58 protein-coding genes, 4 tRNA genes and 1 pseudogene (2 of these 63 cut by a window edge) are annotated in these 57,671 nt (G+C 30.4%); 15 read left to right on the top strand and 48 right to left on the bottom strand.

What is annotated here, in order from left to right; all coding sequences use genetic code 4:
* On the bottom strand, positions 1–958 hold the 5' portion of the coding sequence (locus MAGA_RS00545) for an IS30 family transposase (RefSeq protein ID WP_013021693.1). The gene continues 71 nt to the left of window position 1, outside the view; the window shows 958 of its 1,029 coding nt (coding positions 1–958); its start codon is at positions 956–958; its stop codon lies off the left edge, out of view.
* A 433-nt stretch (positions 959–1,391) separates the two neighbouring features.
* Here MAGA_RS00545 and MAGA_RS00535 point away from each other — a divergent pair, with 433 nt between their 5' ends.
* Positions 1,392–2,291: an MSC_0882 family membrane protein gene (locus MAGA_RS00535; protein ID WP_013021767.1), complete on the top strand. Its 900-nt coding sequence runs from the start codon at positions 1,392–1,394 to the stop codon at positions 2,289–2,291.
* Positions 2,292–2,305: 14 nt separating this feature from the next.
* Positions 2,306–2,851, top strand: coding sequence for a DJ-1/PfpI family protein (locus tag MAGA_RS00530; protein ID WP_013021766.1), 546 nt, complete (start codon positions 2,306–2,308; stop codon positions 2,849–2,851).
* A 56-nt stretch (positions 2,852–2,907) separates the two neighbouring features.
* On the opposite strand, the gene rpmB is transcribed toward MAGA_RS00530, so the two are convergent.
* The 6 genes from rpmB to MAGA_RS00500 form a co-directional block, all read right to left on the bottom strand.
* Positions 2,908–3,114 (bottom strand): 50S ribosomal protein L28, encoded by a 207-nt coding sequence (gene rpmB / locus MAGA_RS00525; RefSeq protein WP_013021765.1) that lies wholly within the window; start codon positions 3,112–3,114, stop codon positions 2,908–2,910.
* 192 nt (positions 3,115–3,306) lie between these two features.
* Positions 3,307–4,932, bottom strand: coding sequence for a dihydrolipoyl dehydrogenase (gene lpdA, locus MAGA_RS00520; protein ID WP_013021764.1), 1,626 nt, complete (start codon positions 4,930–4,932; stop codon positions 3,307–3,309).
* 1 nt (position 4,933) lies between these two features.
* On the bottom strand, positions 4,934–5,668 hold the full coding sequence (locus MAGA_RS00515; RefSeq protein WP_013021763.1) for a 2-oxo acid dehydrogenase subunit E2: 735 nt from the start codon (positions 5,666–5,668) through the stop codon (positions 4,934–4,936).
* Positions 5,668–5,892: a hypothetical protein gene (locus tag MAGA_RS00510; protein ID WP_013021762.1), complete on the bottom strand. Its 225-nt coding sequence runs from the start codon at positions 5,890–5,892 to the stop codon at positions 5,668–5,670. Before MAGA_RS00510 ends, MAGA_RS00515 begins: the two co-directional genes overlap by 1 nt.
* A gap of 139 nt (positions 5,893–6,031) precedes the next feature.
* Positions 6,032–7,018, bottom strand: a complete 987-nt coding sequence (locus MAGA_RS00505; RefSeq protein ID WP_013021761.1) for an alpha-ketoacid dehydrogenase subunit beta — start codon at positions 7,016–7,018, stop codon at positions 6,032–6,034.
* Between the two features lie 35 nt (positions 7,019–7,053).
* Positions 7,054–8,145 carry a thiamine pyrophosphate-dependent enzyme gene (locus tag MAGA_RS00500; RefSeq protein WP_013021760.1) on the bottom strand — a complete coding sequence of 364 codons (1,092 nt, stop codon included), beginning with the start codon at positions 8,143–8,145 and terminating at the stop codon, positions 7,054–7,056.
* 219 nt (positions 8,146–8,364) lie between these two features.
* On the opposite strand from MAGA_RS00500, the gene MAGA_RS00495 reads away from it, so the two are divergent.
* Positions 8,365–9,045, top strand: a complete 681-nt coding sequence (locus MAGA_RS00495) for an MAG0920 family protein (RefSeq protein WP_235619429.1) — start codon at positions 8,365–8,367, stop codon at positions 9,043–9,045.
* A gap of 105 nt (positions 9,046–9,150) precedes the next feature.
* Here the strand turns inward: MAGA_RS00495 and MAGA_RS00490 are convergent, their stop codons facing one another.
* The 8 genes from MAGA_RS00490 to MAGA_RS00455 all read right to left on the bottom strand — a co-directional run bounded on the left by MAGA_RS00490 (position 9,151) and on the right by MAGA_RS00455 (position 14,915).
* On the bottom strand, positions 9,151–10,074 hold the full coding sequence (locus MAGA_RS00490) for an NAD(P)/FAD-dependent oxidoreductase (RefSeq protein WP_013021758.1): 924 nt from the start codon (positions 10,072–10,074) through the stop codon (positions 9,151–9,153).
* Between the two features lies 1 nt (position 10,075).
* Positions 10,076–11,059 carry a prolipoprotein diacylglyceryl transferase gene (gene lgt / locus MAGA_RS00485; RefSeq protein WP_013021757.1) on the bottom strand — a complete coding sequence of 328 codons (984 nt, stop codon included), beginning with the start codon at positions 11,057–11,059 and terminating at the stop codon, positions 10,076–10,078.
* Positions 11,052–12,014 (bottom strand): HPr(Ser) kinase/phosphatase, encoded by a 963-nt coding sequence (gene hprK, locus MAGA_RS00480; protein WP_013021756.1) that lies wholly within the window; start codon positions 12,012–12,014, stop codon positions 11,052–11,054. Before hprK ends, lgt begins: the two co-directional genes overlap by 8 nt.
* Positions 12,015–12,146: 132 nt before the next feature.
* Entirely contained in the window at positions 12,147–12,536 is a 390-nt protein-coding gene (locus MAGA_RS00475) for a hypothetical protein (protein WP_013021755.1), read from the bottom strand.
* A gap of 29 nt (positions 12,537–12,565) precedes the next feature.
* Positions 12,566–13,426: a ribosome biogenesis GTPase YlqF gene (gene ylqF, locus MAGA_RS00470; protein WP_013021754.1), complete on the bottom strand. Its 861-nt coding sequence runs from the start codon at positions 13,424–13,426 to the stop codon at positions 12,566–12,568.
* The gene (locus MAGA_RS00465) at positions 13,426–13,659 is read right to left on the bottom strand and encodes an MAG0865 family DivIVA-related protein (protein WP_013021753.1); all 234 of its coding nucleotides are present in this window, start codon (positions 13,657–13,659) and stop codon (positions 13,426–13,428) included. Before MAGA_RS00465 ends, ylqF begins: the two co-directional genes overlap by 1 nt.
* A gap of 6 nt (positions 13,660–13,665) precedes the next feature.
* A complete protein-coding gene (locus tag MAGA_RS00460) occupies positions 13,666–14,397 on the bottom strand; it encodes a TrmH family RNA methyltransferase (protein WP_013021752.1) in 732 nt (243 codons plus the stop codon).
* Complete coding sequence (locus MAGA_RS00455) at positions 14,382–14,915, bottom strand: tRNA (cytidine(34)-2'-O)-methyltransferase (protein ID WP_013021751.1); 534 nt, start codon at positions 14,913–14,915, stop codon at positions 14,382–14,384. The genes MAGA_RS00460 and MAGA_RS00455 overlap by 16 nt, the downstream gene beginning before the upstream one ends.
* A gap of 220 nt (positions 14,916–15,135) precedes the next feature.
* Here MAGA_RS00455 and MAGA_RS00450 point away from each other — a divergent pair, with 220 nt between their 5' ends.
* From MAGA_RS00450 to MAGA_RS00440, 3 genes are read left to right on the top strand one after another with little or no spacing between them, the layout of a single operon-like run.
* Positions 15,136–15,894, top strand: a complete 759-nt coding sequence (locus MAGA_RS00450; protein WP_013021750.1) for a hypothetical protein — start codon at positions 15,136–15,138, stop codon at positions 15,892–15,894.
* The gene (locus MAGA_RS00445) at positions 15,885–17,252 is read left to right on the top strand and encodes an MAG4530 family protein (protein WP_042509392.1); all 1,368 of its coding nucleotides are present in this window, start codon (positions 15,885–15,887) and stop codon (positions 17,250–17,252) included. The genes MAGA_RS00450 and MAGA_RS00445 overlap by 10 nt, the downstream gene beginning before the upstream one ends.
* A complete protein-coding gene (locus tag MAGA_RS00440) occupies positions 17,239–17,697 on the top strand; it encodes a hypothetical protein (protein ID WP_013021748.1) in 459 nt (152 codons plus the stop codon). The genes MAGA_RS00445 and MAGA_RS00440 overlap by 14 nt, the downstream gene beginning before the upstream one ends.
* A gap of 45 nt (positions 17,698–17,742) precedes the next feature.
* Here MAGA_RS00440 and rplA read toward each other — a convergent pair whose 3' ends face one another.
* The 27 genes and pseudogenes from rplA to rpmH all read right to left on the bottom strand — a co-directional run bounded on the left by rplA (position 17,743) and on the right by rpmH (position 45,303).
* On the bottom strand, positions 17,743–18,438 hold the full coding sequence (rplA, locus tag MAGA_RS00435; protein WP_004024262.1) for a 50S ribosomal protein L1: 696 nt from the start codon (positions 18,436–18,438) through the stop codon (positions 17,743–17,745).
* Positions 18,439–18,440: 2 nt separating this feature from the next.
* Positions 18,441–18,908, bottom strand: a pseudogene (gene rplK / locus MAGA_RS00430) (50S ribosomal protein L11); the annotation flags it as partial.
* Between the two features lie 117 nt (positions 18,909–19,025).
* Positions 19,026–19,598 (bottom strand): thermonuclease family protein, encoded by a 573-nt coding sequence (locus MAGA_RS00425; protein WP_013021746.1) that lies wholly within the window; start codon positions 19,596–19,598, stop codon positions 19,026–19,028.
* An 85-nt stretch (positions 19,599–19,683) separates the two neighbouring features.
* Complete coding sequence (gene fba / locus MAGA_RS00420) at positions 19,684–20,559, bottom strand: class II fructose-1,6-bisphosphate aldolase (protein ID WP_013021745.1); 876 nt, start codon at positions 20,557–20,559, stop codon at positions 19,684–19,686.
* Positions 20,560–20,563: 4 nt separating this feature from the next.
* The gene (gene rpoE / locus MAGA_RS00415) at positions 20,564–20,824 is read right to left on the bottom strand and encodes a DNA-directed RNA polymerase subunit delta (protein WP_013021744.1); all 261 of its coding nucleotides are present in this window, start codon (positions 20,822–20,824) and stop codon (positions 20,564–20,566) included.
* A 37-nt stretch (positions 20,825–20,861) separates the two neighbouring features.
* Entirely contained in the window at positions 20,862–22,055 is a 1,194-nt protein-coding gene (locus MAGA_RS00410; protein ID WP_013021743.1) for an MAG0770 family lipoprotein, read from the bottom strand.
* Positions 22,037–22,777, bottom strand: a complete 741-nt coding sequence (locus MAGA_RS00405; RefSeq protein ID WP_013021742.1) for a pseudouridine synthase — start codon at positions 22,775–22,777, stop codon at positions 22,037–22,039. Before MAGA_RS00405 ends, MAGA_RS00410 begins: the two co-directional genes overlap by 19 nt.
* Positions 22,778–22,791: 14 nt before the next feature.
* Positions 22,792–23,886 carry a nicotinate-nucleotide adenylyltransferase gene (locus MAGA_RS00400; protein WP_013021741.1) on the bottom strand — a complete coding sequence of 365 codons (1,095 nt, stop codon included), beginning with the start codon at positions 23,884–23,886 and terminating at the stop codon, positions 22,792–22,794.
* Positions 23,887–23,892: 6 nt separating this feature from the next.
* Positions 23,893–25,140 carry a Y-family DNA polymerase gene (locus MAGA_RS00395; RefSeq protein ID WP_013021740.1) on the bottom strand — a complete coding sequence of 416 codons (1,248 nt, stop codon included), beginning with the start codon at positions 25,138–25,140 and terminating at the stop codon, positions 23,893–23,895.
* Positions 25,130–25,522: an iron-sulfur cluster assembly scaffold protein gene (locus MAGA_RS00390; RefSeq protein WP_013021739.1), complete on the bottom strand. Its 393-nt coding sequence runs from the start codon at positions 25,520–25,522 to the stop codon at positions 25,130–25,132. Before MAGA_RS00390 ends, MAGA_RS00395 begins: the two co-directional genes overlap by 11 nt.
* A 25-nt stretch (positions 25,523–25,547) precedes the next feature.
* Entirely contained in the window at positions 25,548–26,708 is a 1,161-nt protein-coding gene (locus MAGA_RS00385) for an aminotransferase class V-fold PLP-dependent enzyme (protein WP_013021738.1), read from the bottom strand.
* Positions 26,708–27,670: a prolyl aminopeptidase gene (pip, locus tag MAGA_RS00380; protein ID WP_013021737.1), complete on the bottom strand. Its 963-nt coding sequence runs from the start codon at positions 27,668–27,670 to the stop codon at positions 26,708–26,710. The genes MAGA_RS00385 and pip overlap by 1 nt, the downstream gene beginning before the upstream one ends.
* A gap of 9 nt (positions 27,671–27,679) precedes the next feature.
* The gene (glyA, locus tag MAGA_RS00375) at positions 27,680–28,945 is read right to left on the bottom strand and encodes a serine hydroxymethyltransferase (protein ID WP_013021736.1); all 1,266 of its coding nucleotides are present in this window, start codon (positions 28,943–28,945) and stop codon (positions 27,680–27,682) included.
* A gap of 8 nt (positions 28,946–28,953) precedes the next feature.
* Entirely contained in the window at positions 28,954–31,134 is a 2,181-nt protein-coding gene (locus tag MAGA_RS00370; RefSeq protein WP_013021735.1) for a phenylalanine--tRNA ligase subunit beta, read from the bottom strand.
* Between the two features lies 1 nt (position 31,135).
* The gene (locus MAGA_RS00365; RefSeq protein ID WP_013021734.1) at positions 31,136–31,795 is read right to left on the bottom strand and encodes a uracil-DNA glycosylase; all 660 of its coding nucleotides are present in this window, start codon (positions 31,793–31,795) and stop codon (positions 31,136–31,138) included.
* Positions 31,785–32,750 carry a phenylalanine--tRNA ligase subunit alpha gene (pheS, locus tag MAGA_RS00360; RefSeq protein WP_013021733.1) on the bottom strand — a complete coding sequence of 322 codons (966 nt, stop codon included), beginning with the start codon at positions 32,748–32,750 and terminating at the stop codon, positions 31,785–31,787. Before pheS ends, MAGA_RS00365 begins: the two co-directional genes overlap by 11 nt.
* The gene (locus tag MAGA_RS00355) at positions 32,750–33,964 is read right to left on the bottom strand and encodes a replication-associated recombination protein A (protein WP_013021732.1); all 1,215 of its coding nucleotides are present in this window, start codon (positions 33,962–33,964) and stop codon (positions 32,750–32,752) included. The genes pheS and MAGA_RS00355 overlap by 1 nt, the downstream gene beginning before the upstream one ends.
* Before the next feature lie 93 nt (positions 33,965–34,057).
* A tRNA-Arg gene (locus MAGA_RS00350) sits at positions 34,058–34,133 on the bottom strand.
* Positions 34,134–34,201: 68 nt separating this feature from the next.
* Positions 34,202–34,278, bottom strand: a tRNA-Arg gene (locus tag MAGA_RS00345).
* Positions 34,279–34,374: 96 nt separating this feature from the next.
* The gene (locus MAGA_RS00340; protein ID WP_013021731.1) at positions 34,375–38,754 is read right to left on the bottom strand and encodes a PolC-type DNA polymerase III; all 4,380 of its coding nucleotides are present in this window, start codon (positions 38,752–38,754) and stop codon (positions 34,375–34,377) included.
* A gap of 126 nt (positions 38,755–38,880) precedes the next feature.
* Positions 38,881–39,861 carry an aspartate--ammonia ligase gene (asnA, locus tag MAGA_RS00335; protein ID WP_013021730.1) on the bottom strand — a complete coding sequence of 327 codons (981 nt, stop codon included), beginning with the start codon at positions 39,859–39,861 and terminating at the stop codon, positions 38,881–38,883.
* Complete coding sequence (locus MAGA_RS00330) at positions 39,854–40,612, bottom strand: PQ-loop domain-containing transporter (RefSeq protein WP_013021729.1); 759 nt, start codon at positions 40,610–40,612, stop codon at positions 39,854–39,856. The genes asnA and MAGA_RS00330 overlap by 8 nt, the downstream gene beginning before the upstream one ends.
* Positions 40,613–40,694: 82 nt before the next feature.
* Complete coding sequence (locus MAGA_RS00325; RefSeq protein ID WP_013021728.1) at positions 40,695–41,516, bottom strand: alpha/beta fold hydrolase; 822 nt, start codon at positions 41,514–41,516, stop codon at positions 40,695–40,697.
* Positions 41,517–41,518: 2 nt separating this feature from the next.
* On the bottom strand, positions 41,519–42,499 hold the full coding sequence (locus tag MAGA_RS00320; protein WP_013021727.1) for a lipoate--protein ligase: 981 nt from the start codon (positions 42,497–42,499) through the stop codon (positions 41,519–41,521).
* A 156-nt stretch (positions 42,500–42,655) separates the two neighbouring features.
* Positions 42,656–44,803, bottom strand: a complete 2,148-nt coding sequence (gene yidC / locus MAGA_RS00315; protein ID WP_013021726.1) for a membrane protein insertase YidC — start codon at positions 44,801–44,803, stop codon at positions 42,656–42,658.
* 13 nt (positions 44,804–44,816) lie between these two features.
* Complete coding sequence (gene rnpA, locus MAGA_RS00310; RefSeq protein ID WP_013021725.1) at positions 44,817–45,140, bottom strand: ribonuclease P protein component; 324 nt, start codon at positions 45,138–45,140, stop codon at positions 44,817–44,819.
* Between the two features lie 13 nt (positions 45,141–45,153).
* The gene (rpmH, locus tag MAGA_RS00305; RefSeq protein ID WP_004024238.1) at positions 45,154–45,303 is read right to left on the bottom strand and encodes a 50S ribosomal protein L34; all 150 of its coding nucleotides are present in this window, start codon (positions 45,301–45,303) and stop codon (positions 45,154–45,156) included.
* Between the two features lie 339 nt (positions 45,304–45,642).
* Here rpmH and MAGA_RS00300 point away from each other — a divergent pair, with 339 nt between their 5' ends.
* The 3 genes from MAGA_RS00300 (at position 45,643) to gap (ending at position 49,138) form a co-directional block, all read left to right on the top strand.
* Positions 45,643–46,674 (top strand): glycosyltransferase family 2 protein, encoded by a 1,032-nt coding sequence (locus MAGA_RS00300; RefSeq protein ID WP_013021724.1) that lies wholly within the window; start codon positions 45,643–45,645, stop codon positions 46,672–46,674.
* 27 nt (positions 46,675–46,701) lie between these two features.
* Positions 46,702–47,970, top strand: a complete 1,269-nt coding sequence (gene serS / locus MAGA_RS00295; RefSeq protein ID WP_013021723.1) for a serine--tRNA ligase — start codon at positions 46,702–46,704, stop codon at positions 47,968–47,970.
* 157 nt (positions 47,971–48,127) lie between these two features.
* Positions 48,128–49,138 carry a type I glyceraldehyde-3-phosphate dehydrogenase gene (gene gap, locus MAGA_RS00290; protein ID WP_013021722.1) on the top strand — a complete coding sequence of 337 codons (1,011 nt, stop codon included), beginning with the start codon at positions 48,128–48,130 and terminating at the stop codon, positions 49,136–49,138.
* 31 nt (positions 49,139–49,169) lie between these two features.
* Here the strand turns inward: gap and MAGA_RS00285 are convergent, their stop codons facing one another.
* Positions 49,170–49,844 carry a hypothetical protein gene (locus MAGA_RS00285; protein ID WP_013021721.1) on the bottom strand — a complete coding sequence of 225 codons (675 nt, stop codon included), beginning with the start codon at positions 49,842–49,844 and terminating at the stop codon, positions 49,170–49,172.
* 128 nt (positions 49,845–49,972) lie between these two features.
* Here MAGA_RS00285 and mnmE point away from each other — a divergent pair, with 128 nt between their 5' ends.
* From mnmE to MAGA_RS04925, 6 genes are all read left to right on the top strand, one after another.
* Entirely contained in the window at positions 49,973–51,310 is a 1,338-nt protein-coding gene (mnmE, locus tag MAGA_RS00280; protein ID WP_013021720.1) for a tRNA uridine-5-carboxymethylaminomethyl(34) synthesis GTPase MnmE, read from the top strand.
* A gap of 8 nt (positions 51,311–51,318) precedes the next feature.
* Complete coding sequence (locus tag MAGA_RS00275; RefSeq protein ID WP_013021719.1) at positions 51,319–52,080, top strand: TatD family hydrolase; 762 nt, start codon at positions 51,319–51,321, stop codon at positions 52,078–52,080.
* Positions 52,073–52,861, top strand: coding sequence for a 16S rRNA (adenine(1518)-N(6)/adenine(1519)-N(6))-dimethyltransferase RsmA (gene rsmA / locus MAGA_RS00270; protein WP_042509416.1), 789 nt, complete (start codon positions 52,073–52,075; stop codon positions 52,859–52,861). The genes MAGA_RS00275 and rsmA overlap by 8 nt, the downstream gene beginning before the upstream one ends.
* A 15-nt stretch (positions 52,862–52,876) precedes the next feature.
* Positions 52,877–53,875, top strand: a complete 999-nt coding sequence (locus MAGA_RS00265) for an NAD(P)H-dependent glycerol-3-phosphate dehydrogenase (protein WP_013021717.1) — start codon at positions 52,877–52,879, stop codon at positions 53,873–53,875.
* A gap of 89 nt (positions 53,876–53,964) precedes the next feature.
* Positions 53,965–54,477: an MAG0490 family ComEA-like DNA-binding protein gene (locus MAGA_RS00260; RefSeq protein WP_013021716.1), complete on the top strand. Its 513-nt coding sequence runs from the start codon at positions 53,965–53,967 to the stop codon at positions 54,475–54,477.
* A complete protein-coding gene (locus MAGA_RS04925; RefSeq protein ID WP_013021715.1) occupies positions 54,402–55,790 on the top strand; it encodes an MAG0480 family ComEC-like protein in 1,389 nt (462 codons plus the stop codon). Before MAGA_RS00260 ends, MAGA_RS04925 begins: the two co-directional genes overlap by 76 nt.
* Positions 55,791–55,808: 18 nt before the next feature.
* Here MAGA_RS04925 and MAGA_RS00250 read toward each other — a convergent pair.
* From MAGA_RS00250 to MAGA_RS00230, 5 genes are all read right to left on the bottom strand, one after another.
* A tRNA-Arg gene (locus tag MAGA_RS00250) sits at positions 55,809–55,885 on the bottom strand.
* A gap of 6 nt (positions 55,886–55,891) precedes the next feature.
* Positions 55,892–55,967, bottom strand: a tRNA-Cys gene (locus MAGA_RS00245).
* An 89-nt stretch (positions 55,968–56,056) separates the two neighbouring features.
* Entirely contained in the window at positions 56,057–56,605 is a 549-nt protein-coding gene (frr, locus tag MAGA_RS00240; RefSeq protein ID WP_011949229.1) for a ribosome recycling factor, read from the bottom strand.
* The gene (pyrH, locus tag MAGA_RS00235; protein WP_011949228.1) at positions 56,605–57,327 is read right to left on the bottom strand and encodes a UMP kinase; all 723 of its coding nucleotides are present in this window, start codon (positions 57,325–57,327) and stop codon (positions 56,605–56,607) included. Before pyrH ends, frr begins: the two co-directional genes overlap by 1 nt.
* Positions 57,328–57,516: 189 nt before the next feature.
* On the bottom strand, positions 57,517–57,671 hold the end of the coding sequence (locus MAGA_RS00230) for a YihY/virulence factor BrkB family protein (RefSeq protein ID WP_013021714.1). Its footprint extends 880 nt past the window's final position; the window shows 155 of its 1,035 coding nt (coding positions 881–1,035); its start codon lies beyond the right edge, outside the window; the stop codon is at positions 57,517–57,519.

The following is a 57,671-nucleotide window of genomic DNA, read 5'->3' as shown; positions in this document are numbered from 1 at the left end:
CTGCTATTGGTTTTAGATCTTGACCAACATATCTATCTATAGATTTTCCTTTTGGAACGTATCTTCTTAATAGTCTATGAGCATTTTCGATACTACCTTTTTCTGATGATGAATAAGGGTGGCAATGAAAAATTTCTCTGATATATTCTATCTCTGGAAGTTTGTAATTTTCACTTCCGTTATCAATAGTTAATGTGTCAATAATAAGATTATTGTTCTTAATCAATTTCTCTAAATTTTCTTTTATTGCTTTTGCATTTCTTCTAGATAGAGTGCAATAAAACATTCTAGATTTTCTGTTGATTAATGTAAGAATGCAATAATTATCAGATCTTAAACCAATTACAGTGTCCATTTCATAATCGTTGTCATTTAATCTTAAATTAACTGATTCTGGACGTTCAGTAATAAGTTTGCCTATTGTCTTTTTCTTGGTTTCGTGCTTTACAGTTGTGCGGCTTCCATATTTGCCATTTGATTTATATGGAAGAATATCTAATTTTAGACCAAAAGTACTATGTTTAGCCAATATACGGTAAAAGTTTTGAACTGATGGAATATATGAATTCTGAAGTTTTCCTTGTGCTTCTAGTTTTCTTATGTATTTAAAAATAATGCTAGCAACAGACTGTTTAACGGCTTTATTTTCCAAGTTAAAACTATTTCTATTCTTTAAATAAAAGTATAGTAACTGCTCGTAAAACTTAAAAAAGTCAATGTGCTTCATCAGCAATTTAGGATTGTTTTCTAATCTTTTTGAATCGTTCCTTGTTTCAATTAAGTTTAAAAATTTGAGAGCACTAATTACATATATCGTTTTGCCTTTTAAATCCATACCACACAATTTACATTTCTTTTGGTATTTAGCATAACCACGCTTTGTCTCAATTTTAATTCTGTCAAATAAGTTATAAATTGATCTTGATTTAAACCCTACGATGTTAGAAACAGTTTTCATATCATAGCCTGCAATTAGTCTTTCAAGAATTTCTTTAAGTCTTAATGGGCTAATGTTATTTTTATTGGTTTTGAGATTTGACTTAGTTAGTATTTCATCTCAATGTGTTTCATCAATCACATAATGTACATAATTAAACTTGTACTTGCTGTGCAAATTTAGTTTTTTTTAAACAAGCATATGTCAGTTGAATAACTAGTATTTTTGTCATTGCTAATCATATATAATTTAAAAGCCTTTCTTTTTAAGTTAGTTACTCAAATTTTAACAAAAGGCAATAGAAAGCACCGCAAGTTAACTTGTGGTGCTTTTTACTTCGTTAATGAATACATTTTTTTTGCATTGATTGTTGCTGTCTATCTAAAAATTAAGCTTTCTATTAATAATTAATAATAACTGTTTTATATATAATTTAATTAATAATGAGGTAGTTATGAAATATAGACCAATTCATAATAGAGAAACAATGGAAATTGTGCAAAGTAACAGAGATGTTTCTTTTGCAACTGAAGCAAAAAAATCTTATAGAGATCCGCTTAATCAATTTTCACCTAGGATGTATAAAGTAATAAAATCTGAAAAGAAAATAAAGTCATTCATGATCTTTATGTCTTTATTTATCTTTTTTGCTGCTGTTGCTTTCTTTATTTTGACTTGATTTAAGGTTAAGCCTTTTGGTGCAGGTAAGGACGGCAAGCCACTAGTTGGCTACTTGGTCATATTTGCAATCGTAATGTTTGTTTCATTTGCAAATGCAATTAAAAATGCAATTGAAAAAAGACAGTGATCGAACACAGTGCAAAGGCACAGAGATGCTATCTCAGCAGGGGACTATACTTCTAGCTCAACTTTTCACTTAGTTTATAAGAGAATTGTTTTAAAAGATATTAATTTATTATGACTACTAATTTTTGTGCTTACTTACTTAGGTTTAATAACTTTAATTATTTTTGGTTTATACAAATCAGGAAACTGAGAAGCAGGAAGTAGAGATGGCTCATTTTATATTAATTTAGAATGGCCAAAATGATTAGATAAAAGTTTTAAAAACACACAGTTGTTTTGTTTAATTTGCACAATAATAATGGCATTATTGATTGTGGCTTATGTAGTTATTAGATTAATCGATAAAAGACGTTTAGATGATATTGGTGACTTTTTTGGTGAAAAGTCAGTTGAAATTCATGAACAAATTGAAACGGCTAAACATAATCGCAACAAAATGTGAGTAAGAGTATACTTAGTTGTAGTTGCGCTAACAATATTCTTACCACTAGCTTTAATTTTAGTTGCTATTTGAAGAGGAATTATTAGACGTAAAAAAAGAGTGTAGCTAAAGGAGCTTAAATGAAATTATTAGTAGTAGTTCATAATAAATTCAATGACATGGAGCTTGTTTCTGTTTTGAGTGTATTAAAAAGATCAAAGCAAATTGAAAAAATTACATATTTTAATCCTAGCTACAAATGTGCAACCGGACAACATGGCATTGTGACACTTAATTTAGTTAGCGAAGTTGATGAATCTGATTATGATGCAATATTTATTCCAGGTGGCGCAGGTGCTAAGGAATTAAGAGAAGATAAAGAGTCGCTTGAAATAATTAGAAATTTCAAAAAGCTAGATAAATATGTTTTTGCAATTTGTGACGCTCCTAATGCACTATATGAAAACGGCATAATTACTGACAGTGAAGTTTATAGTTCATTTCCAATTGAAAATATTAATAATACTTGCTCAAAAAACAGAAGTGATAATCTTGTGTCACAAAGCAACAAGCTTTTTACAGGTAAGGCAGCTGCAGCAGGTACTGAACTAGGACTACTAATAATAAAATCACTTTATGGCACTAAGATCTATACTGAAGTTAAAAATGGTCTTGAAGGTAATTAAAAACAAAACCAAGCTTATAATCGCAGCTTGGTTTTTAATTATTATTAAAATGGTAATTATGCTTGTGCTGAAAGGATACCCTTACGCTTCAATGTCTTAATTGTTTTTGCACTAACTCTTAGTGTTGTTGGGGTGCCGTTACTACTTGTAATAGTAATTTTTTGCAAGTTTACATTGAATTTTCTTTTTGTAGCGATCATTGAGTGAGAACGTAAGTTTCCAACAAGAGGGCCTTTACCATTGAGTTGATCTCTTCTTGCCATATGCGCTCCTTTCATAATTATTTTTTAATTCTAGAACTGTATATTAAGTATTGTACAATAAAATATTAAAAATGCAATTATAAATTTTAACACATTGCAAGCAGTTTTCTTGTTCTATTTTACTAGCTTTATTTTAGATAGATTATAGACAAGATAAAAAAGCGCTAAGCATAGCTTAGCACTTAAAACAGATTAGCTGTTTTTTCTTTCATTTAATTTTTCAGCAGTTAATTTTGATAAAGCACTTCTAGCAGCTTCTCAAATAATTTCATTAAATGTTGGGTGTGGGTGAATAATGTGTGTTAAAGCTGTTACACATATTCTTTTTTCGATAGCTACTGCTAATTCAGCAACATAGTCTGTTACATTAGGGCCCATTAATGAGGCACCAACAATGTGGCCATCTTTAAGAACTATTAGTTTTATTAAACCTTTAGTTTCTTCAGCGGCAATTGCTTTACCTAAAGTAGCAAATTTGTATTTAGAAACAATAAAGTCTAAACCAGCTTCTTTGGCTTGATCTTCAGTTAAACCAACTGTAGCAATTTCTGGGCTTGTGTAAATACATGCAGGCACAGGTTTTGTGGCTGGGTCATATGGAATGCCATATAGATCTAGAATGTGGTGCACTGCTGTAACAGCGTGAATGTAAGCAACGTGAGCTAACATGTTTTGGTTAGTTACATCACCAATAGCATAAACACCTTTAACATTAGTACGTAAGAATTTGTCAACTTTAACTTCTTTTCTTGCGCCTAATTCAATGCCAACTTCAGCTAAACCTTCAGATGCTGGAACTCTACCTGTAGCAATAAGAATAACTTCAGCAGTGATTTTTTCTTCTTTGCCATCTTTTGTGTAAACTAAGTTTTCATCATCTTCTAGTTTTGTACTTGTTGCACCATAGATAACGTCGATTTTTGAATCAGTTTTAAGAATTCTTGCAAATTCGTCAACAATTTCTTTGTCAATGCCAGGAAGTAAGCGGTCTTCTCTTTGAATAATGGTTACTTTTGTGCCCATAGATGCATACATTTGTGCAAATTCAACACCAATAACACCACCACCAACAATAACCATTGATGCAGGCAATGATTTGTCATTGTTAATAGCTTCACGAGAAGTCATTAATTTGCCACTTTCGTAGCCTTTTTCAAATCCTTCAAGGAATTTCATTCTGTTTGAGTGGCTACCTGTAGCTAAAATAACGTTTTTACCACGGTAAACTTTGCCATTAACTTCGATTTCTCTTGCACCAACAAATTTAGCAACGCCTTCTTCAGTTTGTACTTTTGAAGCTTTCATTAAGAACTTGACACCACCTGAAAGCTTAGCAACAACTTTAGCTTTACGTTCATGCATTTTAACTCATGATTGTTGGTAGTCAATGTTTAAGTCTTCTAAGTTTGCAACTACACCAAATTTAGCCGCATGAATAACTTCTTCTAATGCATGTGTTGATCTAAGCATAGCTTTTGTAGGAATACATCCTATATTTAAACAAACACCACCTCAGAATTCTTTTTCAACAATTAATGTTTTTAGGCCTGCTTTACCTGCCATTTCAGCAGCTAAATATCCACCAGGACCTGAACCAACTACTATTAAGTCAAATTCATCAGCAACTTCGCCTTCGTATTTAAGGCCTTCATCTTTTCAAGCTGAGCACTCTTTAGCTTCTGAGCAAGTGCTCTTTGGGCATGATGAATTGCATGATGATTGGCTTGCGCAACTTGAAGCGCAAGATGATTTTGATGCTTCACAACTAGATGCACAGCCTGTAGCACATGACTTTGTGCATTTTGATTCTGCTGTCATATTAAAATTCTCCTAATTGTTCTGGGTTTTCGATTAATTCTTTAATTCTGCCTTGGAAACGAGCCATGTCAGCACCGTCAACTCATTGGTGGTCAGCAGCTATTGAAAGATACATAACTTTTCTGTTTTCAACAGCGCCTTCTTTGTTTAATTTTAATTCATCAATTATTGCACCAGTAGCTGAAATAGCTGTGTTGCCTTTGTTCATAATTGGTGAGCCAAATAGAACACCAGCACTACCAACGTTAGTAATTGCAAAACAACCACCGCTCATGTCTGACATTTTTAATTTTTTGTCTCTAGCAAGAGTTGATAATCTTACAATTTCTTTTTGAATGTCAATAATACTTAAGTTTTCAACACCTCTAATTACAGGCACAAATAGACCAAAAGGTGTGTCAACAGCAATACCAATGTTTAATGTACCTGGGTAGTAAACTTTACCTTCAGCACCATCTCATCTAGCAGCAAAAGATGGGTATTCACTTAGTGCGATAGCAGAAGCTTTAACTATTCATGATAAAAATGTTAATTTAACATTGTGTTCTGCAAAAACTTTGTCTTTAACTTTTGCACGTAAATTTCAAAGGTTTGTAACATCAGCTTTTAAAACTAATGAACAGTACGCTGATGATTCTAAAACTTCTTTTAAGTTTTTAGCAATAGCCTTACGAATTCCTGAAATAGGAGCTTCTTTTTCTTCTAGTGGTTTAACTTGTGCAAGCTCAACAGCCATTATTTACCTTCTTTTCTTGCTCTAATAGCTCTTTCACGAGGTGTAAGGTTTTCATCATCTTTTGAGCAAGCTCCACTTTCTTTGCATGATGATTCTTTTTTCTTTGGCTTAGCGAATGCAGAAAAATCAAGTAATTCATCTGAAACTTGGATTTGTCCTACAACAGCAGGCGCATCTGCTTTTTTGCAGCTTGACTTTTCTTCGCCAGTGTCTTTAAATAACATATTTACCTCCGTACGGTTATATTTATTATTAAGTTTTTAAATTTAAAAACGTAGATTTAATAAATAAATCTACGTAAATTATAATATAAAACAAAAAGCGCAATCACTTTTTGTCTTATAGTTTAGCTAATGAATTAAATTAGCCTAACATTTCTTCAATAACTTTAGCGATTTGTTCTTTGCCAAAGAAGAATTGTTTTTCTAATACAGGAAGAGGAATTGTAACGTCAGCTGTATTTAATCTTCTTGGTTTAGCAATAAGATCGTCGAAACATTCTTCGTTAACAATTGTGATAATTTCTGAGTTAATTGAAAGTGTTTCAACTGCTTCAGAAATTGCTAGTAAACGACCTGTTTTCTTAACTGAAGAAACTATAGTTTCTTTGTCAAGAGGTTTTAGAGTTCTTAAGTCGATAACTTCGATTGAGTAATCTTTACCTTTTTCTTGTAATAACTTAAGTGCACCTAATGTTTCATGTAGAACGTGACCATATGCTGTAATTGTCAAGTCTTCACCTGGAACAACAACATTAGCTTTACCAATTTCAATGGTGTAGTATTCAGCAGGGATTTCTTGTTTGAAAGCACGATAGTCGTGTTTGTGTTCTAAGAAAATAACTGGGTCATTATCTTCAATAGCTGCTAACATTAAACCTTTTGTGTCATAAGGTGTTGAAGGCATTATAACCTTTAGTCCTGGAACGTGTGAGTAAATTGCTTCAAGAGCTTCTGAGTGGTGTTCAAGAGCTTTAACTCCACCACCACAAGGCATTCTAACAACCATTGGACATGAGTAAACACCGTGTGATCTTGTTCTATAACGAGCAGCGTTTGTGAAAATTTGGTTCATAGCTGGGAATGAGAAACCTGAGAATTGAATTTCAACAACTGGTCTAAGACCTGCAGCTGAAGCACCAACAGCTGATCCTGCTATACCACCTTCAGAAATTGGTGAGTCTCATACTCTTTGGTCACCATATTTCTTTTGAAGACCTTCAGTAGCACGGAATACACCACCTTCAAAACCTGCATCTTCACCATAAATAACTACATTAGGGAATTTTTCCATTGCTAAGTCTAATGCGTGATTTAAGGCACCAATGTTATTTAATGAAATTTTTTCCATTATATATCTCCTTTAAAAATCAAAAATGGGAACAATTATTTTTCAAATAATTTTCTGTTTGTTTCTTTTTGTCTTACTAAGTCTGCAGGTAATTTTTCGTATGTGTAGTCGTAAATGTGATCAAATGTTGTACCTTCACATAACTCTTTTGAAAGAGCATATGCAGCTTTAGCTTCTTCAGCAGCAGCTTCTGATCAAACTTTGATGTCTTCTTCAGTAATAAGTTTTTCTGAAAGAAGGTAAGCTTCTATACGGTGGAATGGTTCTCATTTTTCTTTTTCCATTTCTAGTTCTCTAGAACGGTAAACTCTAGGGTTGTCACTAGTTGTATGTTGACCTTGACGTCAGGTAACCATTTCAACTAAAACAGGACCATTTCCTTCTCTTACGTAGTCATAAACTTCTTCCATAACTTCGTTAACAGCAATTAAGTCATTACCGTCTACACGAACACCTGGCATGTCGTATGACTTAGCTCTTTGTGAAAGTGTTTTAACAATGTAACTGTTGTGTTCAGGAACAGAAATTGCTCATTGGTTGTTCATAACAACTGTAACAAGTGGTCATTTACGAACTGAGGCCATGTTTAATCCTTCATGGAATTCACCTTCGTTTGTTCCACCGTTACCGATTGTAACCATAGCTAAAGCTTTTTTGCCTTGGTATTTTAAAGCTTGTGCAACACCAGCTGCAATAGGAACTTGTGAACCAATAACAACGTGAATAGGTAATGTGTTTGTACCAGCAAATGCTGAACCAATTTCAGAACCTTGTCAGTATGAATAAATTTTATCCATTGAAATACCACGTGCTAATTGAGTTGGTAATACACGGTAGTGTGGAATAAATCAGTCTTCCTTGTTAAGATTAAAACCAATACCTGTTAAAGCAGCTTCTTCACCTAAAGCAGGCGCAAAAGTACCTAAACGACCAGTTTTTTGTAATGTTAATGAGTATAGGTCTCATTGACGAGATCTAATCATGTTTTTGTACATTTCAACTAGTTTTTTCTTGGTTTCTGCTGATGGTTTGTATTCTTGAATTAGTTTTCCATCAACGTCAAGAAAACGAACTGTTTCATTTGGGTCGCTAACAGCATGACCTGGTTTAACATATTTATAATTCATTCGCTTCTCCTATAATTGAATAAATAATCTCAAATTTAATCGCAATTTTGCATGCTAATTTAATAGAGATATAAATATTATACTTATATTGACTAAAAATATTTAAAAATGTAATTTTTGCCATTTTTTTGCTACCATAAATAGATTTATGCAAAATAAAAGTATAATTTGACTTTAATTAATTGTTGTTAAAAAGCGAATGAATTTACTATGCAAAATATGTCTTTAATTTTATTTATTGTCTCTGTCTCATTAACGTTTTTAAGCGGGCTAGCTGTTTATATTTTGGTGTCTTTAAATTGATATAAATTTAATAGTTATCGCTATGCTTTTGTTAAGTCATCAGTTATTTACAATAAGCAAAAAGTGAGAGAAAGTTATATTGATGATTTGCTAAAATCATTTAAAAATATTATGATTTATTTTGCCTGCTGTTCGCTTTTAAATCTCTTCGGAATTATCTCTTTTATTTACTCATTTATAGCAAAAATAAATACAGCTATAACTTGATATCAGCTTATGTGTTTTTTAGCCTTTGCAATCTTTGTTTATATAGCTATTTCTACAGCTATGCAAGTAGGCGACATTAAAAAATGGAAAGTGTCGAATGAGTCTATTTCACAGGATTATTTGATTGAAAATACAATCAAAAAGAATACTGAAATTATGCAGATGAAGCTACCTAAAAATGAATTAAAATTAATTGCTTTTTCAGGCAGAAGAAGAATTAGTTTTTACATAAAATTATCTAAAAATTTTGAAACAAAATCTTTTGAAGATCAGCAGGAGGAAATTTACAACAAGCTAATTTTAGACTTTGAAAACACTAAGTTTGAAAATGGAACTATTATAAACATTAATATGTTTAAAGCAATATTTAGCAAATATGAAATTATTTAGTAATTCTTCTGCTGCTATAAAACAGTTGTTTTGGTAAATTGAGAGCCATAAAAATGTGCATAAAAAAATTAGGTGCAGGCCTAATTTTTGTTGTTGGTTTCTTGCTTATTTTAATGAATTTCAAATTTCTTTAGCAGCTATAGCTCCGTCAGAAGCAGCTGTTACTATTTGACGAATTTCTTTGTCTCTAATATCGCCAACTGCATAAATACCTTCGACTGCAGTCTGCATTTTTTCATTAGTTTTTATATAACCTTTTTCGTTAGTTATATTTAAATCTTTAGCAAACTCAGATGTAGGAATAAAACCAATCATTGGGAATAAGCCATCACAATCTAGTGTTGTGATTTTGCCATCTTTGCCTATTAAATTGATCTTTTCGACAAATTCATTACCTTCTAAACTCTTGATATAGGTGTTTGGAATAAGTATAATTCTTGGTTCAGCTTTTACTTTTTCAACAGTTATATCTTCAGCGTAAAATTTATCGCTTCTTGTGATTAAGGTAATTTTGTCAGTAAATGAAGTTAAGTATAAGGCTTCTTCAAAAGCAGAATTACCGTCACCTAAAACAAAAACATTTTTGCCTCTAAATAATGGGCCATCGCATACAGCGCAATAGCTAATGCCTTTTTTATCAAATTTAGCAAAATTTTCAATATCAGTAGGCTTACGATTTACTAAACCAGTAGCTATAATAACTGTCTTAGTTGAGATAATATCTCCATTTTTTAATACTACTTCTTGTAATAAAGGATTAACATGCTTAATTGAAACTGCTTCAGCGCTTTTGAACTTGGCACCAAAAGCCATAGCGTGAGAATATAAGGTATCTGAAAGCTCAAATCCACTTATTTTCTTAAATCCTAGTCAGTTCTCTACTTCAGCTGTTGAGTTAATTTTGCCCCCTGGCACTTCTTTTTCGACAATTAATGTTTTTAAACCGCTTCTTGATGCATATAATGCTGCATTAAGTCCGCCAGGGCCAGCGCCAATAATAACTACATCATACATTGCTTCATTACTCATTTTAAGATACCACCTTTGTTATTGGTTTTGAGTTTTTTGTCTTAATTCTAGTTTTTTCAATTCAGGCAATATATTCTTCAGGGTGGGCATATTGATAAATAAATCTGCCTCTCTTTCACTCTCTTACATAATGTGTTGGATTAAAGAACTGGAAGAATATAAATGCAATTCCGCCTAAAACAGCAAATGCATAAGCAGCGCCTACATAAATCGCTTGTCTATAATCTCTTAATGGTTCCATAGCAATACGCACTAGACCATATCATACAAAGTATAAAGGAGCTGTTGCACCTGGTTTTAGTAATGACATTTGATTAATAACTCATACTAAAATTATATATGCAAATAAGTTAACTATTGATTCATACAAGAACAATGGATATCTATAACCAGTTCCACTTTCGTCTTTTAAGAACATATTTTCAGCAAAAGCTCTACCAAAAATTAATGAACTAGCACCGCTGTAATCTATTCTTCCATAAACTTCATGGTTAGCATAGTTACCTCAACGACCAATAACTTGTCCAATTAATATTGTAGGGATAATAATGTCGCAAGCTTTTCTAATGTCAATTTTGTCTCTTTTGAAATATACATAAGTAAGGTCAACCACGACAGCAAGTACAACCCCACCTTGAATACTAAGTCCACCTTCCCAGACTTTATACCAATTACGCCAGTTGTAATTTGGATTATTTATTGCCTGGTCAACTTCGTTTCAAATACGAGCACCTAAAATAGCCATCGGAATTGTTAAAAAGATTAAAGTAAGTAAAATTTCTCATTCATATTTTGCTCGTCTTCAAAAAATAACAATTGTTAAAATTGCTGCAATCATACCAAGCATCATTGTTAGTGAATAAGTATGAATTGGCAATGAACCAATACGGAATAATACACTGGCTTCATTAGCAATCTTGCCCGCTTCAGGTGTTCAAACACCAGGGTAAACATGTCAGTCGCCTATTTTTTCAGCATTATTCATATTCTCCTCCTTTATCTGTTTCGTTTTCAAGTTCGATTGACCTTGATGCAAGTAAGGATAATGCATCAAAACCTTCTTTTTTTGCCTTAAAAGCAATCACAGCAGCTTCAATTAATGAAGAAACTGAAGCACCTTCTTTTATAGGAACTTGAACCTTAGGAATTCTGCCACCTAACACATTGTAAAACATTTCTCTATCGCCCAATCTGTCTAATTTATCATAGTTTACGTCAGCTTTATCAACTAATTCTACACATAAACTTATGACTGTCCCCCGCGTTACCGACTTAACTCCATATAATTGCATTATACTAATTAATCCAGTTCCTCTTACTTCTAATAAATCTTTAGTTAGATATGGACTGGAACCATAATAATTAGCTCCTATATGCTTAACTAAAACTGCATCATCAGCAATGAATAAGTGGCCTCTTTGAATAAGCTCGTGAGTAGCTTCAGATTTGCCAATGCCAGATTGACCAACAATCAGTACTCCTATGCCATGAATTGAAACTAAGCATGCATGAACTTGTGTTTCCTCAGAATAAAAATCACTTAAATATGTGCCAATTGTAGAAGTTATTTTAGAAGTGCTTTTATCAGAAATATATAAAGGAACTTTGTATTCATTACATACATTTTCAATAACTTCATATTGGTTAGCCAAAACCCCTTTAGATAAGATTAATAATGGGGGCTCAACTGACAATATTCTTTTAAGTAGTGAAATAAAATCTTGTTTTGATAACGTATCAAAATATAAAGATTCTTTTGTTCCTCAACAAATAACATTTTCGCTGTATCTTTTGTTGTCTATAATTCCAGCTATTTCTAGTCCAAGTCTATGAATTGATGGCAAATTTATGTCTCTGTATTTTAAATCATGGTCAGCATTAACTAATTTAATTTCAAATTTATTAATGATTTTGGAAACATTTATTACTTTGTTAGACATCTTTTCCCCTGTTGCATTATTATTTTAATTATATATAAATAATTAAATGCTTAAAATGTCAATTTGTAATAGACTCATTTTCTAAAATGCCTGTAAATTAAGCATTTTGGAAAATTATGTTATGAAGTAATCTTAACTTGAATAATCTATATAGCTGTGTGGATATTTTTTACAGCCAGCTTTAACATATTTCTTTACTCAGTATTTTGCTTTTATTTCATCATCTTTATCTATAGCAATTATTGTTTTGTGCAAATAAACTTTTATTACTATAAATCAGAGCGATAAGCTTATAATAAGCGGGAATAAAACATTGACAACAACTAATGAAATAATATTAGAAACATTCATTTCAAGTCTTGCAATAATAACATCCGACCAAATCATTAAACCTAAAAGCACTAAAATGATTGGGAAAATGCTCCGATATGACATATGAACATCTCTTTTCATTGTAAGCTTATTAACTTTAATAACATCATACCAGACATTTATTTTCTCTTCAAGTGTGTATTTTTTCATAATTTATCTTTCGATTAACAAAATAAAAGTTAATCAAATGTTACTCCTTTTAGATTTCTAACTCAGTTTATAAAATGAGAATAAACTTTATTAAAATCATGTTTATTGTTTTTTGTATAACCCTTTAAAACAGCAATTTTGGTCAAAATATTGTATGTTTTAATTTCATCTAAATTATTTAATTCTTCGTCACTTAAATTAAATTCATTTCTAAGCAACTGCGGATAATAATCAGCCATTACTTTCAAAAAATTAGTAAAAATAAACTTTTGAGGAAAAATACTTGTTTCTATCGAACCAATCATGGCTAATTTAGTTGCTGCATATTGATCAGTTAATTTTGGAAGCAAAATACCAGGAGTGTCCATAAAAAAGAAATTGTCTACAACAACTCATTTTTTTGCTCTAGTTACTCCAGGATAGTTAGCAACTTGAAGGCTTTTTTTGCTAGATAACAAGTTAATTAAGGTACTCTTTCCAGCATTTGGTATGCCCATAACAAAAGCTTTGATCCTTGAATTTATAAGTCCTTTGGCTTTATCTTTTGCAACTTTATCTGCAGTTATTTTTTTAAGCTTGTTTATTATGATATTTTTGCTCTTTGGATTTCTTAAATCTAATCATAATATTATTGAAGATCCAAATCTTTTTTCTATTGCGCTTTTTTTAGAAACATCCATTAAGTCACTTTTAGTAACTATAAATAATCTTGGTTTATTGGGCGAAATGGAATCAAAATCTTCATTGTAACTACTAATTGGACACCTAGCATCTAAAACAATAATAAAAACATCAGCTAGTGACGCGTTTTCTTTAATTTCACGCATTCCTTTAGCCATATGTCCAGGATATCAGTTTATTAATTGTTGGTTATCAGTATCAATATTCATTATTTGCTTTCGTTTTTTAATAAAGATATTTCAGATTCTAATTCTGTTATTTCATTTTGGTGTTTAGAAGCTATTTCTTGTTGCTTGGCTTTGTATAGCTCAATTTCTGATTCTAAATTATTTATTTTGTCTCAAAGTGTGTTTATATATGTGTTCACTTCAGTAACTGAATAGCCATTTAGCTCTCTAGAAAATTTTTTAGTTTGGTAACTTTCATTCAATTTTTTTTGCATTTTATCCTACTTTTTTGCTTTATTAGCTTCATAAAGAACTATTCCGGCGCAAACTGCTACATTTAGACTCTCGAAATTAATTGGTACATAAATTAGCATGTCAGCTATGTCAGCTAAAGCACTGCTTATTCCCGAACCTTCATTGCCAAAAACAATTACCGCTTTGTCACTTTCAAATTTTACTTTTTCAATTTCAACACTGCTTTTATCTAGACTAGTAGCGTAAATTTTAAAGCCATTTTGCTTATATTTTAGGAGTATATTAGTTAAATTATCATAATTGTAATTTACCAAATTAACTGTAAATAAGGCTCCCTGGCTAGAACGAATGACTTTATCATTATAAAAATTTACATTAGATACAACTGTATCAAAACCAAATGATTTAGCTATTCTTATTATTGTGCCAACATTGCCTGGGTCTTGAACATTGTCTAAGAAAACAACTTTATTTCCTAATTGCTCAAAGTTTGGCTTTTTGCGACATAAAGCAACAATTCCTTCAGGATTTTTTGTTTTAGTTAAAGCTTCTAAAACATTTTGACTAACTAATATAGAATTATCGTATATGGCTGTTTTATAGTCTGATTCATACAATTCTAATACAAGATTTTCTTTCAAAGCTTCTTCAACCAAGTGATAGCCTTCTACTATAAAAAATTCAGAATTTTTGTCATTAAAAATTTTTCTAAGTTGCTTAATCTTAGGATTTTGTACGCTGGTTATTCTTTGACTCATTCTTTAATAAAATCTTTTCCTTTTTGAGTTTCGTAAAGTGATAAATCCTTAAAATCAATTTGTCTCATAACCTCAAAACCAACAATTGCGACACAGTTTGCTAAATTAATACTTCTCATTTTGCTTATCATTGGAATTCTTAAACAATTATCAATATTATTGTGTAACACTTGCTTATCTATTCCTGTAGATTCCTTACCAAACATTAGCCATATTTCTTCATTATCTTCATATTCTTTTTTAAAATTGACATCAGTATATGTTTTAAGCCCATATCTAGTTATGTAATAAATATTTTTGTCTTTATATTTATTATAAAAATCAGAATATGAATCATGAACTTCGTGCTCAATATCACTTAAAAGTCTGCCAGCTGCTGGGCGAGATAAATATTTAGGATTTAAACTAAAAGAAATAGGTTTAATTATGTGTAATTTCGCACCAATTGCAAAACAAGTTCTTATGATGTTGGCCGTATTTGGCGGTATTTCAGGCTCGAATAAAACAATATGTACCATAAATTCTCCGTGAAATATTATTATATATTATTTTTAAACTCTACCTTTGCCCTTTGTCCCAAAAATGCAAATTTGGCTGTTTTTAAGGGGTAAAAGTCTATGTTTTTGCCTAATAAAACCACAATCATTCCATATAAATAATTTGTAAAAACAACTTTTTTTATAATTTTTTTGTGCAGTGATAATAAACAAAATTTAATAATGCGCAAAAGGAGAAATTGTGATAGGCATTATACATAATGTTGAAGCAGCAAAAAATGATTGGATGTCAGAAAAGGACGCTGAAATAAAATTATTTTTCAAAGAACAATTAAAAGAGTTTAATGAAAAAATGTCTTCATTGTCAACTAAAAAAACTCATAGTAGTGGTAGTAAAATAAGATCTATTTCATTTGATGACATTAAATATGAGAATTCAGAGCTAGATAAATATATATCAGACAACGACTGAATTATTATAGAAAATACAATATGATGAGAAATTGAAACATTTTATAACTTTCATGCTAATGTTGCAATCGCTGTTTACAAAGTCAAAGGAATGTTAAAAGATATAGATCCTGCTCTGGAGCTTGCTCAACTAGGTGGTGATACATTGTCAACAATTTCCGAATCGTTTGATGGCATCCCTTCCGTCTCTACTATAGTAAAGGGATTCTCGTTAGCGGGTACACTACTTGGTTTTCTTAGACAAACTGAATCAGAGTTTACATATTCAAAAGACTTTATCTTTACAATTTTTGGCGAGATAATTAAGGTTTACAAAACAAAGAATATTAAAAAAATACAAGAAGTGTTAGAAATAGCAAAAGAATCTTTGAATAAGGTTGAATATAAATGAAACAATTGAATGTCGCTAAATTTTGCAAAGCGAAAAGTTGAAAACTCGCTTGATTGTATAAATACCTATGTTAAACTCGCTGAGCAACAAAACGCAGATAAAAATAGGATTCATGAATGGGAGAGCTCATGGTATTAGAAGAAAAAATAAATATTGCAAAAAAATATAGAAAAAATAACATTGCTATATATTTTGCTTCGCTGTTTTTTGCACCTGTTATTTTCGGTATTGTGTTTTATATCTTTTTGTTCTTCTTCGACAAAATTCCTCTTACTTTTAATAGCCTTACCAAAATTGGTTCAGAAAAATTAATGGGAAAACATATTGCTAAAACTGTATATGTTCTTGTAATCGCAACAATCTTTAGGATTCTAATTCTTTGTCTCCTTTTAATGTGAACAATAAATTCATTGGCTAACATTCTTTTTAATAAGTTTTATGACTACAACATATTTAAGTCGTTAAACTGACTAAAAGTTAAACTTTTTACTGCATTTAGATTTAAGGATTTTGCAAAATTATGTAAGAAAAATAATTTTGTTTCAAATGAGCAATTATCGCTTATTAAACAAATGCAAGATGTGGGATTTTTAGTTCAAGGGAGTAAATCAATTGCCATAAAATATAATGACTATTTTAGAGAAACTAGTGATATAGATTTCGTGTCTGAAAATGCATCATCTAGAATCATAAATTTGGATAAGCTTTCTAACATTACATTTAACTTTAAAGATCAAATAATTGCTAAGTCAAGGCACAATGATACTGAAATTGAAGTATTGTCTCCTAAAATTTTACCTAAAGAATTTGCAGTTTATAAATCTGGTATAAGAGTCCCTAAATTGAACTTTATGATTGCAATGAAAGTTCATCAACTGCTAAGACTTTATAGATTAAAATCGGAAGGTAAAGAAATTCCAGCAACCAAAATTAAAAATAGTTTACTTGATCTTGGTTTCTTGCTTTCAAAATCTTGTTGTTTGGAATATAGAAAAATACTATGATCATTTAAAAATTTATCATTGCTAAATTTATTTTCTTCTTATCACTTAAACACTTTTGCATTTGATGATTTTGACAATGTCAAAGAATCACTTAAATTTGCTAATTCTTACATTCAAAAAATTCAAAACATTGAAGAAGCTTATGAATTTTTAGATAAATTTACTGATTTACTAAAAAATGACAAGGAAACCTTATTTATAGGCAAAAGAGTTAATTTAATTATTAAAAATAAGAGAGACATAGAAGAAAAATATTTGCAAAATTCTTCTGCTTTAGATAAGTCTCTTTTAGCTTTAGAAAGAAATTTTGCAAGCAATAATGAGAAACTTATGTACCTTGGAAAATTCAAAAAGCCTATTGAATTAAAAGCATTACAAAACATAATTAACTTGTTTGAAAGTTCACCAGATTCTTCATTCTTTATTGACATAAGAAAAATCCTTTTACTTGAGTTAAATGAAATTGAAAAGGTTAAAAATGAAAAGATCTAGTCTGCGTAATATGTTTGGTTTTTCAATAGCTATAATTGTCCTAGTAGCAGGGTTACTAATAACTGATTTATTCAATTTAATAGCAAAACTGGATGAATCATTCAAACTTGGTACAATCTATATATTGCAGGAAGTTGCTTATTCAGTATATTTTACATTTCTTGTACTAATATGCTTCATGGCGCTGTTCTTCTTTTTAGAATCATTAACATTTATCTCTTTACGCAAGGACCGTATTAAATTGCTTTCGACATCAAATGCATTTCTAATATTTTTCGTGGCTTACATAATTACTGCTTTATTAACTCTTTACAATGGAAATAGTAAAGTTAGACAAGCTGTTAGTTTCATTATTATGCTAGTCAGAACAGCAGTATCAATTCTTCTTATAATTTTTGCTGTTCACTCTATTAAACAGGTTAAAAATTTGCTTGCTAAAGTTTAAAAAAATAAATTCCGCTTTCTGTGGCGGAATTTTTTCTGCGTTTAATTATTTTTCAATCTTAACTTTAACACCTGGGCCCATTGTTGCTGAAAGAACAATATTTTGGATGTATGTTCCTTTAACAGCTGATGGTTTAAGTTTTTTAATTAGGCTAATAACAGTCTTGATGTTTTCAACTAATTTATCACTATCCATAGAAACTTTACCAACTAGTGTGTGAACAACACCAGCTTTATCTGTTCTATAATTTGCTTTACCTTTTTTAAGTTCTTCAACTGCTTTTTCAGGAGTTGGAGTTACTGTGCCAGTTTTAGGGTTTGGCATAAGACCTTTAGGTCCTAGTTTTTTACCATATTTACCTAATAATGGCATCATTGCAGGGTCAGCAACCATAACATCAAAGTCAAAGATATCTTCTTTAATTTTTTGTTCCAATGTTTGACCGTCAACAACTTGGTCTGCACCAGCAGCTGTGGCTAATTTTTGTTTTTCAACATTATTTGTAACAACTAATACTGAAATTGACTTACCTGTTCCATTTGGAAGTAGTACTGATCCACGTAATTGTTGGTCAGCTTTTCTAACGTCAAGGTTTAACTTAAATACTAAATCAACTGAGGCATCAAATTTTGCATATGAAGTTCTTTTAACAATTTCAACAGCTTCTGCTAAATCGTAAGCAATGTTTTTGTCAAACGAGCTTCTAGCGTTTTGAATTTTCTTTCCGCCTTTTGCAGACATTATTTATCTCCTTCAGTTTTAGTAGATTTTTTAACTTTGCCGCCTTCATAGCCGTCAATTAAAATTCCCATATTTCTTGCTGTACCAGCAATAATTGCCATTGCAGCTTCAACATCATCAGTATTTAAGTCAGGTAATTTGTATTCAGCAATTTCTCTTAATTGATCAACAGTAATAGTTGCAACCTTAGTTGTCTTAGCATTTGAGCTTCCACTTTCAATCTTTGCAGCTTGTTTTAATTTGTAACTTGCTGGTGAAGTGAATAGTTTAAATTCAAATGATTTGTCATTGTAAACAGTAATTTGAACTGGAACTGGTTCATTACCTCTATCACGTGTTGCGTCGTTAAATGCACGTGTAAATTCTGGCATGTTAATACCAACACCTGCTAAAGCAGGACCTGGTTTAGCCTGGCCAGCATTAAATTGTAACTTACGAACACGAACAATATCAGCTTTTGATTTTGCCATATTTTGTTATCCTCTCGATAATGTGGTTCTAGCGATTTAATCTCCCACTAGTAAAGAACAATTTATAATAAATTGCTATTAAATTATATATTTAAATCTTAAATTACATACAAAAATTTATGGTTTGTAAAATACATCTTTTTGTGCATGTTGTCAAATGTTAATTCTTTGGATTTTTGCTTCATTTTCTGCTGCTTTAAGCTTATAAAAATATTCAACTAAGTTTTTTTCATTTACCGCATACTTATGTTTAGAATCGACTGATATATAATGAACTCTTGCTAAACCATTTCTAACTAATTCTAAACCTACATCGGAATATGTGTTTATGCTTGTTTTATAGCACAAAAATGCAATAATTCGGTTATACTTATCATGCTTTATAAATCTATAATACAATTCTTTGTTATTTATCATATCGGTTAAGTACATTCTTGCCTGATGTGCATAAAAGTTTTCAAATTTAGCTAACTTTTGAATATTATTTTTAAAAGTTTCTGGTGCATCAATACCAAAAAGCCTTATTGTCTGCTTTTTGTCGTTTTGCAAAAATGAAATAGTGTCTCCATCTATTATGCTAACGTTTGAATCAATTTTAGTGCTTTTTAAATAATAATTGGCAACATTGGTGCAACTTACTAATTGATAAGGCAATACTAATGCAGGTATGAAAAATCTTAGAGCTTTCATATATTAATAGTTTTGAAAAAGCATTAGGATTATAAAAATAAAAAAAATTGGGAAAATCAAGCAGTTTTTCCCATTTTTTAAGTGATTAGTATCTATTTTGCGAATTAAAGGTAATTATTTTATCTTTTACTGCTTCACATATTGCTTTGCATCCAGGCGCAAGTAATTTTCTAGGATCAAAATTCTTGCCTTTCTTTGATTCGCCTGAAATAACAAACTTTTCCACAGCATCAGCAAATGCTAGTTGTAACTCAGTATTCACATTAATTTTTGTTACACCTAAACTAATTGCTTTTAAAACTTGATCAGTAGGAATACCGCTGCCGCCGTGTAAAACTATTCCAATGTCTGTAGCACTGGCTATTTTACTTAATGCTTCAAAATCTAATGACTTTCATGATTCAGGATACTTACCATGAATATTGCCAATTCCGGCTGCTAAAACATCTATTCCGGTTTCTTTCATCTTCAGAGCATCATCAACATTTGAAATCACACCGGCTGAAGAAATTCCGTCCTCTTCACCGCCAATAGCACCTACTTCAGCTTCCACAGAAACATTATGCATTTTGGCAAAGTCGACAACTAGTTTTGTTTTGGCTAAATTCTCTTCCATTGAAAGCATAGAGCCATCAAACATAACAGATGTAAAACCTGCATCGATTGCTTTAAAGCAAGAGTCAAAATCTCCATGATCTAAATGGAGCACAACAGGTACATCAATTTTTAAATCATAAACAAGTGACTTTACTAAATTTGCCACTGTTGAGTATCCACCCATGTACTTAATTGCGCCCATACTTGCGCCTAAGATAACAGGCGATTTTAATTCGTTTGCAGTAATTAAAATATTTTTAGCTCACTCAAGATTATTAATATTTATGTGCGGTACTGCATATTTATTTAGTTTAGCATCTAGCAATATTTCTTTTGCATTAGTAAGCAAGTATTGTTTTGCCATTCTTTTACTCAAAACCTTCTCTAGTAATTCATAAACCTTGATTGTTTCTTTCAAAACGTGAATCAACAGTTAATAAACGGTATAATTCACCGATCTTATTTTGACGAATCTTGTTATAATCAAGCTCTTTTTGTGCTGCTTCTTTTTCTCATTTTGGTTTAAGTTGTGCTTCAACTTCATCAAAAATAGTATCAAATTCCATATATTGGCTGCCACCTGATTTTTCTAATAAAAACTCAATAGCAACATCTAACATTGTTTTCATATACTTTCCCCTAATTAATATTATTTAAATTATATATTTAGTTTTTGTAATTTTTAATTGTAAAGTTAATTTTTGCACTTATGTCAATTAGCTCTTGAAATAGGTTTTTAAATACAAAAGCAAAATCATTGTAATCTAAGTCACTTGGGTAAATTTTTATATTTCATTTCTCTTTATCATCAACTAAAGCTAGAATAAATTTGTCAAAAAGATTCTCAAGTTCGAATTCTTTTACTTGATTTTGTGAATTAGATGATTCATCTATTTTAGAAAATCTTAAGATCAATTTGGAATTATGTGCATTTTTAACTTCTTGGGCTGTTTTATAGACATTTTTGAAAAATTCAACAGTCTCAAAAATTTTGTTATTTTTTCATACTCTTTTATCATTTGAATTTGAAGAATCATCAACTTCAGGCAAGATAACTTTATTTCATTCATATCATAAATTGACCAAGGCATGAGTGTGATAGGTATTTCCTTCAGGTGTAATACCTCTTATATTTTTGTAGTCAATATTGACTTTTTGAGAGTCAAAAAACTTACGAGAATACTCACTTTGCATTCCAGAATATTTTTTAACTAGGCTCTCTAAAAAAAGATTTTGATATCTATATCTTTCTTTTTCGCTCAAATTTTTAAATAATGGTCACCCCGGCAAAATATCAAATTCATTATAAAAACTTTTAAATAATGAATCAGATTTGTTTTTTCTTAAATCTTGCACATAATCACTTATTATGTTATTAACTTCTTCGTTCAAAATTGCAATATAACCAATATTTGTTCTAATATTTATCTCTTTATTTTTAGGTTTGTCAGTTAATTCATTGAATAACAACTCGCTGTTAATAGAATTGTTGATCAATTCAAATTTTCCGTCTGTACCTGTTTTATAGCCTAATTCTAACTTGTAGTCTTGCTTACCATCTTTATTTGTGCCCATATAAGGCAATATTTGATCAACTACATTTTTTCATTCTTTAGTTATGTAATCAATCTTGTTGTAGTTATCTAAAAAATACTTTTTATATGAATCATTAGATATAAAGTTGGTTATCTGTTCTCATATATTTTTGTATTGATTATAGTACTCAAACATTTCTTTTGAAAATTCAGTTTCAAATACATCTTTTTGTCTATAAAAACTGCCTTGACAACTCGCTGATATTATTGACAAGGAGGCTAGTGAAATAGGCAAAAAGGTCAATTTTACTTTTCATTTTGACATAATTTTTTTTCTTGCTGTTCTACAAGAAGTTTAAGATTTTTAACTTCTTTAATTGTTAATTCCCGATACATTCCTTCAGGCAATTTATCAACAGTTAAATTGGCATAAGAAACTCTTTTTAAAGTTAAGACACTGTGGCCAATTTTTTCAAATAGTTTTTTAACATGATGGTATGAACCAACATGAAGTGAAATTAGATAGCTTTTTGTATCAACTTGATCAACAATTTGGTAGCTCATTTTTCCATCAATTTCAATGCCTGCATTAAGCTCTTTAAATTCTTTTAATGTTAAAGGTGAGTCAATTCTAGCACGATAAACTCTTTCGATTTCATATTTAGGATGTGTTAATTTGTTAACTAACTCATAATCAGTTGTGAGTAATAAAACGCCAGTTGTATTACGATCCAGCCTACCAACAGGGACAATTCTTTCACTAGTGTTAATTAAATCAATAACAGTGTGACGACCCTTAGGATCTTTTGAAGTTGTTATAGTGTTCTTAGGTTTGTTAAGCAAATAATACTTAAAAACAGTGTTTTTAGTCAAATTTATTATTTTGCCATTTACTTTTATTTCATCATTTATGCTTGCTTTATCGCCAATAGATGACTTAATTCCATTAACAAAAACAAGACCCTTGGAAATCATTTTTTCAGCATCTCGCCTTGACATTAGGCCTGATTGTGCTATTAATTTTTGTACTCTTACTAATTCTGGCATATTATAATCACATTCTACTTAGACCACTTATTATTGATCTCATTTTGTTCATCACTAAAAGTAATATTTTTGGCAAGATTGTATTCAATGTTTCTTTTAACAACTTGCTTAAAGCACTCATCAAAGTCTTCTAGCGCTAGCTGTCTTAGCTTTTGCACTCCTGCAAAAGCACGTCCATCACAAATTTTATCTGCTATATACAAAATTTTATCTAATGTTGATAATTCTAATGCTAGTGATGTGTGAATCCTGATAGCATTATAAATTTCGTCATCATCATTCATATAAATATGTTTAAACCATAGCGCCCCAGCAAGCTGGTGAAGCTTATAATTTGGAAATAATTTTCTATCATAAGCATTTTCAACAAACTGATTGATAAATGCTCTGGATTCATTTTCGTCTAATTCCTTGCAAATATCGTGGAATAAGCCTGCATAATAAGCTTTTTTTGCATCATATTTTATTGATTTAGCTAGCATAACAGCAAACTCAGCAGCAGCTACACAATGTTTAGCTCTTTTTGCTGTTAGTAATGAATGAACGATTTCCTTTGCATATAGAAAGTTATTTCCAATATAGTTATTGACTTTATTATCAGTTAGACCTAACTCACCTTGTCTAACTTTAGTAGATGATTCATCAAAAATTGGGTTATTCATAATTTTAATGCCATACTTTTTGGCATTAATTTTATTTATATTTTTGCTACGTTTATAAACAACAAATTGACAACTTTGAGTCATCTCTTCTGCATATTCTCATTTATGAAATTTAGGCAACAAATCAGAGCCCATTATGAAAAAGAGCTCATCGTTTGGAAACTTATTTTTAAAATATCTTATTGTTTCAAAAGTGTAACTAACTCCGCCTCTTTTTATCTCAAACAAAGACACTTCTGAGTTATAGCTAAAGTTTTCTAAAGCCAAATTTAGCATATTAATTCTGTCACTATCTGCAGCTACTTGATTTTTCTTTTTGAATGGACTAATAGCAGTAGGGATGAAGTAAATTTTGTCCAAACCTAGTGTTTTATAGGCAAATTCAGCAATTTTAATGTGTCCATTATGCACAGGGTTAAATGAGCCCCCAAACAATCCAATTTTCATTTTTTCCTACTTTCTTATCCCTAAATCATCTTCAAGATATCTACTTTGCACAGACTCTTTTATTTTTTCTTTAGAAACTCTATAGCCAGTTTTTAAAACAACCTTGCCAACTTTTTTGTTTATATCATTAATTATATTATTTACTTTGCTTTCCTGTTTGTAATCGTCATATGTGTCAAAAATTGTAAGTTGTTTAAAATGTTCAAACTCATTAATTAAGTTAGTTAATCTTAAGCCAACGCCACGAATAGGTTGCTCTTTTCACAATTTTTCAAAGAGTATAATGGCATTTTTATAAATTTGTTCAGCATCATTAGTTGGCTCAACCAACTTCATTTGCTTGCCTTTTCAAACTTTAGAAACGCTTCTGATTATTACTGTTAAAGTAAAGCCAACAACATTGCGATTTTGTGCTCTATGACTTACTTTATATGCAATATTTTTAATTACTTTATATATTTCACTTCGTTCATAAAAGTCATAAAGCGGAAATGTAAGTTCATTACCTATGCCCTTTAAATTGTTGTGCTCATATGTTAACTTATCATTGCCATTGCCATTAGCTTCATTAATAAAAGCAGACAGTCTGTTTCTAAAAATCATGTATAAATCGGAATTTAACTCACTAGAACGAGCTAACTGGCCAATTGTTTTAACATCTGCTTTTATTAATTTGTCAGCAGTTTTTTCGCCTATTCCATAGTACTTTTGGATATTTAGTGGCCAAATTTGAGTCTCAAGATCATTATGATTTTCAATAAATTTAACGCCAAATGGCTTAGCTAAATCACTAGCTATTTTAGCAGCTCATTTTGAATAAGAAATTCCTATTGAAATAGGAATGTCAAAGATCTTGTTGATATCTTCTTGCAATTTTCTAGCAAGCGCAACAGGATTTTTTCCTTCTGCTATAGCAGTAACATCAACCCAACATTCATCAATTGAACCGACTTCAATATTGGCAGTATAATTTGATGCAATGTAATCAAAAATATTGTTTGATGTTGTGTAGTATAAGTCAAAATTAGGTTCGACAAAAATTGTGTCAGGAACCTTTTTTTCAATCATAAATCTTGGCCAGCCGACTTTTATGCCAGCATTTTTTAACTCATATGAAATACTAGAGCAAATTGAGCGACTTAAGCCATTTGAAACTGCAACAGGTTTATTCTTTAGCCTATGATCTTTTGATCTGTGCGCGCTTACAAAATATGAGTCGAAATCTATATGAAATATAATGTTTTTATTGTTCATTTTTTAATATTTCTTTTAATGGCTTGCTTAGCATTTGCACACAGTCAAGCCTATTAGCATGCTGATTAACATTATCAAAAACTAATAGCTCTCCAAGCTTGTTTTTTTCTTCATCACTTAAAGGCTTTCCAGTAATATTTTTTTCGAATAAGTCTATAAAATAGAGTGATTCGTCTATAGTCTTATTATTTATATATTTACAAAGCAAATTAGCTGATGAGATAAAATAAGCACAGCCATTGCCATTAAAACGTAAATCTTTTAAAATTTTATTTTCAACTATATAATCAGCTTCTAAATAATCACCGCAAGAGTTGCTAAAAGATTCTATTTTTTTATTTTGCACATCTTTTTTAAAAGAAGGCTTTAGATAATTATTCATAATAATTTCTCTTTTTTGTTCAAAACTATAAGACAATGAAATCACCTCCTTTTTTTAATGCATGAGTTAGCTTATTAATGTCATTTTTATTGTTGTAAACCCCTAGCGAAACCCTGACGAAGGAATCGTTGCAAGCAAAATTTTTTAAATAGTGGGCGCAAAAGATTCCTGAACGCACATATATGTTATTTACACCTAAAAAATGCGCTACATCTTGTGAATTAATTCCCTTAATGTTAAATAAAATTATGTGATCATCTCTTTTTGAATAGATTTCAATATTTTGTACTTTCAAAAGCTCGTCGTATGCATAATTACTTAGTTTTTTTAATATTTGTTTGCTTTTTTCATAACCAATATATTGGTTAAAAAAATCAATTGACCTATTAAACATAAAGATAGCTGCAAAATTAAGGGTTCCAGGTTCAAATTTTTCGATACTATTTTTAATTATAAAACTATTATCTTTGTTCACTGAATTGATTGTGCCACCACCAAAAGTAACAGGATCTAATTCTTTTAATATATCTTCTTTAATAATTAAAGCCCCTAGGCCTGTCGGCCCATAAAATTTATTTGCACTAAAAGCTATAACATCACAATTTTGCAAACTGACTTTTTCATAAACTATAGCTTGAGCTGCATCATTTACTAATATTGCTCCAACTTTGCGACATTTTTTATAAAGGCTTTCTATATCTATTTTTACTTGAAAATTATTGGTTAATTGCGAAAATGCTACAACTTTGGTTTTGCTGTTTATAGCACTTTCTAAATCAGGGGTATCAACAATTTTTACATCTATGTTGTGTTCTTTGGCTAACGCAATTCATGGAATCATATTTGATGAGTGATTATAGCCATGCAAAATTATTTGATCACCCGCTTTCAATTTTTGCATATACATTTGTGCAAACTTATTTAGCGAATCTGTTGCTCCGGAAGTAAAAATTACTTCGTTTTCTTTAGCATCAGTTAGTAATGCAATTTTGCTTCTAACTTCATTAACTATTTTATTGGTATAAATGCCTAATGGAGAATTATTAGTTCTTGTGCTAACTGAATATAAATTATAAAAATTGTTGCTTTCAGTGATGGACGGCTTAGGTTTAAGCGCTAAGGCTGCTGTGTCTAAATATACTATTTTATAGGCTAATGGGAAGAATGATCTAATTGATTTAGGCATTATTTATCCTTTAATAAATTCTCAATTGCATATTTATCAGTAGCTTTAACTAACTCATAAACAATGCTTTCAGACCACTGTGAATGACCGGAGTCTTTGAGTATCTTAAGCGTAGAATTAGGCATATTTTTATGCACCAAATATGCACCATATGGCTGGCAAATTAAATCATAAGCACCATGAATAATGTTGGCTGAAATGTGCTTAATTTTGTGAATATTATTTAATATATAGCCTTCCTCGAAAAAGCAATTATTAACAAAATAATGATTTTCAATGAGCGCAATTTCGCTATTTGCCTTGATGTCTGTTTCATCAAAATCACCGCCAAGCAATTTTACGTTAACAGATTCTCATCTAGCTCATTCATTTAGCGCTTTAATTCTAATGTTAGAATCGCTATCATTCATTAATTTATGATAATAGTTTATAACATCATTTCTTTTATCAACTGGAACAAGATCTATATATCTTTCAAAATCTACTGGATTCATTCTATTTGCACCATCTTGATAAAGTCAAATAAGATCATGCTTTGTACCTAAAAAAAGTCCTCGTAACACTATATGCAATACTCTATCAGGATGATTAATTGCATAACACAAAGCTAATGTTGTGCCTCATGAACCACCAAAAAGCATTCATTTATCTATTTTTAGATGTTTTCTAAGCATCTCAATGTCATTAATCAAAAATCAAGTTGTGTTATTAATTAATGACATTGATGGCTTACTTTTTCCACATCCTCTTTGGTCGAATAAAACTATTTTATAGGCTTTTGGATTAAAAAGCCTTCTGCTGTTTTTGTTACAGCCAGCACCAGGCCCGCCATGAATATATAAAACTGGTATTCCATCAGGATTGCCTGAAACTTCATAGTAAATTTCATGCATCCCATCTTCAGTTTTCAAATAGCCACTTTCATATGGGCTAATTGAATCATACAAATATTTAATGTTCAAAATTACTTCCTAATATTTTGTGATAATTGGAAATTCAATAGTTAGTGCTTCAACTTGTTTCTTAAGTTCAGAAATTCTGTCTAAGTGCTTTGATTCATTTTCGCTAAATTCAACACAATTTTGCAAAATCTCGTGCATGATAGCACCAAGTTCTTTTCATTTTGCAAACTTTCTTGAGCTCATCGCTGCAGTGCCTATTCTAATTCCCGAAGTAACAGCAGGACTTAGTTCGTCAAATGGCACAGTGTTTTTATTCACAGTTATATTAAATTTACCTAATATCTTTTCAGCTTGTAATCCTGAAATGCCATAGCTTTTGTTCACATTTATTGTAAATAAATGATTGTCAGTGCCCCCTGAAACTATCGAAACACCCTGTTTTATAAAGTAATTAGAAAATTCTCTTGCATTATCAACAATGCTTTTTGCATATGCTGTATATTCAGGTTTTAGTGCCTCGCCGAAAGCAACTGCCTTGCCTGCTATTGCATGAAATAGTGGGCCACCTTGATAACCTGGAAATACTCATCTATTCATTTTCTTAGCAATTTCTTCATCATTAGTCATAATGATGGCGCCTCTGGCGCCTCTTAAAGTTTTATGGGTTGTTGAAGTGATAATGTCTGCATAAGGCACTGGTGATGGGTGAACTCCCCCTGCAATTAATCCGGCAATATGAGCTATATCTGCCATCAATTTTGCACCGCAAGCATCGGCTATTTCTCTAAATTTCTTGAAATCAACAATTCTAGAATATGCTGAATAACCACAAATAATTACTTTTGGTTTTTCTTTAATGGCTAACTCTTTGATCGCTTCATAATCTAAAATACCATCTTCATTAACTGAATAAGTTATTGAATTATAAAAAATACCACTGAAGCTTATTTTATAACCATGAGTAAGATGTCCGCCTGATGCTAAATCTAGCCCCATAATTTTGTCGCCTTGGCTTGCTAGTGTCGCTAAAGCTGCAGCATTGGCAACTGATCCTGAATATGGTTGAACGTTAGCAAACTTAACTCCGAAAAGTTTTTTAAGTCTTTCAATAGCAAGTGTTTCGACAACATCAACATTTTCGCAGCCGCCATAGTACCTTTTGCCTGGATAGCCTTCGCCATATTTATTAGTTAAAACACTTCCAACAGCAGTTAAAACATCTTCGCTTACATAATTTTCTGATGCTATAAGCTCAATGTGTTCATTTTGTCTATCAACTTCATTGTTAATGGCTTGCTCAATTTCTTTATCATTCATTGATATTTTCTTGTACATAATTCCCCCTATTTTTTGTTAAAAATTTCATTAATCTTGTTAATTTCTTCAAAACTGCCAGTTACTCTTAGTGTTACATTTCTTTTATCAGCATTAGTAAATGAATCAATTTGCATAATGCTAAATGACTTAGATATTTCATTAATTTCACTAATTTTTGATGCAATTGCTTCATTTGAGTTAATTGTGAATGTTAAGTCTATTGATTTTAAAGGACTAGGGTCATAGACATTAAACTCAACTTTTGAATTATTATTTACATTTATAAATTCTGCAACTCAAAAATTAGAAGCATTATATGATGGATGTACTTTTCCAATTCATCCTATAAAACAGCCATTGTAGATAATTTTTGCTGATACATTAGGGTGAATAAGTTCATTATCCTTAAAAGGAATAAATTCTAAATTATCAACTTTTAAAAAGTTATAAATATCTTGCTTAATTTCGTCAAATGACTTTTCATTTGATAATAGACCATAAACAAATTTATTGTCATTAATCATTCCATGCTCAAATAATGAAACATTATTTATTTTTCTTTTTAGATTAAATTCTGCAGATTCTAATAATGATGGAATTATAGAGTTTCTAACTTCTTCTCTTTCTTTAGAAACAAAAGTCATTAACTTAACTGTGCTTTCAAAATTAAAAGGGTTAAGTATGTTCATTTCAGAAGAAATTAAACTAAAAGTTCTTATTTCGTTATAGCCTAGCGACTGAAGTATATTTTTATTATCGACTGAATGTGCAACTTTATATGATTCTAATTTTGGTGCTTCCGGTTTGAAATTGTTGTATCCATAAAATCTAAAATACTCTTCAATCACATCTTCATAATGCTGTATATCGCTTCTGTATGTCGGAGCTATAACTCTGTTTTTGTCCATTGAAAAGCCAATTTTTTTAAGAGTTGTTTCTACATCATCAAATATTGATAAATCTTTAATGTTACAGTTAGCATAGATTGATAATTTCTTTCTGCTTTGAATAACTGATTTGCCTTTTTTAACTTTGGGAATATTCACAATCTGGCTAACAGATTGACCGTCTAAAGCTGATTTATACTTTAAAAAGGAAATTCCATTAAATACAATTTGTGAATTAAGTGCTCTTCCTGCTTGAATTGATGAGGCTGTATCCATTTTGATTTCTCTAGCACCATGTCTAACTAATAATGGATCAAATAAACCTACTTCAAATACAACTTCTTTAGTATTCTCATCAACTGCCGAGTTTTCGCAACCCATAACTGATGCTAAAGAAATTACGCCTGTTTCATCTTTAATTGCAAGAACATCAGAAACACTTACTTTCTTTCCTCCTAAAATCTCAAGTTCACCACTAAATTTAGAACATGATAATGATTTCCCAATCTTATTTTTGTCATAAACATGACATGGTGCTCCTGCAACTAAAAGAGCAATGTTTGTTAAATCAATAGCATAAAGACCTTTTGCATTTATGCCGTGCTTAGCTAAGAACAAAATATCTTTTAAGCTTGTTTTGTTATTTTTAAGTCTTGCTTCAAAAAATGTTAATTCGGTCGCTTCATTTTTAGAAACTTTTATGTTGCTTCTAAAACGATAGTTGTCTTTTGGCAGCAAATTTGGCCATACAAATTTAGTTTTATAGTAAGCTGCTAATTCCATAGCAAGTACATAATATGAATTGGTTTCTGCTCTATTGGCTGGTGTAGTAATATCAATTATGTAGTCGTCTAAATTAAAATATTTAATTGGATCTAAATCTTCATTAATTGATGAATCATCCAATAAAATAACACCGTTAGGATCAAATGGGAGCAATGAACTGTCATAACCTAACTCTGAATAACTTGCAAGCATTCCATTAGAGACAACGCCAGCCATTTCTTTTTTACCAAAAACTATCTCGCCCTTGCTAGCTCCTTCAACAAAAGCAACAATTCAGTGATTCTTCTTCACATTTGTAGCAGTTGTCTGGATAGTTATAATGCCTCTGTTTGTTTTTATGCTAACAACGTTAAGGTTTTTGCTGTTTTCATTTTTAAAAACATCCAGCACATATCCAAATTTTATTCCCTTTACATCGCTGAATTGTTTTATGCTCTCGACTTCATAGCCTAAGTTGTTTATACTTTTTTCAATTGAGCTATCTAAATTTATTTCAGGCATATATTTATTGATTTCTCTAAGAGAAATGATCATATTAATTTTCCTTTCTAATGCTAAAATCAATTGGATTGGTCAATTTTGCATTAACTTTTTTGAAAAAATGTGAATCCTTGAAACTATTTTTTGTTTTTGAATAACTTAGTGGTGAAGGATGGGAAGTAAATATTATTCTGTCCTCTGTAACTTTATCCTTAATTAATGAAAAGGCCTTGTTGCCCCAAGTACCAAAAATCACTTCTTTATTTTCCTTTAAAATAAAATCTAATAAATTAGAAACAAAAATTTCTCATCCAAAATTACTGTGACTATTCGGCCTGTCTTCACTAACTGTTAGCACACTATTAAGTAGCAAAATGTGATTTTTGGCTCAGGATTTTAGACTAAATGTCTCAATTACAGCCTCCGGGTAGTCTTTTTTTAGTTCAACTAAAATGTTTTCTAAACTTTTTGGGCATTTTGGACTCTCTGTACTAAAAGCCAAGCCATCAGCAAATCCTTTTTTGTAATATGGATCTTGTCCAATAATAATTAGTTTTAATTTCTCAGGACTGCTATATTTAAGACACTCAAATATTTTCTCATCGCTAGGAAACACATTGAACTTACTTTTTTCTTTATCTATAGAAGACATTAACTCTATAAAATAGGGTTTTTGGGATTCATTATTAATAAATTCAGCAAACTTATTTTTCATTCTTAAACTGTAAAAGTGTTCTTAAATCATTTTTATATAAATATCTAATGTCAGTTATTCCGTACTTTATCATTGTTAATCTTTCTAATCCTAAGCCAGCTGCAAATCCATAAAATTTTTTGCTGTCATAACCAGCTTTTGTCATCACATTAGAGTGTAACATTCCTGCTCCGAGCACTTCAATTCATTTATTTTTATAAAAAATATCAACTTCAACACTTGGTTCAGTAAAAGGGAAATAACTTGGCCTTAGTCTTATTTCTAACTCTTCTTCAAAAACATAAGATAATAGCGATTTAAGGGTTCATATTAAATTTGGGAAACTAACTTGTTGACCTACACTTACAAAATCCAGCTGAGTAAATTGGTGTGAGTGAGTTGCATCGTCTTCATCATTTCTATAAACCTTTCCTATTGAAAAGATATTTGCACACTTGTTAGCATTTTTCTCTAACTCATAAGCAGTTATTCCAGTGTTATGAGTTCTTAATAAAATATTGTTTGAAATATAAAGCGAATCATGGGTTGCACGCGCAGGATGATTTTGCGGAATATTCAGTCTTTCAAAGTTATATTCTTCATCAGTAATCTCGCCGCCTGTAGCTTCAAAATAGCCATTTTGGACAAATCAATCTCTAAGCCTTTGTTCAATAATACTAATTGGGTGCAATGAGCCTAATTGTTTTAATGGCTTAGTTACATCAATAAATTCACTTTCAATGATTTTATTTATTTTCTCCTTTTCAAGCCTCTCTTCAACTTCTTTAAACTTAGTTTCATAAAATAACTTTAGCTCACTGATTTTAATACCAATTAATTTACGCTCTTCAGGGCTAGAATTTTTGATTTTTGCCTTTAATTCTTCAATCTCGCTACCTGCACCAAAAACTAGATTTTTAGCTTGCTTATACTCTTCAAAACTTTTTATTTCTTCTCAATTTATTTTAGAACTCATTATTCTTCTCCTTGTAGTTGTTTTATAAACTTATAGTATTCTGTGATTTTCTTAGAATCTGTTTCTTTTGGAAAAAAGAATTGATTTCCCTTAGCTTCTTTCGGCAAATACTCCTGTTTTACGAAATGATTAGGAAAATCATGTGGATATTTATAGCCTATAGAATCTCCTAGTTTAACTGCTGATGCATAGTGACCATCACGCAAAAATTTAGGCACATCATAAATATTTCCTTGATTAATATAACCTTCAACATTTAAAATAGCTTCATAAACTGAATTGCTCTTAGGTGCTAAAGCTACAGATATAATCGCATAAAAAATAGGTAATCTTGCTTCAGGTAAGCCAAGTAATTCAGCACAATCAATAGCATTTTTTACTCTAATTTGCAAGTTAGGATCAGCTAACCCTACATCTTCATAGCTACATGCTATTAGCCTTCTAAACAATCCTTGCAAATCACCTGACTTAACAATAATTGCTCCGTAATATAATGCTGCATCTACATCAGAACCACGAAGAGATTTATGAAAAGCTGAAAGATTGTTATAGTGAGCTGATGAATTTTCATCACTATAAAATGAGATATTTGGTACAAATTTTTTAATGTCATCTAAACTTATTTTCTTGTTTTTAGTCATCAAAGTCAAAATTTGCAAATTGTTAAGACATGATCTATAATCGCCATTAGATAACTTTACAAACACCTTAATCGTTGATTCATCCATTTGGTAATCAGGAAAATGCTTTTTTAAATTATGTTTTATACCTTCAAACATTTCTTGTTCGCTTAATTTAGTAAATTGCAAAATTTGCATTCTGCTTCTTAAGGCTGGATTTACTCTAAAATAAGGATTTTCCGTAGTTGTTGCATAAATAATTATTTTGTCAAACTCCAAGTAAGAAAGTAAAATATCTTGCTTATCTTTATTTAGCCTATGAATTTCATCAATTATTAAAACGTCATTATCCGCGAGCATCTTGATTAATTCAGCTTTTGAGTTAACTGAAGCATTAAAATAATCATATTTTAGGCCTAAGTCATTAGCTAGTGCAACTGCTGCTGATGTCTTGCCGGTGCCTGATTCACCAAAAAATATAAAACTTGAGTAAATTCTGTCCCTGGCAACTCTTTTTAGTAACTCCACAACTGATTTTTGCCCAATAATATCGTCCAACGTTTTAGGTCTTAATTCATTTGCTAAATTTTTCATATTAATAAATTTTAAAGCTTTTTAATGAGTTTTTAACTTTTTTTAAAAAATCCCAAAATTATGCTGATTGCTTAATAAAAGTGAATAAAAAAATGGCGTTCACAATGGGAATTGAACCCATTACCCCAAGCTTAGGAGGCTTGTGCTCTACCTGGTGAGCTATGTGAACACACAGTTATAAAATTTTATTATAAAAATAAGCGTCACTTTTTATTTTTTCTTGCAAAAATAAAAAAATGGCGATCACGAGAGGATTCGAACCTCTGACAACAAGCTTAGAAGGCTTGTGCTCTATCCTGCTGAGCTACGCGACCACTGTTACATTATTATAGTAAATTTTTTTGTTTTTACAACAATATAAATATAAAAAAATAGGGACGACTTATTTCCCTATTTTATAGGTTTATTGGTTAAAACAGAGTTAATTGATCAGAATCATTTAGGCTATCTAAAATTTTCATTCTGTTCATAGTATCAAAAACAGTTTTAGAAACTCCAGTTCTAATTTTGAAATCTTCTTTAGATAAAAATGCTTTTTCTGCTCTGGCATTAACAATATCGTTTGCCTTAACTGACCCTAAACTCTCGATTGTTGAAAATGGCGGAATTAAGCAGCCTCTTTCTTTATCAATTAATCACTTTTCGGCTTGTGATTTATCAATATCAACATTAGATATATAAAAACCACGAGCATATAATTCTTCAGCAACTTCGAACACGCCAATAAGATCGTTTTCTTTATTACTTCTGTCTTCAGTTTTCTTTAATTCATAAAGCCTTTTTGACACTTTAATACCATTTGGCTTATCAATCATATTTTCTATGTCATCAGCTTTTGAGTGGGCTGTAAAATAACTAGCATAAAATGCCAAAGGCTCATAGAGCTTGAATCAGGCTATTCATAGCGCCATTGTAACATAAGCAGTAGCATGCGCTTTTGGGAAAAGGTACTCAATTTTTTGCATACTTTTAATTAGCCAGTTTGGAACATTATGTTTTTCTAAAAGCCCAACTTCTTCATTCGAAAGTCCTTTTCCTTTTCTAACTTTTTCCATCAAAGTAAATGACAGAAGAGGTTCAATACCTTTAGCAATTAGCATAGGCATAATGTCGTCCCTACAACAAACAACTTCATTAAGCTTGCGGCATTTTTCTAAAACTAACTCATCTGCATTGTTTATCCAAACATTAGTTCCGTGACTAAGACCTGAAATTGAAATTAAGTCAGCTACAGTTTTTGGCTTAATATCATTTAGCATTTGTCTAACAAAAGAAGTACCAAATTCTGGCAAACCAATAGCTCCAGTTTTTTCATTTGAAATTTGATCAGGTTTAATTCCCATTGGTTCAGTAGAGCTAAAAAGCTTTATAACACTCTCATCATTTTTGGGAACGTCATAAATATTTATGCCAGTGTATTGCTCTAATAATTTAATTGAAGTTGGGTTATCATGACCTAAGATGTCAAATTTTAGAACGTTATCATGAATCGCCTTGTAATCGAAGTGAGTTGTTAATCATGAAGAACTTTGGTCATTAGCTGGATAGTTGATCGGGGTAAAGTCAAAAATATCAAACTGCTTTGGAATAATAATTATTCCTCCAGGGTGCTGACCTGTTGTTCTTTTAACGTCCTTAATTCTGTTAGCTAAAAACTCAACAAAAATTTGTGGGATGTTCTGTCTAGTTTGCTCAGCATATGACTTTACATAGCCAAAAGCTGTTTTTTCAGCAACTTTTGATATGGTACCAGCCCTAAAAGTGTGACTTTCTCCAAAAAGCTTACGGATTTCTTCATGAACAACACCTTGAAATTCTCCGGTAAAGTTAAGATCGATATCAGGAACTTTATCAGCATTGAAACCTAAAAATGTTTCAAAAGGAATGCTTTGTCCATCGCCCTTAATTTTCGTATTACACTGTGGGCAAATCTTATCGGGCAAATCATATCCACTAGTGATACCTGGAACATTAGCTATTTCAAAATGCTTACACTTAGGACAGCAATAATGAGGCACAAGTGGATTAACTTCAGAAATACCAATTAATGAAGCCACAAATGATGAACCAATTGATCCCCTGCTTCCTACTATAAAACCTTGATCAATTGATAGCTTAACTAATTTATAACTAATTCAATAAATAACATCAAAACCATATTTGATAATAGGGTTCAGTTCAGAATCAATTCTTTTTTGAATCAATTCAGGCAAGTTTTCGCCATATTTTGCATGAGCATTTTTATAAACTAAATCATGTAATTTTTTCTTAGAATCGTCGAATTCAGGTGTAAATAAGCCATTTTTGATTACTTCAATGTTTTCGGCCATATTGGCAATTTTTTGAGTATTGTCAATAACAATTTCTTCAGCTAGCTTTTTATCATTTAAAAAAGCAAATTGTTCTAACATTTCATCGGTAGTTAAAAACCTTTGATTTGGTATAACTAATTTTCCTTCTTCGGCTTTTTTATAGTCAAATAAGTAATGTCTTGCATTCTTTATACCTTTAGCATAAACTAAGGACATAAAAATTTCTTTATCTCATGGATCTAGGTATTTTACATCAGCAGTAGCTATACAAATTTTTGAATGTTTTTTAGCTTCAGAAATTATTTCACTTAAGCCATCATATAGTTGCTTAGTAGTTATAAAGCCATATTTTATTCAGTGCTCGAAGCATTGTGGTGCTGGGATCTCAATAAAGTCATAATGTTTTAATTCTTTTATAAAATCATCATGTGAAGAGTAAAAGTACTTATCAATCAAAAGGCCTTTTAAAGTTCCTGATCCTACTAAAATATCAGATCTATCTAAGTTGACAAAATCCTCTTTAAAAGTTATTGGGCCATTTATAAATTTTTTAGTTAAGCAATCTGTTATAAGCTCAAATTGCTTTTTTAATCCTTTGTTATTTAAAGCAATAGTTGAAACTTCATAGCCGTGCATTTTTGCATATAAATCATTAGAAGTAAAGTTACCCAAGTCTTCAAAAGTAAATATATTTTTAGAATTTAGCTCAGAAATTATGTTAACTCAAACATTTGCAAGAACTTTAGCATCATAATCCCCACGGTGTGCAACATTTGGATCATAAACAACACCAAGTCTGGATGCAACATCTTCTAATTTATGCCTTTTGTAATTTGGAAAGCCTATTCTAGAAGCTATTAAAGTATCAATAACTGTAACATTTGGAAACGGTACATTATTAAGTCTAAATTGCTCTTTTAAAAAATTAAAGTCAAACTTTGCATTATGTGCAATTGCAACTTTGCCATCTAAGCAATCATAAATTCTTTGTAAGCCATCTTTTATACTTAATCCTTCAGAATCAAGCATTTGTTGAGTGATACCAGTAAGCTCAGTTGTAAAAGCGCCTATTTTTGCTTGCGGTTTAATGAAAAATTGAGTTACTTTTCCAACTTTTAAATCCTGATTAATATCTACAGCACCAAATTCAATTATTTCATGAAATTTGGGACTCAAACCTGTTGTTTCAATATCAAATGACACATATGAATAGTCTTTAAAGTTGCCATTTGGAGCATTTCCTAAAATTGCCTCATTTGCCTTATTTATAGTAGTAAAAGCAGTTCCATAAATAGCTTTTATTCCAGCTTTTTTAGCTTTATTAAATAACTTTGGATAACCTTGAGCACCATCAGTGTCCATTATGCCAACTGCAGGCATTTTTCATCTTTTTGCTCTTTCTACAAAATCATCAGCATTAAAAAGACCATCCATTGTGTTCATTTTTGTCGAAATATGAAACTCAACTCTCTTCCTATCTTCGCTTGCTATATCTTCTTTGATATTTAAAGGAGAATCAGTTAATTCAAGGGAATCAACATAAATGAAAAAGTTGTTACCTTTGATTTTATCAGCACTAGGAATTGAGCCTTTAACTTTTACTCAAGATTGATTATCTGGATTAATTAAGTTTTTTTGCTCATTGCTAAGTCAGTCAGTGTCTAAAAATCATGTGCAGTTGACTGCACTTTGAAAATCACTAACTTTGAACTGAATAGTAAGTTTTTTATTTTTGGAAAAACTTTTTTTAGATGCAAATAATAATCCCACAAACTCAACGTTTATTCTACTTGGGGCAGTTGCTAAATCTTTTATTGAATAAGTTGTATAACTTTTATTAAAGTTTCTCTTTACTTTAAGTGGGTTTGAGTCATAAGAATCATATTTATCAGAAGATGAATCTAGTTCAATCATTTTTTTCAAAAGCTCTTGCTTTATTTTTTCATTTTGCTTTGCTGCTTCCTCCAATTTTGAGTAGCTTTCTGGAGAAGATTGAATATAGTCATAAGAAAAATTGAACAAAGCAAATCCATATTCTTTGAGTTTATTAAGCAACTTGCTTAACAAAATCCCATATTGATTTTCAAAGTCTCTGTCAATGTTTTCAAAGTGGCCAATATGGTCTTCATCTACATAAAACTTGTTTTCCCAATTAATTTGATTCAAGGGCTTAAAACGTGTTTTGTCTATTATTTGATAAACATATTGTAAGATGCTATTTTTATTGTATGAATCGTTTGAAACAACAAAAGACACGTCTAATCTATCTTTGTTTAAACGTATAAATGACTTTAATTTTTTAATAGTTTCATATGAAATAGGATTTTTAAAACGAAACTCTATTTTAAGCTTCTCATTTGAATTTTCATCATATTTTTGATTAAAAAGAACCAGTTCGGTTCCTTGTAATTCGCTATTAATTTCTATGTTGTTAGCCTTGCAAAATGCTTCAAATCTTTTATAACCAACAGAACTCATATATATATTATATTAAGACTAAATCTATATATAAAATTAATTTCTTTATTTTTGTGTTATAAATTGTTTAAAAAGTTGCCGAACAAAACAAAAAAGCCTGTTTTATAGGCTTTTCGGAAGATTTGATTAAAGTAAGTTAACACCTTGTTTTTCAAATGATTCTTTGTGTTCATCTGGTCAAACGCTTGCTTGAACTTCACCAATATGTTTCTTTTCTAATAAAAACATACTTAGTCTGCTTTGTCCAATTCCACCGCCGATTGTGTAAGGTAATTTTTGAGTAAGGATAGCTCTATGATATTCGCCCATATCGCTATCACTTTTATTGCAAATTTTTGCTTGTTTTGTTAATGAATCAGCATCAACTCTAATGCCCATTGATGAAATTTCTAATGCTGCATCATTAACAGCATCATAGAAAACTAAATCACCATTTAAATTTCAGTCATCATAATCAAACGCTCTTTTTGAATGTGGCAATCCATCAGGCAAAGTGTGACCAATTTTATAAATAAAGACTGCTCCATATTTTCTTGCTACTATATTTTCTCTTTCTTCAGGACTAACACTTGGATACTCTCTATATAGCTCTTCAGAGCTAATAAATGTTAAGTTCACTGGAAGTTTTTGAGATAAAGTAGGGTATTTAAAGTTGATTTTGTTTTCGACGTATCTAATTGATTTATAGATGGTTTCGACAATTTTTTTAAGGAAATTAATATTTCTGTCCTCTTTGTTTATGATTAATTCTCAATCTCATTGATCCACATATAATGAATGCTTATAGTCAACTTCATCATCCTTGCGAATTGCATTCATATCTGTTCATAGCCCCTCGCCTGGTAAAAATTTATATCTTGATAAGGCTGATCTTTTTCACTTAGCTAATGAATGAACAATTTCAATGTTCTCACTTCATTTATTTGGCGAAAAAATAACAGGAATATCACCGTTTAATCCATCGTTAATTTTTGAGTTTGATGTAACAAATAAGGGGGCAGACACTCTTGTTAGATTTAACTCTTGGTTAAGCTTTTTAGTAAATGCAAATTTAAGATCCTGGATAGCTTGTTGCGTTTCTTTGAGTGTTAACTTTGATTTATACATAAATTTCTCCATTGGTAGTATTAATTTTCTTTTTGTCAATTTTGGCTTGCAGATTCATTTTTATTAGTAAAAATGAATATAGTAAAAGAGATAAAATTTGTCATATTAGGGCACTAATTAATTGCGGCGCTATGCCAGCATTAATAATAAAAAATACTCAATATGAAGTTCAAAATATATTGGCTAAAATGAATGTTCATACCATTGAAACAGACATTCCAGAATAGTCTCTAGTGTCTATAGCCTTAAGCACTTGGGGCAAGAAAGCAAAAGTTGTAATTATTGGTACTATTTGTGCTATGCTCATTTGTGCAATTTGTGGCAATTTTCATTTTAAAATAAGTGCTGAGATAGCTAAACAAATAACAAAAATTGATAAAGCTAAAGATGTAATTAATACAATTCACTGATTTTTTCTGCGTTTTAAATCATTTGAATATCTATATGTTAATCATAATGTGATTACATAAATTAATGAGCAAATGCAATTTGAAATAACTATAGCAAACATCTTTTGCACAGGATCAAAAGCTCCTAAAAAGATTCATGATAATATACCTATTAAAAACATTCAGTAAGAATAATATTTAACATTGCCTGTTTGCTTAAACCTATATAAATGTATGGCTTGTGGAAGACCTAAAATAAGGGTCATTGACATTCCTAAGAAGCCAAAAATTATTACAAATCAGGCAGAAATATAGTTGTTTCCATTAACAAAAAAAGCATCATAAATTGCATTAATATACATATAAATATTATAAGAATATTAATAAAAAAATAAAGCAAGAAAATTGAACATATTTTCTGCTTTTTTTGGCTGTTTTACAGCATTATTCAGCTTTTAAGGTTTGCGCAAGGTTGCTTACTATTTCATTTACTTTATTAGCTTTTTGAAAAAACACAGCATGGCCGCATTGTTCAAAGGCAAAAGGAGTTATGGTTGGTATATCTTCAATTAACCTAAGCATTTCTTCTTCAGTAGTAAATAAGTCATTTCTAGCATAGATTAATGTGTATGGTTTTTTAGCATTTTGATACAGCGGTTTTAATACATTTTCTAAGTATGATTTATTAAAAAATTGATTATCAACAATGTAAGAAAACATAGCTTTTGTTTTTTCTTTATTCTGAATATCTTTCATTGCAAAAGCTTGTATGCCTTTTATATAAAATATATTTGGATTATAAACTAAAGCTTTATATGCTTCAACTGCATCTTCAATGTTTTCAGGAAGCATTCATCTTTTTCCTTGCTCATAGTCAGCATTAAGTCCTGCATAGTAATTAAACGGTGCAACTAAAACTAACTCTTTTACATTAGCAATATCAAAACACATTAGCGATACTGCAGCACCCATTGAGTGGCCCATAAGTATTACTTTTTTACCTGGTAATACTTTGTTTATAAATTCTCTTACAACTTCTGCATAAAATTCAATTGAATAACTGCCCAAATTACTTGATGATTCGCCACATCCTGGCAAGTCAAGAGCATAAATAGAATAATTTCTGTCTTTTATACTTAAAAGCGGCTGAATTGTTTTAGATCTGTCTTTGAACCCATGAATAAATAAAAGTACTGGTGTACCTTCAGGAGCGTCTTCATAAATATAATGAATTTGCTCATTTTTAATTGAAACTGTTGCTTGCACTACTAACCTAAAATAATTTTAACTATTTCATCAACTGTCAAAGTTCCAAAGTAGTTTTCTAAATCAATTTTTGCAAGAACCTCTCTAACTGATTTTTCATCATAACGAATGCCCTTGAATAATGGTTCAACTTCACGGATATCTTTTTTACTTAAAAAGTCACCCGCAAAAATAATGTCTTTAATAATTGAGTTTTCAATTGTTCCATAAACTGTAACAAGACCACCAGGGAATTTTTCAGTTTTTGTATAAGTAAAGTTTGCAGAACGGTCATATATTCATTTTTCAGAGCTAAATAATTTTCTTAACTCTTCAAACTTTGGAGCATACTTTTCATATGGAATTTCTTCAAGTGTGCTATCTTCATTTTCAACAAAATATTTTACTAAAGCGTCTCTAAATTCATCAACTGTCATCTTTTTAGGCAATAAATCATTAATATTTGCAACTCTAGAACGAATTGATTTGATGCCTTTTGATTCAAACTTTATTTTATTTGGATTAAGTGCTTTAGATAATATTGTCATATCAACGTCAAAAAGTAATGTTCCGTGTGAAACAATTCTGTGGCCGCTTATGTATTGAGCATTACCGCTAATTTTGCATCCATTTGCATGAATGTCATTTCTGCCGTGAAACTCTGACTGTAAACCAATTGAGTTTAAGAAATTAAGAATTGGTCTAAGAAACTTTTGATAACTGTTATTGTCTGACTTATCAGAAATAAAACTAAAGTTTAAGTTACCTAAATCATGGTAAACAGCACCACCACCTGATTTTCTTCTTGCTAGTGCAATTTTATGATCTCTAACATATTCACGATTAATCTCTTCATAAGCATTTTGGTTGTTACCAATAATTATTGCATTTGCATGTTGATAAAGCACTAAAACATCACCTGTAATAGTTGGGTCTTCCATTATTATGTTTTCATATGCTAATGTTTCATATGGTGAAGTGCTTTTAACAATATAAATTTTCATAAAACTCCTTTTTGTTTTAAGTTATATATTAATTTTAATACTTTATGTTATTTTATTAATAATAAAGTAATAAAGCAGTAAAACTTTAGTGTTTCTTTTGTGGCTTTTTTATAGGCATAAACAAAAATTCCAAGCGCACGCAAGGAATTTTTTGTTTTAAGCTTTGTGCTTATCTAAATACTTTCTTCTATAGTAAGCTGATTTCTTAAATTTATGAATACTTAAGGTTTGGATAATAGTTCAGATACCAGAAATTATTCAATAAACTTGAAGACCGGCAGAGAATATTAATGTTATAAAGAAGAAGACAATAGTCATAATTCTTTGAGTTCTATTAGCTTTCTTGAGTGCTTTTTCTTCTTCTAAGCTAGTCCGCTCTTTAAATTTCTTTCTATTCAGTATCTGTGGTAAGAACTGTGCAACACCTTGTACAGCAGCAACCACAACTAAAAGTCCTAAATATTGCCATTCGCCAGAGAAGAATAATCTTCTTCAGGACGTTTCAGCAAATGAAAGTCCTAACCATACCGTTGATTTAAATTCGGGTAAGGATTGGATAACCCTTCACATCATAATGAACACAGGCAAGGAGATTATCATTGTCACAAAGGCATCTAGTGGATTAATTCCATGCTTTTTGTATAGCTCAGCAACTTCTTGTTGTTGTCTAGCCTTCATTTGTTTGTTGTTTTTAAAATCTGCATATTTAGCATCAATTTTTGCTTTTTTAGATTTTAGTTCCTCTTGCTTAGACTGGTTAACAGTTTGTTTGAATGTTACAGCTAACATAGCACTACGTAAAATAATTGTTAGTACCAATATTACTATAATTGTGCCTCATCCGCCTAAATGCGATAGGCTAGTTGATAAATGAGCTGATAGTCAAGCAGTTGGGAAAACTAGTAATCCATAGAATGGTCCTAATTTTCATGCATCAGATCAGTTATGTATAACTCTTTGAGGTTCATCTCCAGAATAAGGAATATTAACTGCATCAGTTAATTTAACTGTCATAGTTGAATATGGAGCTGGAGAAAGTAATCTACTTGTGTTTCTTAACTGTTCGTTTAAAGATGTAATTTTTCTCTTTAATTCAACAGCTTCTTTGCTATTTTTATCATTTATTTTATTATAGTCATTGCTTAAGTTATTAATTTCTTCAATAACTGAATTTTTAACAGGCGAAATCTGATTTAAAGCACTAAAATTCAACTCACTAGCATATTTGTTTAGGGCTTTATTATAGTACTTAAGGGCATAAAACACATTAGGGGCAAACTCTAATTCACTTGCTTTTTTATTCTTGATTTTATCTACTAAATATTTGTTAAAACCGTTATAGTCAACTGAATAATTTGCTTCTCTTAACTTGCTTTCAACTTGCGATAATGCTTTCCTATAGTATGAAGATTTATCAGAATAGAAAGTGTTTGTTGCTAATGTTTCTAAAATGTCTCTTCTGAATTTTGCAAAGCCAGTAAAGTCATTTTTGCTTGAAAATGTCAAGTATGAAAGTTCTTTATCAAAAAGAAATGGTGTGCTATTTCTGTTGTTGTTTACTTCTAATTTACTTGTAAACTTGCCTTCATTAATTAATTTAGAATTTTCAGGATTTATTTTAAATACATTTTTTTCTTTGTCATAGACAAAATTGCTATCAAAATTAAATGTTGGATCTATTACTAATCATTCTTTATATTCATTTGGATTATAAATGGTTTTATAACTGCCTTTAGCATTATCATCTTCTACTGGTTGAACTGCAAAAAGATAATTATTTGAGTTTTCACCAGTGCCTGTGATAATAGGTCTGTTGTTTCATAATTTTTTATCGTAATCTCTTAACTGAATAGCTGTATTTCAATTTTTATAAGCACCATAGCTGCCTTGGTGTGTGCTTCTAAGATTGTCAATAATTTCTTTGTAATTTTTGTGCGATAAATGGAAGTTGGCACCATCATTTTTATCAAAATATAATTGATCCTTTTCGCCAAGACCTATATCAACTTTATTTTCGTGTAAATGAGTGCTTTCCTCTTTTGTTAGTTTATGTGTGGCATCAAAAGTTGTGACATGTGGGCTGACATTTTCCTTGCTGGTATAAAATTCAATACCATTTCCTGTGTAGTTGGATGATTTGACCACACAGCTCTGAACGCAACCAGTCATTGCAATACCAAAAAGAAGGACATAAAAGACAATTTTTATTCAAAATCACACTTTTTTTCAAGCGCTTTTTTTCTTTTCTTTTTGTCTGTCCTCGTTAGAGAAATAATTGAAGTTGCTTGATCTATATTCTTTCATTTGTAAGCTTCTCTTAATTTATTCTTAATTTGTTAAAAAGTTTTTGTGTTGCGCTAAATTTAGCATCAAATTTCTCATTCAAAAACTCTTTTCGTAAAATTAAAACACAGTGGAATTTAAAATCATAGACATTCAATTTATGAATAATTGCCTTGACTTGCCTTTTATAATAATTTCTTAGAACTGCATTACAGAACTTTTTAGGAACCGTAATACCTAATTTAAAACTATTAGCTGGCTTGTAGTATAAAACCAAAAAATTATTTGCGAACTGTTTTTTAGACTTTATTATTTCATCAAATTCTCAACTTTTTTGAAGTCTAAATTCTTTTTTCATAAGGTGTTAAAAATTACTTGTCGTCAGAAACAGTTAGTCTTTTTCTTCCTTTAGCTCTTCTAGCTGCTAAAACTTTTCTACCATTTTCAGTAGCCATTCTAGCACGAAAGCCATGAACTTTAGCTCTTTGTCTTTTCTTAGGTTGATATGTTCTTAAACTCATATTGCCTCCTGTTAAATGTTAAAAATATATGTTGAATTAGTAATGGTTAATATTATATATAAAACTTTGAAATTTTAAATCATAAATTAACAATTTTGAAGTAGCAAAAAACTGTATTTACATTTGCTTAGAATACTATAAAACAGTCATTCTGGGATTTTGATTAAATATGTTTAACTAGCATATAAAATTTTTAATTAGACTTTTTTAATTTTAATGCTTCACAAAAAGTTGTTTAAATCATAAAAGTTTTAAGCAGCACACTAAAGTTATGACAACATCATTAAACAATGGAACTAAAGAGCAATTTATAACTGGCTATATTGGTATAATTAAGCTATGAATAAGAGCATTAAGCATAAATCAAGAAAAAACAATAACGCTAATCCTAAAATTAGTGTATTAATTCCTTGCCATAATATAGAAAATAACTCTTATTTTTCCTTAGAAAGTGTTTTAAAAAACTCGTATAAAAATTTAGAAATTGTATTGTTAAATGATTACTCAACAGATAACACACTGCAAATAATTAACGAATATGCTGTTAAAGATTCAAGAATTAAAGTCTATGATTTAAAAGATTACCACGAACATGTAGGCATAGGTTTTAACAGACACTTTTTGATTGAGAAGGCGACTGGAAAATATTTTATTTTTGTTGATGACGATGACAAATTACACAGAAACGCTATAAAAACTTTTGTGGACAATTTGGATGATGACTATGACTTATTAGTTGCTGAAGCTTTATATAGTTATGAATATGCAAAAAACTTAAGAATTTCTGTACCTGAGGTGCCTCACTTTCTTAATTATGATATTAACTCTCCCATCGAGCACTACTATAACAATGTTTCAGTTTGTTGAGGAAAGCTAATCAAAAGGGATTTTTACTTTCAAGTTGTTAGAAAATATAATAAAAAGTTTTCTGATGGTATATATGAAGATATTCGCTTTATGCATATGCTTTACTTTACGAATGTTAAGTTTAAAAGAATAAAAAAGAAAGTTTATACATACCAAATTCGTAAAAATTCGTCAGCCACTAATTTAAGTGCTTGGTCTGATAAGCTCAAATTACTTTTTTCTTCATACCAAAGCGTTTTTGATGATTTTTCTAATCTAAAGCTAGTTGAAGATGACAAGTTATTGAAATCATTAAAAAAGGGCTTGTTTGTGCAGCTTTTATCGCTTTGTTACTTGCTTTGCATGATTCAAAAACGCGAATGTAGGACAAAAATGCAGCAAATTTGTTCTTTAATGCTTAAAGAGTTTATAAAAAACAATGATATTAATATTGCTGTGCCTTCAAATTTATCATTATGGTCACTAATGATTTATAAGTTGTCAATAAAGCACTTTAAGTTGTAAAATAATATAAACAAAATTAGAGGTCTTATGTTAAGTATTAAATTTATAAATGATAACCGTGATTATGTGAGAAAAGCACTAGAAAATAGGAACTTTGATGTTTCTGTTTTTGACACTCTTTTGTCTTATCTTGACAAAAGAGGAGCTGCTATGCATGATGCTCAAATTAAGAGATCAGAATTGTCAAAATTAAGTAAGCAAATTGGTTCTTTTAAAGATGATAAAGCAAAAATGAATGAATTAAAGTTGCAGGCATCTAATTTAAAAAAGGATGTTGTTGAATTAGAAAAAAATGCTGATGAATTTGATCAGAAAGCCTATGAAATAATAATATCCATACCAAATATATCATTAGATTCAGTTCCTGTTGGTAAAGATGAAAACGATAATCAGGTAATAAATACTCATGATAATTTAGGAAGAAAATTAGTTTCAAATGTTTTACCACATTATGAAATAGGTAATAAATTAGATATTTTTGATTTTGAAAGAGCAGTGAAATTATCAGGATCAAGATTTGTTGTTTTTAAAGGTGCTGGTTCCAAATTAGCTCGTGCATTGCAAAATTTTATGCTTGATTTACACACTGCAAATGGCTATAAAGAATATTCAGTTCCTGTTTTAGTAAAACCTGAAATACTTTTTGGTACAGGGCAATTGCCAAAATTTAAGGATGATTTGTTCTTTATGGAGCAAACAAATATGTATCTTATTCCTACAGCCGAAGTTCCTTTAACTAATTTATATAATAATGAGATCATTGATCTTAGCCAGCCTGTTAGATTGACCGGTTTCACTGAATGTTTTAGATCTGAAGCGGGTTCTGGCGGCAAAGATATGAAAGGCATTGTAAGAAGTCACCAATTTAAGAAAGTTGAATTAGTGAAAATTACTTCTGAAAAAGATTGAAAATTTGAATTTAAACAAATGTTGGAGCAAGCTAAATTAGTCTTAGAAGAATTAGAACTTCCTTATAGAGAGCTTCAACTTTGTACTGGAGACCTTGGTTTTTCATCTAGAACAACAGTTGATTTGGAAGTGTGATTGCCTTCAGAATTAAAATATAGAGAAATTAGTTCTGTTTCTTATATGGGTGATTTCCAAGCACGAAGGGCAATGATAAGATACAGAGATGATAATAATGAGGTTAAATTTGCCCACACAATGAATGGTTCTGGCCTTGCAATAGATCGTTTAATTGCAGCAATCTTAGAAAATTATCAAAATGCTGATGGAACAGTTTCAATTCCTAAAAAATTAATTCCTTACTTTGGAAGCGACAAAATTGCCTATTAATTTATAAAACAGTGTTAAAAGCATATGCACTGTTTTATTTTTTTCACAAAAATAGTGGAAAGATTGCCATATATTTACTCTCCTACCTTGTATCGCTATGCAAAAAGCAAAATGTTTAAACTATAATTTTAATAGAAAATAAAATTTGGGGGAAAATATGAAAAGAGTCGCTATCAATGGTTTTGGACGTATAGGTCGTCTCGCCCTTCGTTACCTTTTAGATACAAATAATAAAGAAGTAGAAATTGTTGCAGTTAATGACTTAACTGAACCAAAAATGCTTGCACACTTATTAAAATATGACACTGCTTTTGGCCCATTAAAGGCTGATGTAGTTGTTAAGGATGATGCTTTTATTGTAAATGGCAAAGAAATCAAGGTATTTTCTGAAAAAGATCCTGCCTTGCTGCCTTGAAAAGAACTTAATATTGATATTGTTTTAGAATGTACAGGTTTTTTTGTTAAAAAAGATCTTGCTCACAAACACATAGAGGCTGGTGCTAAGAAAGTTATTATTTCAGCTCCTGCTGGTAAAGACGTAAAAACTGTTGTTTATGGTGTAAACCATGAAATTCTATCTGCTGATGATGAAATTATCTCAGGGGCTTCATGTACAACAAACTGTTTAGCTCCTGTAGTTAAGGTTTTAGTAGATAACTTTGGTATTGAAAATGGATTCATGACTACAGTTCACTCATTTACAGGTGATCAAATGCTTCAAGATGGTCCACACCGTAAGGGAGACTTGCGCCGTGCTCGTGCTGCTGGACATAACATTGTTCCTTCTTCAACTGGGGCAGCTAAAGCAATCGGACTTGTTGTTCCTGAAGCTGATGGTAAACTTGATGGTTTTGCGCTTCGTGTACCAACAATCACTGGTTCATTTGTTGACTTATCAGTTCAATTAACTAAGCAACCTTCTGTTGAGGAAATCAATGCAGCATTTGAAAAAGCAGCAAGCTTATCACTTAAATACGAAACAGATCCTATTGTTTCATCAGACGTGATAGGTTCATACTATGGTTCAATATTTGACTCAACATTAACAAAAATCAAAGAATCAAATGGCTACAGAATTTATAAAATTTTTGCATGATATGACAATGAAATGTCTTATACAGCTCAATTGATAAGAACACTAACTTATTTTGCAAAGTTAACTAAGTAATTGCTGTCCTAAAGCTCCTTCATTGGAGCTTTTAATATTTTAAGTTACGCTTATTTAAAAACGATTGGTCAATTTTGGTGTATTTCTGATTTAGTTCGTTTTTACTTATACTCCTATATTTTAGGCTTATGGGTAAAAATACACAATTTATATACGATCTGTTTTCGTTATAAAAATATTTGCTGCTTTGAATATGTTTAAATTCATACAATGAGCTTGATATACCATATAAAATTAGCCTTTTGTCTTTATTATCAGGCTTACTTACTACAACCAACTGACAATGGTTATATGTTGTGTCATTATTAGTTTCGGGTTTGATCTTAAAATATTCAAAAATATTAGTATAGTTGTCCTTAAGCAAAGGATAGGCAAAATTATTGGTCAGTATTTTTATTGACTCCAATTTTTTCTCAAAATATTTCTGCTTGCTTTTTGGAATATCAAGCAGAATTTGCTCTTCGGTTAGTCTTTTAGTTAAAATATCCTTAATAAGAGCACTAATATCTTTTCTATACTTCCCAAAAAATGTTTTGCAATAGTTAAGACCTAATGAATGAATTAAAAATTTATTGTTAATAATTATTCTTATTCTTAGTTTTAGATTACTTATATTATTTTTCTTTAATAATGATATCGACTTGACACTATTTAGAAACATTGCATAGTTAGCAAAGGTGTTACAAAACTTATTTTCATTTTCCATAACTTAATAAGTAGATTTTTGTATCAATTATCAAGAGAAGTAAAAAATCGGGAAAAATGGCCTGTTTTTCCTTTTTTTGTTCACTTTAATCCAGTTCACTAGTTTTATATTATTGTAAAATTAGAAATATGATAAATGACACGATTACAGCAATTTCATCAGGCGGAAAAATCAATCAAGCTATTTCAATCATTAGAGTAAGCGGACCAGATAGTGTCAACGTTGTTAAGAAAATTTTTACTGGTAAGGTGGGCACTAGTCACACAATTACTTTTGGCAACATTATTGACAATTTAAATGGCAACGAAGTGATTGATGAAGTTTTGTGTATGTGATTTTTAGGTACAAATAATTTTGTTGGCGAAGATACAGTTGAAATAAACTGTCATGGCGGTGTAGTAATTACTAATAGAATTTTAGAATTATTACTATCTAATGGCGCAAGGTTGGCTGAACCTGGTGAGTTTAGTAGAAGAAGTTTTTTAAATGGCAAAATGGATCTTATTAAAGCTGAAGCAATTAATGATTTAATTCATGCTAGCACAGTTAGTCAAACTAAATTAGCAATTAAGAAATTTGACGGAAAAACATCAATGTATATTCAAGAGCTAAAAGACGAATTAGCCTATTTGATAGGCGAAATGGAAGTTTCAATTGACTATCCTGAATATGATTTTGACAACCCCTTTACTGACAAACTAATGTCACGATTAGAATCTATTAGAAATAAAATTAGCAAAACTATTGAATTAAGTCAAACATCGAGAATGATCTTCGAAGGCATTAAAATAGCAATTTTGGGAAAGCCTAATGTTGGAAAAAGTTCTATTTTAAACGCAATATTGGAAGAAGATAAAGCAATAGTAACAGATATTGCTGGCACAACTAGAGACATAGTTGAAGCTATGTGACAATATAAAGGACTTTTATTTAAATTCATAGATACAGCAGGTATTAGAGACACTAAAGAAAAAATTGAAAAAATTGGTATTGATAAATCATTTGAACAAATCGAAAAAGCAGATGTTGTCTTACATATATATGATCCAAGTCAAAATGATAATGAGTTTGATTCGCAAATTAAGAATAAGGCACATTCATTAAATAAAATTTATGTTCCAGTTATAAACAAAAAAGATTTGCTTGAGACAACAAACGATGAATTTCTTTATGTAAGTGCAAAGCTGAATGATTTAGATCCGTTAAAAGAAAAATTAGTGTCTGTTTTCAAAAATATCGACTTAAACAATGATCAGTATGTTAATAATTCTAGACAGTTAGCACTTATAAAACAGGCTCATAAGTCGCTTGAAGATGCTATAAAGTCAATAAAACTAGGTTATGATCCTGATGTTGTGATTATTGATCTTAGACAGGCTTGAAGTCACTTGACTGATATAACTGGTCGTGCAGACAATGAATTACTGCTTGATGAGATGTTTAAAAACTTCTGTCTTGGAAAGTAGGTAAAAATATGAGCATAAAATATATTGATTGCCATACTCATCCAATTAAAGAGTATTATAAAGATAACTTCCAAGTGATTGAAAAGGCCTATTTTAAAGGTGTAGCAGCTATGCTTATAACTGGGTGTGATCCTAAAGAAAACCTTGAAGTATTAAACATTTGCTCGCACTTTGACTACACTTTTCCAGTAATTGGTGTGCATCCAAATAATTCAACCGGAGCAATTGACGGTGAGATTGTTGAGAGTCAGCTAACTAAAGATGTTGTTGCTATTGGTGAAATTGGACTAGATTATCACTATCCAGATACCAAAAAAGATATTCAAAAAGAATCATTTATTGCTCAAATTAAGGTCGCTCAGAGACATAATTTGCCTGTTGTTGTACATATGAGAGACTCTTATGAAGATTTGTTTGAAATACTTAGTCAATTTAAAGATGTTAAGTTTATGATTCATACATTTAGTGGGAATTTATATTGAGCAAAAAAATTTAATGATTTAGGTTGCTACTTTAGTTTTAGTGCAATTGCGACTTACAAAAATAATTCGTCTTTATTAGAGGTTTTGCAATATCTTCCTGTTGATAAAATACTCACCGAAACTGACGCGCCATACTTACCACCAGCAAGTAAGCGAGGGATGCTAAATTATCCAAATTACGTTAAACATACAGCAAACTATATTGCAGGCGTTAAAGGTTTATCAATTGAGAAATTTACTGACAAAGTATTAAAAAATGCAAAGAGGTTATTTAAAATTAATGTCTAATGATCATCCTCAACCAAAAGCTAAGAAGAAATTTGGACAAAATTTCTTGCATAGTGACTCAGTTATTAAAAAAATAGTTGATATTATTAGCCCTGAGGGTAAGCAAATTATTGAAATTGGCCCAGGAACTGGGGCTTTGACCAAACACCTTGTAAATAAATGCACAAAATTAGTTGCCTTTGAAATTGACCCAGATATGATCAAATTTTTAAACCAGCAAAATTATTTTAATTCAGAAAATAATATGCTTGTTCATGATGACTTTTTAAATGCTAATTTAGACCAATATGCCTATTTTGAAGTTGTAGGCAACATTCCTTACTATATTACTAGTGAGATAATATTTAAATTAATTGAGAATAGATTTTTGTTCAAGCGAGCAACATTGTTAGTTCAGAAGGAAGTAGCTGACAGAATAGTTGCAATGCCTAATAGCTATGAATATTCTAAATTGAGTATAACTTGTCAATATGTGGCTAAAGTTAAAAAAGAATTGTTTGTAAGCAAAAATAACTTTAGCCCTGTTCCAAAGGTAGATTCGGCAATTGTTACATTTGATTTTTATCAAGATAAGAATGATAATTATGAACAATTAAAAGACTTTTTCAAACTTTGCTTCAGTGCAAGAAGAAAAAAACTGATTTGGTCTTTAAAACAGGTTTATTCGCAAGAAAAAATACTAAATGCTTACAGCGTGTTAAATATAAGTGAAAACATCAGAATTCAGCAGCTAGACTTAGAAACTATAAAGCAATTATATGCTGAGCTAGAAACAAAATAGAGCGAGGAGAAAATTATGTCTAAAAAAGTTACTATAATAGGCACTGGGGCGTGAGCTAGCGGATTAGCAAATGTATTATCTTATAACAACCACAAAATTATAATGTGAGGTATTGATAACAAAGAAATTAATGACATTAACAATGGCATTAATTCTAAGTATTTTGGTGATAAAAAGTTCAATAATCCTAATAATGTTCATGCAACTAACAATTTAGAAGATGCATTAAACGAGCTTGATTTAATGATACTGGCTGTACCGTCAGGGGCTATTGATAGTGTTCTTGGTCAAATCAGAAATATTCTAGGAACACGTAAAATTAAGATAGTTAACGTTGCTAAAGGCATAGATTCAAAGACTAAAAAATTCTTTTCTGATGTGCTAGTTGAAAAATTTTCAGACAATATTGAACACTATTGCTCAATACTCGGGCCTTCTTTTGCTACTGAAGTATTTGAAAATGCACTAACAATGATAAACATTGTTGGGCCAAATCTAGGCTTCTTGCTTGAAGTGTCAAAAACATTTAATAATAAGTATTTTAGATTGATAATTAATCCTAATGAAAAAGGAAGTGAATTATTTGCTGCTCTTAAAAATGTTCTTGCAATAGGGATTGGTGCAATAACACACATGTTTCCTTACAAAAATACTGAATCTGCTTTATTAGCTACAGGCGCAAAAGAAATTTACCAAATTTATAAAGCCTTATTTAACTCTACTGATAATAACTTGCCATTAGAGCTTTCAGCAATTGGTGACATATTCTTAACTTGCTCTAGCATGAAAAGCAGAAACTTTCTTTTTGGAACACAAATTGCCCAAAAAGGCCTTAAAACAGTGCTAGAAGAAAATACTAAAACAGTTGAAGGCTACCACAATGCCAAAATATTAGAAGATATTTTAAATGATAATAAGTCAATTAGTGCACCATTTTTAAGATCTATTATTGATGTTTTATATCACAACAAAGATGTTAAGAAATTAACTGATTTCATTGAGGAATATAATTAATTGTGAACTTTTAAGGGAAAAACTGCTCGTTTTTCCTTTATTTTTACACTTTTTATTTTTTTTATCTTACATAAAACTAATATGATGAAATGAAAATTAAAAGGTTTGTTATTGGTTCTTTAGTTTTGGTTGCTGTTGCTGCTTCTACAATAGCAATTGCTTTTGAATCAAATCGTACCTCATTTTCTAAAATTTCGCCAAGTGATAGCGATGTTGTAGCAATCGATGTATCTGGCGCAGTTTTATTTAAAGGAAAGCATTATTTTAAAAAGGGGGTTAAATTAAGAGAAATTCTAAATGTTGTAAAGGAAAATAATGCAGATCTTTCAAATATTGACATGAACAAGGAGTACAAAAATAATGTAAAAATCTTTATTCCATCTTTAAAAAACAATTTTGATAATGATGTTAATAAGCAAATACATTGACTGGAATTAAATGACGAACAACAACTAAGAAAATTAGGAATTTCTGTAAATGTATCAAAGCAACTAGTTCAGTTAAGGAGAAAGAAATCAAAAATCAAATGAGACGATATTCAATCTCTAAGAGGCATTGGAGAAAAAACTTTTTCAAAACTAAAGAGAGTTTTAGTCTTGTAAGCCTAAATTTATTGGCATTTATTTTGCCTATATTTATTCACTTGTCTATTTTTAGTACTGAAACTAGGTATGTGTGGATTGTGGCATATGTGATGCTAGCAGTGTACATTAATTTTAAAAACTGGAAGTGCTTAGGTACTGCATTGCTAGCTATTGTCTTTTATCTATGCGCTTTGATACCAACAGCATTTAAGCATCTGCTGGATGATGGATTATATGTTGTTCAAGGGACAATAATTAAGTCCAGTGATAATTATTTTATAATTAGCAATTCAAAGCACAATGTTTTAGTCTTAGGTAGTAACCTAACATCAGAATCAAAAATTATTCAAGGTTCGCTAGTTGAAGTCAAGGGGAATTTAAGTAAAAATTTATCCTATATAAAGTTTGATAAAACTTTCATGTTATCTAACTCAATAAAATATGTTGTAAATAATCCAGTGATTAAAAAAGCGTCATATCAGACCCGGAGTCTTAATCAATTATTAAATGCATATGGTGCCGACAAAATTTATTTTTCTAGATACTGAAGTAAAATGGTTTTTGGAATAGGCGATTCGCAAATTGCTAATACAAAGGCTAGACTTATAAATGTTTCACATTTATTAGTTATCTCAGGATTACACTTTGACCTATTATTCTATTTTATAGCACTTTTAGCAAACAAGATATTCAGAAAAAATAAAGCATCACTATACTTTGTAATTACAATTTTATTTTGCTATGTTACTTTGCTTAATTCATTTGTTTCAGCAATAAGAAGTTTAATAATGCTGTTTGTCAAACATCAAAAAAATATTGGTAATTATAGCTTTAAATATTATGATGGCTGATTTATAGCACTAGTTGTTGTATTTAGCTTAAATTTTGATCTTGTATTTTCACTTTCTTTTATTTTTTCCTTTTGTTGTTCATTTATTCTGCTTACACTAAACAATTTAATAAATATAAAATGAAAAATTTTAAAAGCTCTAATTATTTTTGCACTGATATATTTGTTCAATCTGCCGATAATAGCTAAAATAAATTCTTCTTTAAATCTTCTTTCTTTTCTCTTTAGCATTATTCTAGTTCCAATATTTGAAATATACTATTTGATGTCAATAATTTTCTTTTGGAGCGTAGAGTTTATGAACTTTATGTACTATGTTTTGGATGAATTATTGAACATCTTGATAAATTTTTCACTCACATTAACAGTTAAAGCATACTCATCCTGACTATTAGTGTCAATTAATGTATTTACCTGATTTATAGTGCTATCTGTCATTAGTGTAGTTATAAATAATAAAAAAATTAGGCAACTTGCCTAATTTGATAACAATGTTATATGGCGCGCCCAAGAGGAGTCGAACCCCTAACCTTTTGGTCCGTAGCCAAACACTCTGTCCAGTTGAGCTATGGGCGCATAATATGGAGGCACCAACCGGACTCGAACCGGTAAATCGGAGTTTTGCAGACTCGTGCCTTGGCCTTTTGGCTATGGTGCCACAATGACCGATCTCTAATTGCTGTGTAATGTATTATATATTAATAGCTTTATATAAAAAGCATATTTATAAAATAGAGATCGATTAAATTAAACTGTCATTATTTCTTTTTCTTTTTTAGATACTAGTTCATCAACGTGTTCAATGTTCTTGTCAACAATTTTTTGCACGTCTGCTAAGTATCTTTTTTGCATATCTTCAGAAATTTCTTCGTTAGCTTTTATTACTTTATTTGCATTTTGACGGGCGTTTCTAATAGCAACTTTTGCGGTTTCAGAATGTTTTGATAATGATTTAACTAATTCTCTTTTTCTTTCAGTTGTTAGAGGCGGAAATTTGATACGAATTTGGCTTCCTTCATCAACAGGATTAATACCTAACTGAGCACTTGTAATAGCTTTTATTATATCTCTAACAGTTGTTGCATCAAAAGGCTTAATTAGTAACTGTTGAGCTTCAGGAACACTAATGTTTGATAACTCTTCAATTGGTGTTAGTGTGTCATAGTAATTAATTTTTATGCCTCTAATTAATTGTGGATTAGCTCTTCCTGTTGAAGTTTTTGAAAGTTCAAAAACTAAGTGGTTTATGGCTTTATCAATTTCTTCTTCTAATTGTAAAATAAATAATTCATCCATTAGCTTATTACCTCGGTGTGATCTATATCTCCATCAATAGCTCTTAAAATAGCATTTGGCTCATTGATGTTAAAAATAATTAAGTTGATTTTATTATCCCTTGCCATGCTTGTAGCTGTTAAGTCCATAACTTGTAGCTTTTTATCCAAAATTTCATCATAAGAAATTTTTCCAAATTTCTTAGCATCTTTATTAGCTTTTGGATCTGAATCATAAATGCCAGAAACACCATTTTTGCCCATCAAAATGACTTCTGCGCCTATTTCAGAGGCAAATAAGGTTGCTGCTGTATCTGTTGTGAAATATGGTCTTCCCGTTCCACCAACAAAGATAACAACTTCACCTTCTTCTAAATATTTAATTGTTTTTTCATTAACATAGTTTTCAGCAACTTTTTGGTCAACAACTAAAGATGACTGAATACGAGTTTTTAAGCCAATTCTTTCGAATCCACTTTTTAACGCTAAACCATTCATTATTGTGGCCAACATTCCAATATAATCTGCCCTGTTTCTAGGAATGCCATTTTTTTCAGCACTTGCCCCTCTGAAGAAATTGCCGCCACCAATAACAATACTTATTTGAATTCCTCTGTCTGAAATTTGTTTTAATTGGCGTGCAATATCGCCAACTAAATCATAGTCGATTGCTAAGCTTTTTTCCTTATTAACTAACCCTTCACCTGAAAGTTTAATTAATATTCTTTTGTACTTATTATCCATCTATCCGCCCAATACATTTATTATTTAATATCTAAATAAAAATTTATTAAATTATAAATTAAAAATGCGATTTTGTCAAAAACTAAGGCAAACCAGATGCTTAAGTGGTCAAAAAATGATCATAGCAACAATATTTTTCAAATGATGATTTAGCCAAAATGCCTGTTTTATAGGCAAATAAAAAACACTCTAATAAAACTTTCTAAATCATATCTTTTTGGCAACTGTATATCTTGAATAAAATGTTTTATAAAAAGCTGCATTTGTTATTATGCCTAAATACATAAAATAAGACATTGTCGAAACAAGCAAAGCAATATACATAAAAATCCCAAATATGCCAA

It is taken from the genome of Mycoplasmopsis agalactiae (genome assembly GCF_000089865.1).
Taxonomy (GTDB): domain Bacteria; phylum Bacillota_I; class Bacilli_A; order Mycoplasmatales; family Metamycoplasmataceae; genus Mycoplasmopsis; species Mycoplasmopsis agalactiae_B.
Note: the sequence above shows the minus strand (reverse complement) of the source record. Positions and strands in the feature narration are given on the sequence as shown.